This is a genomic window from Butyrivibrio sp. LC3010, assembly GCF_000424385.1.
Classification (GTDB): domain Bacteria; phylum Bacillota; class Clostridia; order Lachnospirales; family Lachnospiraceae; genus Butyrivibrio.
The window spans coordinates 57,672-115,342 of record NZ_AUJU01000010.1 but is presented as its reverse complement, the minus strand read 5'-3'; the positions used below and the strand labels follow the sequence as shown (position 1 = coordinate 115,342).

Annotated in this window: 47 protein-coding genes, 1 tRNA gene, 1 other RNA gene and 1 riboswitch (2 of these 50 cut by a window edge); of the genes, 8 read left to right on the top strand and 41 right to left on the bottom strand. The window is 41.5% G+C overall.

Annotation, left to right across the window (positions count from 1 at the left end):
- The 5 genes from G622_RS22360 to lepA form a co-directional block, all read right to left on the bottom strand.
- Positions 1–1,166, bottom strand: partial view of a YifB family Mg chelatase-like AAA ATPase gene (locus G622_RS22360; protein ID WP_081675253.1) — the 5' portion only. The gene continues 517 nt to the left of window position 1, outside the view; 1,166 of the gene's 1,683 nt are visible here — the first part of the coding sequence; its start codon is at positions 1,164–1,166; its stop codon lies beyond the left edge, outside the window.
- 307 nt (positions 1,167–1,473) lie between these two features.
- On the bottom strand, positions 1,474–2,535 hold the full coding sequence (locus tag G622_RS0109290) for a type IV pilus twitching motility protein PilT (RefSeq protein ID WP_026510490.1): 1,062 nt from the start codon (positions 2,533–2,535) through the stop codon (positions 1,474–1,476).
- Between the two features lie 98 nt (positions 2,536–2,633).
- Positions 2,634–3,995 (bottom strand): MATE family efflux transporter, encoded by a 1,362-nt coding sequence (locus G622_RS0109285; protein WP_026510489.1) that lies wholly within the window; start codon positions 3,993–3,995, stop codon positions 2,634–2,636.
- Positions 3,996–4,086: 91 nt separating this feature from the next.
- The gene (locus tag G622_RS0109280; RefSeq protein ID WP_026510488.1) at positions 4,087–5,517 is read right to left on the bottom strand and encodes a coproporphyrinogen-III oxidase family protein; all 1,431 of its coding nucleotides are present in this window, start codon (positions 5,515–5,517) and stop codon (positions 4,087–4,089) included.
- A 17-nt stretch (positions 5,518–5,534) separates the two neighbouring features.
- Positions 5,535–7,352 (bottom strand): translation elongation factor 4, encoded by a 1,818-nt coding sequence (gene lepA, locus G622_RS0109275; protein ID WP_026510487.1) that lies wholly within the window; start codon positions 7,350–7,352, stop codon positions 5,535–5,537.
- A gap of 291 nt (positions 7,353–7,643) precedes the next feature.
- Here lepA and rpsT point away from each other — a divergent pair, with 291 nt between their 5' ends.
- On the top strand, positions 7,644–7,907 hold the full coding sequence (gene rpsT, locus G622_RS0109270) for a 30S ribosomal protein S20 (protein ID WP_026510486.1): 264 nt from the start codon (positions 7,644–7,646) through the stop codon (positions 7,905–7,907).
- A gap of 232 nt (positions 7,908–8,139) precedes the next feature.
- Here the strand turns inward: rpsT and G622_RS0109265 are convergent, their stop codons facing one another.
- The 3 genes from G622_RS0109265 to G622_RS0109255 form a co-directional block, all read right to left on the bottom strand.
- The gene (locus G622_RS0109265; RefSeq protein WP_026510485.1) at positions 8,140–9,081 is read right to left on the bottom strand and encodes a TIGR03943 family putative permease subunit; all 942 of its coding nucleotides are present in this window, start codon (positions 9,079–9,081) and stop codon (positions 8,140–8,142) included.
- Between the two features lie 115 nt (positions 9,082–9,196).
- Positions 9,197–10,570 carry a CobW family GTP-binding protein gene (locus G622_RS0109260; protein WP_026510484.1) on the bottom strand — a complete coding sequence of 458 codons (1,374 nt, stop codon included), beginning with the start codon at positions 10,568–10,570 and terminating at the stop codon, positions 9,197–9,199.
- A gap of 150 nt (positions 10,571–10,720) precedes the next feature.
- Positions 10,721–13,681, bottom strand: a complete 2,961-nt coding sequence (locus G622_RS0109255; protein WP_155831442.1) for a hypothetical protein — start codon at positions 13,679–13,681, stop codon at positions 10,721–10,723.
- Positions 13,682–13,894: 213 nt separating this feature from the next.
- On the opposite strand from G622_RS0109255, the gene rnpB reads away from it, so the two are divergent.
- An RNA gene (gene rnpB, locus G622_RS24565) (RNase P RNA component class A) lies at positions 13,895–14,240 on the top strand.
- 261 nt (positions 14,241–14,501) lie between these two features.
- On the top strand, positions 14,502–15,227 hold the full coding sequence (locus G622_RS0109250) for a S1 family peptidase (protein WP_196814197.1): 726 nt from the start codon (positions 14,502–14,504) through the stop codon (positions 15,225–15,227).
- Between the two features lie 128 nt (positions 15,228–15,355).
- Here G622_RS0109250 and G622_RS0109245 read toward each other — a convergent pair whose 3' ends face one another.
- From G622_RS0109245 to G622_RS0109210, 8 genes are all read right to left on the bottom strand, one after another.
- Complete coding sequence (locus G622_RS0109245) at positions 15,356–17,011, bottom strand: nucleoside kinase (protein WP_026510481.1); 1,656 nt, start codon at positions 17,009–17,011, stop codon at positions 15,356–15,358.
- A 249-nt stretch (positions 17,012–17,260) separates the two neighbouring features.
- Positions 17,261–18,166 carry a class I SAM-dependent methyltransferase gene (locus G622_RS24555; RefSeq protein ID WP_049945769.1) on the bottom strand — a complete coding sequence of 302 codons (906 nt, stop codon included), beginning with the start codon at positions 18,164–18,166 and terminating at the stop codon, positions 17,261–17,263.
- 3 nt (positions 18,167–18,169) lie between these two features.
- On the bottom strand, positions 18,170–19,381 hold the full coding sequence (gene rpoD, locus G622_RS0109235; protein WP_026510480.1) for an RNA polymerase sigma factor RpoD: 1,212 nt from the start codon (positions 19,379–19,381) through the stop codon (positions 18,170–18,172).
- 341 nt (positions 19,382–19,722) lie between these two features.
- Positions 19,723–21,498 (bottom strand): DNA primase, encoded by a 1,776-nt coding sequence (gene dnaG / locus G622_RS0109230; RefSeq protein WP_026510479.1) that lies wholly within the window; start codon positions 21,496–21,498, stop codon positions 19,723–19,725.
- Positions 21,499–21,517: 19 nt separating this feature from the next.
- Positions 21,518–22,522, bottom strand: a complete 1,005-nt coding sequence (locus G622_RS0109225) for a deoxyguanosinetriphosphate triphosphohydrolase (protein ID WP_026510478.1) — start codon at positions 22,520–22,522, stop codon at positions 21,518–21,520.
- Positions 22,523–22,675: 153 nt separating this feature from the next.
- Positions 22,676–22,978: a hypothetical protein gene (locus G622_RS0109220; protein WP_026510477.1), complete on the bottom strand. Its 303-nt coding sequence runs from the start codon at positions 22,976–22,978 to the stop codon at positions 22,676–22,678.
- An 18-nt stretch (positions 22,979–22,996) separates the two neighbouring features.
- Positions 22,997–23,509, bottom strand: coding sequence for a DUF6465 family protein (locus G622_RS24550; RefSeq protein WP_049945768.1), 513 nt, complete (start codon positions 23,507–23,509; stop codon positions 22,997–22,999).
- 101 nt (positions 23,510–23,610) lie between these two features.
- Positions 23,611–24,024: a hypothetical protein gene (locus G622_RS0109210; protein WP_026510476.1), complete on the bottom strand. Its 414-nt coding sequence runs from the start codon at positions 24,022–24,024 to the stop codon at positions 23,611–23,613.
- Positions 24,025–24,305: 281 nt separating this feature from the next.
- Here G622_RS0109210 and G622_RS0109205 point away from each other — a divergent pair, with 281 nt between their 5' ends.
- Both G622_RS0109205 and G622_RS0109200 read left to right on the top strand, forming a co-directional pair.
- Positions 24,306–26,303, top strand: a complete 1,998-nt coding sequence (locus G622_RS0109205; RefSeq protein ID WP_026510475.1) for a methyl-accepting chemotaxis protein — start codon at positions 24,306–24,308, stop codon at positions 26,301–26,303.
- A gap of 101 nt (positions 26,304–26,404) precedes the next feature.
- Positions 26,405–27,403: a substrate-binding domain-containing protein gene (locus G622_RS0109200; protein ID WP_049945767.1), complete on the top strand. Its 999-nt coding sequence runs from the start codon at positions 26,405–26,407 to the stop codon at positions 27,401–27,403.
- A 137-nt stretch (positions 27,404–27,540) separates the two neighbouring features.
- Here the strand turns inward: G622_RS0109200 and G622_RS0109195 are convergent, their stop codons facing one another.
- A complete protein-coding gene (locus G622_RS0109195) occupies positions 27,541–28,113 on the bottom strand; it encodes a thymidine kinase (protein WP_026510473.1) in 573 nt (190 codons plus the stop codon).
- Positions 28,114–28,356: 243 nt separating this feature from the next.
- Between G622_RS0109195 and G622_RS0109190 the strand changes: the two genes are divergently transcribed.
- Entirely contained in the window at positions 28,357–29,016 is a 660-nt protein-coding gene (locus tag G622_RS0109190) for a hypothetical protein (RefSeq protein ID WP_026510472.1), read from the top strand.
- Between the two features lie 144 nt (positions 29,017–29,160).
- Here the strand turns inward: G622_RS0109190 and G622_RS0109185 are convergent, their stop codons facing one another.
- The 17 genes from G622_RS0109185 to G622_RS22320 form a co-directional block, all read right to left on the bottom strand.
- Positions 29,161–29,994: an ABC transporter ATP-binding protein gene (locus G622_RS0109185; protein WP_081675251.1), complete on the bottom strand. Its 834-nt coding sequence runs from the start codon at positions 29,992–29,994 to the stop codon at positions 29,161–29,163.
- Positions 29,991–31,022 carry a FecCD family ABC transporter permease gene (locus tag G622_RS0109180; RefSeq protein ID WP_081675250.1) on the bottom strand — a complete coding sequence of 344 codons (1,032 nt, stop codon included), beginning with the start codon at positions 31,020–31,022 and terminating at the stop codon, positions 29,991–29,993. The genes G622_RS0109185 and G622_RS0109180 overlap by 4 nt, the downstream gene beginning before the upstream one ends.
- A gap of 97 nt (positions 31,023–31,119) precedes the next feature.
- Positions 31,120–32,274, bottom strand: coding sequence for an ABC transporter substrate-binding protein (locus tag G622_RS22345; RefSeq protein WP_049945766.1), 1,155 nt, complete (start codon positions 32,272–32,274; stop codon positions 31,120–31,122).
- 487 nt (positions 32,275–32,761) lie between these two features.
- Positions 32,762–34,282 carry an alpha-N-arabinofuranosidase gene (locus G622_RS0109170; RefSeq protein ID WP_026510469.1) on the bottom strand — a complete coding sequence of 507 codons (1,521 nt, stop codon included), beginning with the start codon at positions 34,280–34,282 and terminating at the stop codon, positions 32,762–32,764.
- 28 nt (positions 34,283–34,310) lie between these two features.
- A complete protein-coding gene (locus G622_RS0109165) occupies positions 34,311–34,556 on the bottom strand; it encodes a DUF6171 family protein (protein ID WP_026510468.1) in 246 nt (81 codons plus the stop codon).
- Between the two features lie 182 nt (positions 34,557–34,738).
- Positions 34,739–35,197 carry a hypothetical protein gene (locus tag G622_RS0109160; RefSeq protein ID WP_026510467.1) on the bottom strand — a complete coding sequence of 153 codons (459 nt, stop codon included), beginning with the start codon at positions 35,195–35,197 and terminating at the stop codon, positions 34,739–34,741.
- A 191-nt stretch (positions 35,198–35,388) separates the two neighbouring features.
- The gene (thiC, locus tag G622_RS0109155; protein ID WP_026510466.1) at positions 35,389–36,693 is read right to left on the bottom strand and encodes a phosphomethylpyrimidine synthase ThiC; all 1,305 of its coding nucleotides are present in this window, start codon (positions 36,691–36,693) and stop codon (positions 35,389–35,391) included.
- Between the two features lie 23 nt (positions 36,694–36,716).
- Positions 36,717–37,574 carry a bifunctional hydroxymethylpyrimidine kinase/phosphomethylpyrimidine kinase gene (gene thiD / locus G622_RS0109150; protein ID WP_242832988.1) on the bottom strand — a complete coding sequence of 286 codons (858 nt, stop codon included), beginning with the start codon at positions 37,572–37,574 and terminating at the stop codon, positions 36,717–36,719.
- A gap of 144 nt (positions 37,575–37,718) precedes the next feature.
- Entirely contained in the window at positions 37,719–38,351 is a 633-nt protein-coding gene (thiE, locus tag G622_RS0109145) for a thiamine phosphate synthase (protein WP_026510464.1), read from the bottom strand.
- A gap of 73 nt (positions 38,352–38,424) precedes the next feature.
- The gene (gene thiM, locus G622_RS22340; protein ID WP_044957407.1) at positions 38,425–39,243 is read right to left on the bottom strand and encodes a hydroxyethylthiazole kinase; all 819 of its coding nucleotides are present in this window, start codon (positions 39,241–39,243) and stop codon (positions 38,425–38,427) included.
- On the bottom strand, positions 39,244–39,786 hold the full coding sequence (thiW, locus tag G622_RS22335) for an energy coupling factor transporter S component ThiW (protein WP_044916247.1): 543 nt from the start codon (positions 39,784–39,786) through the stop codon (positions 39,244–39,246). It abuts the gene before it with no gap.
- 175 nt (positions 39,787–39,961) lie between these two features.
- Positions 39,962–40,066, bottom strand: a riboswitch (TPP riboswitch).
- Positions 40,067–40,087: 21 nt separating this feature from the next.
- Positions 40,088–40,843 carry an alpha/beta hydrolase gene (locus G622_RS22330; RefSeq protein WP_044916244.1) on the bottom strand — a complete coding sequence of 252 codons (756 nt, stop codon included), beginning with the start codon at positions 40,841–40,843 and terminating at the stop codon, positions 40,088–40,090.
- A gap of 52 nt (positions 40,844–40,895) precedes the next feature.
- Positions 40,896–41,450 (bottom strand): NUDIX domain-containing protein, encoded by a 555-nt coding sequence (locus G622_RS22325; protein ID WP_044957405.1) that lies wholly within the window; start codon positions 41,448–41,450, stop codon positions 40,896–40,898.
- Positions 41,451–41,591: 141 nt separating this feature from the next.
- On the bottom strand, positions 41,592–43,538 hold the full coding sequence (locus tag G622_RS0109120; RefSeq protein WP_026510463.1) for an oxidoreductase: 1,947 nt from the start codon (positions 43,536–43,538) through the stop codon (positions 41,592–41,594).
- 109 nt (positions 43,539–43,647) lie between these two features.
- A complete protein-coding gene (locus tag G622_RS0109115; protein WP_026510462.1) occupies positions 43,648–44,493 on the bottom strand; it encodes an MBL fold metallo-hydrolase in 846 nt (281 codons plus the stop codon).
- Between the two features lie 50 nt (positions 44,494–44,543).
- Complete coding sequence (locus G622_RS0109110; RefSeq protein WP_026510461.1) at positions 44,544–45,959, bottom strand: MFS transporter; 1,416 nt, start codon at positions 45,957–45,959, stop codon at positions 44,544–44,546.
- The gene (locus tag G622_RS22320; protein WP_044957403.1) at positions 45,934–48,759 is read right to left on the bottom strand and encodes an alpha-L-rhamnosidase; all 2,826 of its coding nucleotides are present in this window, start codon (positions 48,757–48,759) and stop codon (positions 45,934–45,936) included. The genes G622_RS0109110 and G622_RS22320 overlap by 26 nt, the downstream gene beginning before the upstream one ends.
- A 140-nt stretch (positions 48,760–48,899) precedes the next feature.
- On the opposite strand from G622_RS22320, the gene G622_RS0109100 reads away from it, so the two are divergent.
- Positions 48,900–50,096: a helix-turn-helix transcriptional regulator gene (locus tag G622_RS0109100; RefSeq protein WP_026510460.1), complete on the top strand. Its 1,197-nt coding sequence runs from the start codon at positions 48,900–48,902 to the stop codon at positions 50,094–50,096.
- A gap of 154 nt (positions 50,097–50,250) precedes the next feature.
- Here G622_RS0109100 and G622_RS0109095 read toward each other — a convergent pair whose 3' ends face one another.
- The 3 genes from G622_RS0109095 to G622_RS0109085 form a co-directional block, all read right to left on the bottom strand.
- Entirely contained in the window at positions 50,251–50,940 is a 690-nt protein-coding gene (locus G622_RS0109095; protein WP_242832987.1) for a YczE/YyaS/YitT family protein, read from the bottom strand.
- Between the two features lie 57 nt (positions 50,941–50,997).
- Positions 50,998–51,534 (bottom strand): peptide-methionine (S)-S-oxide reductase MsrA, encoded by a 537-nt coding sequence (msrA, locus tag G622_RS0109090; protein ID WP_242832986.1) that lies wholly within the window; start codon positions 51,532–51,534, stop codon positions 50,998–51,000.
- Between the two features lie 196 nt (positions 51,535–51,730).
- Positions 51,731–51,814 (bottom strand) — tRNA-Leu (locus tag G622_RS0109085).
- A gap of 273 nt (positions 51,815–52,087) precedes the next feature.
- On the opposite strand from G622_RS0109085, the gene G622_RS22315 reads away from it, so the two are divergent.
- Entirely contained in the window at positions 52,088–53,506 is a 1,419-nt protein-coding gene (locus G622_RS22315) for an MFS transporter (protein ID WP_044957401.1), read from the top strand.
- Between the two features lie 291 nt (positions 53,507–53,797).
- Here the strand turns inward: G622_RS22315 and G622_RS0109075 are convergent, their stop codons facing one another.
- The 4 genes from G622_RS0109075 to G622_RS0109055 form a co-directional block, all read right to left on the bottom strand.
- A complete protein-coding gene (locus G622_RS0109075) occupies positions 53,798–55,105 on the bottom strand; it encodes a TldD/PmbA family protein (protein ID WP_081675246.1) in 1,308 nt (435 codons plus the stop codon).
- Positions 55,102–56,487 carry a TldD/PmbA family protein gene (locus tag G622_RS0109070; protein WP_026510456.1) on the bottom strand — a complete coding sequence of 462 codons (1,386 nt, stop codon included), beginning with the start codon at positions 56,485–56,487 and terminating at the stop codon, positions 55,102–55,104. Before G622_RS0109070 ends, G622_RS0109075 begins: the two co-directional genes overlap by 4 nt.
- 281 nt (positions 56,488–56,768) lie before the next feature.
- On the bottom strand, positions 56,769–57,305 hold the full coding sequence (locus tag G622_RS22310) for an HAD family hydrolase (RefSeq protein WP_242832985.1): 537 nt from the start codon (positions 57,303–57,305) through the stop codon (positions 56,769–56,771).
- A protein-coding gene (locus G622_RS0109055; protein ID WP_044957399.1) for a ParB/RepB/Spo0J family partition protein crosses the window boundary here: on the bottom strand, positions 57,292–57,671 show its final stretch. The gene runs 511 nt beyond the window's last position; 380 of the gene's 891 nt are visible here — the last part of the coding sequence; its start codon lies off the right edge, out of view — the gene reads right to left on this strand; its stop codon occupies positions 57,292–57,294. The genes G622_RS22310 and G622_RS0109055 overlap by 14 nt, the downstream gene beginning before the upstream one ends.

The following is a 57,671-nucleotide window of genomic DNA, read 5'->3' as shown; positions in this document are numbered from 1 at the left end:
CCCGATATTCTGCCAAGATATTTGCTGATTTCAGATTCCGAGCACTTACACTTGTTAAGATCAGGATAATATCCACAGGGGCATGGATTCATAGCTCCCACCAGCAACAGATCCGCAGGATATGAAAAGTTCCCACCGCTTCTTGCTATATGAACCTCCCGGTCCTCCAGAGGTTGTCTTAAAAGATTTAACGTATTTCTCTTAAACTCAGCCATCTCATCCAGGAACATGACGCCCCTGTGCGACAGAGATATAATCCCGGGGCGCGGTATGCTGCCACCGCCTGCAAGAGCAGCCTCAGTTATCGAATGATGAGGACTCATAAAAGGTCTTCTTGTTATCAGCGTCTCTCCCTTTTTAAGCATCCCCGCCACACTATATATCGATGACACTTCCAGTGCTTCATCTCTCGAAAGAGGGGGCATTATGGAAGGAATTCTTTTTGCCACCATGCTCTTTCCGGAACCCGGAGGGCCGATTATCAGGATATGATGGTAGCCCGCAGCAGCGATTTCCACAGCTCTCTTAACGGCAGATTGTCCGTTTATCTCTGAAAAATCCATACCCCTCAGGTAATTCTCAGTGCTCTCTTCATTGTCAAAAAGTGCATTGACATCCACAACGGTTGGAGCGATCAGATTATCTCTTTCGTCCCTTTCTGTCTTAAGATAAGCCACAACCTCTGAAAGTGAACTTACTCCAATGATTTTCATTCCCTGGACAACTGCGCCTTCTCTGGCATTATCGATTGGAAGAATACAGGTCTTAAATCCTTTACTGTAAGCATGGGCAACCATCGGAAGAATTCCGCTTACCGCCTTTACTTCTCCGTCAAGTCCCAATTCACCTATAACCAGGGTGTCCTTAAGGCTGTCGGAATCTATTTCTCCAATGGCTGTGAGTATTCCTACCGCTACCGGCAAATCCACAGCAATCCCCGCTTTTCTGATATCTGCAGGGGAAAGATTGACAGTTATTCTCATTGGAGGCAACGCAAATCCGGCATTCTTTAAGGCAACTCTAACCCTCTCCGATGCCTCCCTGACTTCACCGCTGATAAAGCCAACCATGTTGAACATGGGAAGCCCATCAGAGGTGTCCACCTCCACCTGCATCAGATACGGCATTATGCCTTTTACCGCACCTGAAACCACAGTACTAAACATAACAAATACTCCTTTCGTAACGCATACGCGCATAAAAGGACTGCTTCTAAAAATACAAATTAAGGAAAATACGGAGAATCTCCGTAGGAAATTAAACATGCGTCAAAACGCAAAATTTATTATATCGTATCAGAATTATTTTGCAAGAAAATCTTTTTTAGTTGCTTTAGCAGCTTTATCCATCTTGCGCGAGTGCGCATCCATAGCAGAGCGCTTTTTATTTTGTAGAAAATCCATCTAAATTCCCCACAAAATAAAACCCCGGCTACAGGAAATATAAATCCTGCAAAGCCGGGAGTTAAATGTCTTATCTCAATATTTTGTTCTGCATGATATCAGGATCCTGTGCGTACTGGATTGCCTTTTCCCTTGATATCTTTCCGCTCCTGCACAGCTCAATTATCGCTTCATCCATCGTGATCATTCCAAGCTTTCTGTTGGTCTGCATGATAGTTATAAGCTGATGGGTCTTTCCTTCACGTATCATGTTTCTTACCGCAGAATTAACATGTAAAACCTCAAATGCAGCTGCTCTTCTTTCACCATCAGCGGTTGGTATCAGCTGCTGGGATATAACAGCCTCCAATACATTTGCAAGCTGAATTCTGATCTGTTGCTGCTGGTGCGGAGGAAAAACATCAATAATTCTGTCCACCGTACTGGCTGCGCCAATTGTATGCAGCGTCGATAATACAAGGTGTCCCGTCTCAGCTGCAGTTATGGCAGTGCTTATGGTCTCCAGATCTCGCATTTCACCCACAAGAATAACATCCGGATCCTCGCGAAGTGCTGCTCTTAGGGCATTGGCATAATTATCGCTGTCAAGACCAACCTCTCTCTGGTTAACTATCGATTTATTATGCTGATATAAAAACTCTATAGGATCTTCAAGGGTAATTATGTGGGCTTCTCTGTTATTGTTTATCATATCAATAACAGATGCCAGAGTAGTTGATTTTCCGGAACCTGTGGGTCCGGTAACCAGAACCAGCCCCCTCTGCCTCTGATAAAGATTCACAACGGATTTGGGAATGCCAAGCGTTTCCGGATCAGGAATCGTCGTCTCCACCAGTCTTATCGCCATAGCGACAGAGCCTCTTTGTTTAAAAACATTTAACCTGAAACGGCCAAGTCCCATCACTGAAAATGACATATCATGCTGTCCGTTAGCTTCAAGAAGTTCCTTCTGCTTCAGGCTCATGATTGCATCTGCTATTTCCTGCGTATCCGCCGGAAGCATACGCTGATATCCCTCAAGTGCTATCAATTTTCCGTTAACACGCATCTTTGGCGGAATACCAACAGTGATGTGAACATCTGAAGCTCCGGCTTCTTTTGCAGTCTTTAGAATATCATCAATTCTGGACATTTTAATCACTCCTGTCTTGCATAGTCTTCTACTCTTATCATGTCGGTATGCAAAAAAGAAGTCAACGAACTGATAATGAAATAAAGATAAAATTTAAGTTAATTACTAAACTCTTTTGCCCTGACTATGAAGTACACAGTTAAGGTTATAGTTCCTGTTATGATCCAGGAAATCGGGTACACACGGAATAACTGTTCAAACGTGTGATGTGTCGGGATATACGTAAATACATAGATCAGTCTGAATACGCAGGTTCCAAATACCGATATCAACGCAGGGGCAAGTGAATGGTTCATTCCTCTCAAAGCTCCTCCGCTTATCTCATAGGATCCAATAAGGAAATGCAGAACAAACGCATTCATGATTCTCTTCATTGCGAAGCTGATAACATCCGCATCTGTTGTGAACAATGTTATAACCTGATATCTGAACAGTACCAGAACAAGTACTATTGCCGCAGAAATTCCTATTCCGCAGAGCATGCAGATCCTGAATACCTTTTTACAACGGTCAAACTTCCTTGCTCCATAGTTCTGACTGGTAAAAGTAACAGCTGACTGAGCAAACGCATTCATGGCACAGTAGGATACAAAATCAAAATTGGCAGCTGCTGTTCCACCGGCAATTGCATCTGCACCAAAGCTGTTTACGGCAGACTGAATAACAACGTTTGACAGTGAAAAAACTGCACCCTGCAATCCGGCAGGAAGACCTATCTGCATCATTCTGATAAGATATCTTCTCTTTATGCTGAGCTTTCTGAAGTCGAGTTTAAATGGCTCCTCTTCATTCATCAGGTAATACAAAATAAGTCCTGCGCTGAACATGTTGGAGAGAACAGTTGCAAGGGCAACACCCACCACATGCATGTGGAATCCAACAACAAATATCAGATTAAGTATGATATTTATTATTCCTGCGATTACCATGGCAAACAGGGGTCTTCTTGAATCCCCTTTACTTCTTAAAATCGCAGAACCGTAGTTGTAGATCATTATGGCAGGCATAGCAAAGAAATAGATTCTAAGATACAGTATTGCCAGAGACATAACGTTTTGCGGTGCCGCCATCAATATCAATATTGGCCTTGTTAAAAAGAAGCCTATGAATATCAGCGCACATCCCGCAACCAGTGAAATAGTTATTACCGTATGGACCGTATCACTTATCTGATCCTTATGCCCGCTTCCTATCTCCATTGCTATTACAGCATTTGCACCCACAGACAATCCCACAAAGAAACTGACTATAAGGGAAATAACTGAAGAATTGCTTCCTACCGCTGCCATAGCCTCGGCAGAAGCAAATCTTCCCACTACTGCCAGATCAGCTGCATTAAAAAGCTGCTGTAATATACTTGAAATTGCAAGCGGAAGTGCAAATATGACAATTTTATCCAAAAGACTTCCGTTCAACATATCATAATTATTGTTAGTTGATCTTACTGTTTTACTTTCCATAATAAATCCTCAAATATCTTGATTTACCTAACCGCAGCTATAGTAAACGTTAAAATATCTCTAGTGTAGCTGTTTAGCCACACTAAGTACTCTACTCAAAAATAAACTTAGCCATGCAGTAATTACTGAGGTCAAGGCCCCTTTCAGTCAGGTAAATATTTTCATTTTCAGTCTCCATAAGACCATCCGACACAAGACCGTCTATTACATCTCCATAGATATTTTCTATGTTTTCACCAAACCTGCTTTTGAATTCCGCCTTTGAAACTCCATTTACCATACGAAGTCCCAAAAACATAAATTCCTCCATTTTGGCCGTCTTATCAAGATTTTCTTCGTCTTCTCTGATTACTGAAATAATCGTTTTTCCGTTACATTTTTCTTCGTCATTTAAGTTATTTTTATTAAGTTCATCCCCCACTGCCTTTACCGGTTCAAAGGCAGAAAGATATTTTTGAAAGTCACCGGTGTTGTGAAATCTTTTATTATCCATAAGAGATGCTGCGCCAAGCCCAAAGCCTATATAATCTCCGCCCTGCCAGTATCTCTTGTTGTGAAGGCACTCTCTGTTATCAAGTGAATAATTGGATATCTCGTAGCGGTGATAACCATTCTGCTTAAGTATTTCCCTGGTCCTGTGGTACATTTCTCTTTCTGTATCTTCATCAGGAAGCGGCAAGATTTTTTTCATGGTGCCACATCTATCATCACTTATATCTCTCTGTGGCTTCCTACAGGAATCGCCATTCATATCATCACTTATGCATTCCTGTGGTTCCCTGCCGGAATCGCCATCCATATTATCACTTATGCTTTCCTGTAACTTCCTGTCGGAATCGCCATCCATATTATCACTTATGCTTTCCTGTAACTTCCTGTCGGAATCGCCATCCATATCATCGCCGTACATATCATAAAAAGGTGTACCCTCCTCTATGATAAGACTGTATGCCGAAATATGCTCCGGCTTAGGAGAAAGAGAGCATACATAATTCAGGTTGTTCTCCCAATCTGTAAGGCTCTGCCCGGGAATTGCACTCATGAGATCAACATTTACATTATCAAAACCTGCTGCCCTGGCATTTTTATAGCAATCTTCAAATTGCTTAAGATCATGTATTCTGCCAAGCCGCCTAAGTTCATCATCCTTCGCGGATTGAAGTCCAATGCTGATTCTGTTAATCCCGGATTCTCTGTATAATTTCAGAGACTCAAAATCTGCTGTTCCGGGATTGCATTCAATGGTAACTTCAGCATCACTTCTGATCTTGTATCTGTTTTTTAATAGTTCCATTGTCTTTACTATAAAATCAGCACTTACAGAAGTGGGGGTTCCGCCTCCAAAAAATATGGATACCACTTCATAGTCACTGCATTCCTCTGTTCCCATCCCAATCTCTTTGCTAAGAGCAGCAAAATAAAGCGCCTGCTGCGCCCTTCCCTCCGGAAAGGAAAGAAAGTCGCAGTAAAGGCACTTTTGTTTACAAAATGGTATATGTATATAAATACCCAGAGTTTTCATATATCACAAATAACTAATCAGTTACCCTCGTCAAGCTTAAGTACACTAAGGAAGGCCTGCTGTGGAATCTCCACGCTACCAATCTGACGCATCTTCTTTTTACCTTCCTTCTGCTTTTCAAGCAGCTTTCTCTTACGGCTGATATCACCGCCATAACACTTGGCAAGCACATCCTTGCGCATAGCTCTTACAGTTTCACGGGCTATGATTTTTCCTCCGATTGCTGCCTGGATAGGTATCTCGAAGAGGTGTCTAGGAATCTCTCCCTTAAGCTTCTCACACATCTTACGGCCTCGGTCATATGCACCATCCTTATGTACAATAAATGAAAGTGCATCAACCTGCTCGTGATTGATCAAAATGTCCAGCTTAACAAGCTCTGACTGCTCATAGCCTTTTATCTCATAATCAAAGGATGCATAACCTCTTGATCTGGATTTCAAAGCGTCAAAGAAATCATAGATGATTTCGTTAAGCGGAAGCTCATACTTAAGTACCGCTCTTGTAGCCTCTATATACTCAGTACTTATATACTTGCCGCGTCTCTCCTGGCAAAGCTGCATTATTGATCCAACATATTCTGTAGTCACCATGATCTCGCCATTTACTATAGGCTCCTCCATGTAATCAATTTCTGCAGGATCAGGAAGATTAGCAGGATTGGTAAGATCAAATACAGTGCCGTCAGTCTTGTGAACCTTGTATACTACGCCGGGAGCTGTTGTTACAAGGTCAAGATTGTACTCTCTTTCCAGTCTCTCCTGGATTACCTCAAGATGTAAAAGTCCCAGGAATCCCGCACGGAATCCGAATCCCAGAGCCTGAGATGTCTCCGGTTCATAGAAAAGTGAAGCATCATTAAGCTGAAGCTTTTCAAGGGCATCGCGAAGCTCCGGATATTTGGCTGTATCCGCAGGATAAAGTCCGCAGTAAACCATAGGCATTACCTTCTTATATCCGGGAAGAGCCTCTTCACAGGGATCATCAGCGCTGGTAACAGTATCACCAACTCTGGCATCCTGGATATTTTTAATTGAGGCTGTAAAATATCCCACGCTTCCCGCCACAAGCTCATCGCAGGGTATAAATTGTCCGGGGCCAAAATATCCGACCTCAACAACCTCCCAGGATGCTCCTGACGCCATACATTTCGCGGTCATTCCCTTTTTGAGAACACCATCTCTTACTCTTACAAATACGATAACTCCGCGATAAGAATCATATACTGAATCAAAAATAAGCGCCTTAAGCGGCTTAGAAGAATCTCCGGTTGGAGCCGGGATTCTGTGAACTACAGATTCAAGCACATCCTCAATTCCAGTTCCGAGTTTTGCTGAAACAAGCGGAGCGTCATGAGCCTCAATGCCTATAACATCCTCTATTTCTTCCTTGACTTCATCCGGTCTTGCACTTGGAAGATCAATTTTATTGATTACCGGAAAAACATCCAGGTCATGGTCCAGGGCAAGATACACATTGGCAAGAGTCTGAGCCTCAACTCCCTGAGTAGCATCAACGACAAGAATTGCACCGTCACAAGCTGCAAGGCTTCTTGAAACCTCATAGCCAAAGTCAACGTGACCGGGTGTATCTATCATATTGAATACATACTCTTCTCCGTCTTTTGCCTTATAAATCATTCGCACAGCCTGAGATTTGATGGTAATACCTCTCTCACGCTCTATGTCCATGTTATCCAGCACCTGATTCTGCATCTCTCTGCTGGTAAGAACTCCCGTAGTCTCTATCATACGGTCAGCCAGTGTAGACTTTCCATGGTCAATATGCGCTACTATGCAAAAATTCCTAACTTTACTCTGATCAAATTCTGACATAATACTCCAAATTCCATTCTGATAATTGTCAAAAGCCATTATATGGCAGACTTCCTGCATGTACTTTCCTATTTGCATTCTAGAAGTCACGTGTTATCATAACATAATTACTGTGTTATTCACAATGGCATTACTGATAACACGCCACCTAATTTTTTAAATCACTTGACATTGCAACAACAAATGTATAAAATATCATGGTGTATGTGGCATTGACTGTCCGTGTCCGGTTTCATAGCCATATAACTTAGATGACAATTAAAACTTTTAGTAATATTTATGGAGGAAGTTATGGCTAATATCAAATCTGCCAAGAAGAGAATTCTTACAAATCAGAAAAAGGCTGCTAGAAATCAGGCTATCAAGTCTGCTGTAAAGACAGAGATCAAGAAGGTTAGAACAGCTGTTGAGGCTGGTAACAAGGAAGAGGCTGCTAAGGCACTTCTTGCTGCTACATCAGCAATCGATAAGGCTGAGTCAAAGGGCGTATTCAAGAAGAATACAGCTTCAAGAAAAGTTTCTCGTCTTGCTCAGGCTGTTAACAAGATTCAGTAATTTAAAATAAATAATATTAAAATACCTCAGATATCTTCTCACCGATATCTGAGGTATTTTTTATTACTTTTGTTTTGTACGGTTTTTGTTTTTCTGAAGAAAAACAACAAAAGACTTCTTGTGGGCAATAAGGTAATCGCCCACAAGAATCCTGCGTTCCGCAGGACACGCCCCTCGCTTTGCGAGGACCTGGTCCAGTACGGTTGTTGTTTTTCTGAAGAAAAACAACAACCTATACATTAGGATTTGAAAAATCTATAACAGGATTTTTGGGCTCTGATGTATGCTCAAGCTCAACAACATTAAGCAGCGCTCCTACTCCCTCATACTCAGGAACAAGGGCTTTTCTTACTTCAGCCGTGATATTTATCCATTCTTTTTCCTTAAGCTCTGAAGCCTTGTCATATTCACACTTAAATCCCAAAAACTGCATATCCTCTGCACAACAGGTCATAGCCATTCTTCCCGGAACAAATGCATTGTCCGCCATATCAAAAGGCTTTGCGACCATAGCTGTAAATTTAACTTTCTTACCATCATAACGATCTACATGCTCAAGGGCATCAAGATAAAACATGCCATATCCAAAGTTATTAAGTTCAATTGGATCCTGATTAAGATCAAATGGCAGGTCCTCATCAAGAGTAACATCAACTTCTCCATTCATGTCCTCAAAAATAATATCTGCCTTCTGATTGATAGCCTTAACATTTCTCTTGAAGGTAGCAAGATCCTCGATTCCATCACATCTGTTGAACAGAATAAGTTCTGAATTTCTAAGTTGTTCTGAAAGCAATGATTTCATATTAGTGAAATACAGTTCAAAGCTTGATGCATCAATTATTGTAATCTGCTGCTCAAGTCTCCATGCCTTCGGAATACGGAAATTCTTAAAATTCCACATGCCATTATATTCAATAAGCACTCTTTCAGGATCGTATTTTGCTTCAAGAGCCATAAGAGTTGCAGGAGTAAAATCCTCTTCATCTTCTATTTTTTCTAAAATGGTATTTGTAGCAGCAAGGAATTTCTCATCATATTCATTCTCACCATCTTCACATACGATAAGCAGAGTTTCACCTTTGGTCTTAAAGTATGGCTGCTGCAGTGTATACTTAAAGAAATCTGTCTTGCCACTGTCAAGAAATCCATTTATTACATATACTGGTTTCATTTTCTTTTCTCTTTTCCTTCCAAACATTAAATCCTAAGCAGACTCCTTCCAAATGTCCAAATCCCCCGCTGATAAAGCGGGGGATATTAGATTTATCATCGAAACAATACTACTCTTATACAGTTTTTCTACGGAACAATTTTTCAAGATTGTCCTGATTGAGCTCAGCGCCTATTACACAGAATTTACCTGTAACATCAGCTGCACCATCTCTCACAACAGGTTCACCGGGAACATAGTCAAATTCAATCCATCCGCCGTTCTCATTGGGAACCATTCCTTTTGCACGAAGTACAACACCGAAGTTCTCCTCTTCTTCGAGTCTTGAAAGCATTGCTTCAATCTCTTCCTTGTTATACTTAGCAGGAGTTTCCATTCCCCAGCTGGTGAAAATATCATCAGCATCGTGGTGATGATGGTGATGCTCGTGATCATGCTCATCATGATCGTGATGATGCTCATGCTCGTGATCGTGCTCATCATGGTCGTGATGATGCTCATGCTCGTGATCGTGCTCATCATGATCGTGATGATGCTCATGCTCGTGATCGTGCTCATCATGATCGTGATGGTGCTCATGCTCGTGATCATGCTCATCATGGTCGTGATGATGCTCATGCTCGTGATCGTGCTCATCATGGTCGTGATGATGCTCATGCTCGTGATCGTGCTCATCATGATCGTGATGATGCTCATGCTCGTGATCGTGCTCATCATGATCGTGATGGTGTTCATGGTCATGTTCATCCTCGTCATGATCATGCTTATGTGCTCTGTAAACAGTTACGCCTTCTTCATCAGTAAATTTCTCTGAACCATGATCGTGATGATGATGATGCTCATCAGCCTTCTGTGCAAGAACTTCCTTTAAGAGCTCAGCCTCAAGGTCATGATTGCCCTCGAAGGTATCAAGTATTTCCTTACCATCAAGCTGATCCAAAGGTGTTGTGATGATTGTAGCCTTAGGATTATGCTGACGGATAAGTTCTACAGCAGCCTCAATCTTAGCAGAATCTGCCTTATCTGTTCTTGTAAGAAGAATGGTTCCTGCATTTTCAATCTGGTTTGTAAAGAATTCGCCAAAGTTTTTGATGTAAATCTTAGCCTTGCTGACATCAACAACTGTTACTGCGCTGTTCATGGAAAGCTCATCCTCACCATCAGCTACATTCTGGATAGCGCGCATAACATCTGAAAGCTTACCTACGCCTGAGGGCTCAATCAGAATTCTCTCAGGAGAATATGTATCCATTACTTCCTTAAGGGATGTTCCAAAGTCTCCCACAAGAGAACAGCAGATACATCCTGAATTCATCTCTCTGATATCAATGCCTGACTCCTTTAAGAAGCCACCATCAATTCCGATTTCGCCAAATTCATTCTCGATAAGTACTGTTTTAGTACCTGCAAGCGCTTCCTTCAGAAGTTTTTTTATAAGTGTCGTCTTCCCTGCGCCAAGGAAGCCGGATATAATGTCAATCTTTGTCATCTTAATCACACTCCGTTCTTTCTATTAGAATGTGCACAAACTTCTATATCGTACAAGGCATATTTTATAGCCAGCCACAATTAGATGTCAAGATTTTCAGTTAGCCTTAGCTATTATAACAACCAATATCAGCGCAAATATTTCTACAGTTTAGGGCAATATATCATTATCAAAGTCCAAGTCACCAATATTAAATTTGACAGTTTCCATATTTTCACCGCTGCTAACCTCAGATTGAGTTTCACCGGCATCAGCTTCCGGATTATTCTCTTCTTTTCGAGTCCCGGGAACATCTGCATTTATATCCAAATTATTTTCTTCAGCCGGGGTTCCGGGGTCTACCATTTTTAAATCAGCGCTATCCCCATCTCCGGTAGTCCCTGAGTCTGCAGCATTTACATCAACATTTTCCTCACTATGCACAACCTCAGATTCATTGGTATTACCGTCGCTCACAGCTTCATCATTTTTAATATTATCCTCAGATTCACTATTTTGTTCTTCGCACTGATTATCATTTTGTTCAGGTATCAAACCCTCAAATGGATCATAATTATCTTCCTCTGAGTATTCATAGTCAATATCTGCCTCAGAGTCGCTATAGCCGTCCATGTCAAAATCAAACAGGCTCTTATCAATTTCTCTGTCACCTGCTACTGCTATTTTGGATAATAAGACATTAGGATTGATATTGTACTTTTTGGGATAAGTTATGGTCATTTTGGTAATCTGACCACTTGTATAACCGCAGTTCGGAATCCAATACTCCGGTGTTTTATCTGTCTTATTGCATATAAGTACCTTCTCATTTTTTTCAATGACGTTAGTACCCTTTTGCTGTGCCTCACCTATAGTCCTTGCCGTATGCGTGTGTCCATTCAAGGATTGTAATTGCTTGTGACATTCACAGCATTCTATTTCATCTCCATACTTAGGATTTGTAGTGATAACATCTGACTTTCCTCCTGCATTTAATACTCTGACCTTCGGTGTGTATATAAATACCACTTTATCGTTGTAACATGCCAGTGTATGTTTATGATTGACGGCTACAGTAAAACAGCCACCTGAATGATTGCAGGTCTCGGCTTTAATAGTATTTTTTCCATCAGTATGATTATGATATTCACATGATTTAGTCCCTGCTTTTATAACTGCTGCAGGAATAAGATTTATCTTCCCGATTAATGAGCTGATAGTTGCATCCTTTGGAGCATTGTAGCCACCAAGATCGGACAGTATGGATGCCAGTTTACTACGATTACTGCCCGATGATTGAAAAACCTGGTCAAGCCTTGAAGCAAGCTGTTTCATCTGTTTTTCATTATTTTCCAGCTTGCTTTTCATTTCAGAAAGACTTTTGTTCATGCTTGCGACATCGGCGCTTACAGTATCAACATTTCTGACAATTGTAGTAATCCTGCCATCTGTTCCGCTCTGGCTTCTTTTGATTTCATCGATTTTTGAATTCGTTCCAGCCTGAGCATTCCTTACTTCATCAATCTTTGAGTCTGTGCCGCTCTGCGCATTCTTAACATCATCTATCTTTGAGTTTGTACCATCCTGAGCATTGCGAACATCCTGAATTTTGCTGTCTGTCCCTTCCTGCGCTACGCGGACTTCATCAATTTTTCCATTTGTACCATACTGGTTTTCCCGAACTTCATCCACCTTTGAATTTGTTTCATTCTGAGTATCGTGGACTTTATCAACTTTATCATTCGTGACATTCTGAGTTTCCCGAACATCATCAACTTTTAAATTAGTTTCATTAAGGTTTTCGTTGACCTTATCAATCTTATCATTTGTAACATCCTGAACCTCGCGGATATTATCGACCTTTGAATTGGTCTCATCCTGGGTCCCGCGAATACCATCCACCTTTGAATTTGTTTCATCCTGGGCTTTTCTGACTTCATCAACTTTGGAATTTGTTACATTCTGAGTTCCTCTGACATCATCTATCTTGTTGTTTGTTGTATCCTGAGTTCCACGAACATCATCAATCTTGTTGTTTGTTGTATCCTGTGTTCCTCGGACATCATCGATTTTGTTGTTGGTTGTATCCTGTGTTCCTCGGACATCATCGATTTTGTTGTTGGTTGTATCCTGTGTTCCTCGGACATCATCAATTTTGCTGTTTGTCACGTTCTGGGTTCCGCGAACATCATCCACCTTACTATTAGTAGTTTCCTGAACATCACGGACTTTGTTTATGTTATTGTCCACATCTCCTACTCTGTCCATTACCTTGCTAACAGATTCCCTGACTTTCTTTACATTGTCATTGGTTTTACCTACATCCTTTGAAACATCTGAAAGCATGTTGATATATGTGGTCTGAGTTATTTTGAGATCATTTTCAAGCTTGGTTAAGTTTTCCTTTGTGTCAACCTTCTCAAGTGACTTTATTATTGTCTGAAGTGATTCAGTAGTCTTCTTTTCAGTATCTGTATTATTAGTTTTAATATCTCTAATCTGCTCAATAATTCCGGAAGCGTTTGAGCCTGACTTATCGCAGCTCTTTTTAATATCATCCAGTGCATTTGTTATCTGGGCAAAACTTTCCTTATCCTTATTGGCATCAGTATTTCCGCCCTTATCCATGCTTTCCTTTAATTTTTTAACCTGTTCGCTTGTGGAAGATATTTCCGAATGGATGAGTTTAAGATCTTTATCAAGGCCGTTTATACTTTCAACAACCTTTGATGAGTCAGTACTTGTTTCCTTTTCCGTCTTAGTATGAGTGTCTTTTTCTACTGACAGAGTCTTTTCTCTTTCAAGAGTCTTTTCAGTCAGCTCCTTCTGCTCATTTTGAACAGTCTGAATCTCCTGTACAAGATTGCTGCTCTCTGTCACAACTTTATCCAGTTTTTCAAGATAATCTTCTATCTCTTTTAACTGTGAGCTTGCTTTTTTCTGTACCCCGAGAGAGTCCCTTCTGACCTCCTGCTTGGCAGCATCAGCGCTGATAGCCGGTGTTGTCACATAGACGAATGCTCCACATAATAAAGTTGTTGCTATAACGCCTGATGCCAACACAAGGGTATCGTGACGCTTGAGCTTCTTCAATAGCTCTTTCATCGAGTTACTTTGTTTAATTGGTCTCATAAAAAATAAAAACCGCCTTTCATAAAAATAATCTGGTAAAAAAAATGGAATTCGTCTCGGAGAAACTCCGGACTGCTATCGGCTGATTGCCGACAAGCAAGGAATATATCACACCTGACTTTTCTTATCAAGTGATTTTTTTCAAATTAAGAATTTCTTAAGTTTTCGTGTCGCCCTTGACAATATTTTTTACATTGTTAAAATTGCTATGTATGAGCAGGACAAATGATCGCGGCCGCAAGTCCCGTAAGGGCGCGGGTGAGGAAAGTCCGGGCTTCGTAGGGCAGGATACCGGATAACGTCCGGCGGAGGTGACTCCCGGGAAAGTGCAACAGAAAACAACCGCTCTTTATGAGTAAGGGTGAAAAGGCGGTGTAAGAGACCACCGTGCAGATGGTAACATCTGTAGCCATGTAAACCCTATCCGAAGCAAGACCAAAAAGAAAACTATGGGCCGGCCCGGTCCGTTTTCAGGTGGGTCGCTTGAGGCTGTCGGTAACGGCAGTCCTAGATAGATGATCATTCTCGACATAACCCGGCTTACAGGCCTGCTCATACATAAAAACAAATTCATGGTCATTTAGGGTCTTGTTCCTGATAATACGAGTTGCCCTGCTATATACAGATCATGCAGTACATAGACATGTAGAATTCACACAGTGCATATTCATAATGTTTATAAAAAGCAATCTTTAATAATCTTAAAATGCATACCAATAATAAGACATCAATAAAAATAATTTATACTACAGGCATTACATTAATCGTAGTGTTTATTTTTTTTCTTATATACCCTCTTTCTGCCCACGCCAACGGTCCTATGCCAAACGAAATTGCAGAAGACATGATATCCATCGGAGCTTTCACAGCGCCACTTACTGTTCCCTCATCTGATACTGACAGCGATATAATAGCTACCGCCCTAAACCAGCGCCCCAGCATTGTTCAAGTCCAGGTTGGCAAAGAATACGGAAGCGGCAATATTCTTTCCATAAACAAAGACCAGATACTGATCATCACAGCAGGGCATGTGGTTAAAAACTGGGATTCAACAGACAATCATTTTGTAATTTTCTACAATGGAAAAATTGCTGATGCAACTCTTATTACATCAGATGAAACCTACGATGCAGCCATACTCAGCGTTAATACATCATCTATTGATCCCTATAACCTCATAAATCTTCGTGCAGTGAATATTAACCCTGATGTAATGCCCTCTTTTGACAAGATTAAGGGCGAAACCATAATCGCACTTGACTCAGACCATCAGGTCAATGCAAAAGAAAAGCAGCACTATGACTATTATGGAAGTAACACAGGAATAGGCATAAAATATGTGTATGGCCCCGTAATAAACCCAAACATTATGGTTTCAGACTACGGCTACAAGATGATATATGTGAGATGCGACGCCCACCATGGCATGTCCGGAGGCGGTGTATTTGACCTAAGCGGCAATTATTTAGGCATCCTTGTAGGCGGAACCAATAAAGGTGAAACAGTAGCTGTAAGACTCTCAGATATTGAAGCTCTTATACAATAATGTGGCTGTTTTCTAAATACATACACTTTTTTAAGATATAAATGTGCTATTTAGCTGGATCTGTGCGTAAAAAAAGGAACTGCTCTAATGAAACAGTTCCTTTTTGTTTTGCATATTTAGCGGCAAGATCAAACCTTGAAGCAGCTGCCACCTACGAACTCTCTTGTTATGGAGTTCTTGGGAAGTGCCTGTGAATCAACAGCCACAAAGTAGTCGAGAAATTTCAACAAACGTTTTGCCTCAAAATACTCCGGCTCATCTTTTCTGATGGCAAAAAGCAGAGGCTCAGCATATTGCTTCAAAACCGCCAGTTCATAAATCTGCGCTGAATTGAACATCTCATCTGCACTCTCCTGATAAGGGAAAATATTAAGGTGCTCACCTCTGCGCACAGAATCCCACATGGCTATGGTATACTTTGCAGATGCACCTCTGGTTCTGGCATCGCGTACAATTCTTCTGATAAGTCGTCCATCTGTGGTCGGAATTCTGTTATGGGCATCTACGCTAAGAGTAGTCAATGCGCTGATATATATTTTGAATTTAGACTCTGCCGGAAGTGCATAACTCATCTTCTCATTAAGTCCGTGAATTCCCTCGATTACAAGAACATCCTCGTCCCCAAGCTGCAGGAAATCACCATTCATCTCTCGCTTACCGGTAACAAAATTGAAGGTTGGCATCTCAACTCTTTTCCCGTCTAGAAGATCCACCATATCCTCATTAAACTTCTCCACATCGAGAGCCTCAAGACATTCGAAATTATAGCTTCCATCCTCATTTAAAGGTGTATCTTCCCTGTTAACAAAATAGTTATCAAGGCTTATGGGATGCGGATTTAATCCATAGGTCCTCATCTGAATTGAAAGTCTGTTGGCAAATGAAGTCTTTCCTGATGAGCTGGGTCCGGCAATCATTACAAACTTAACGCCCTTGCGCTCGTAAATTTTCTGCGCTATCTCGCCGATACGCCTCTCCTGAAGTGCTTCCTGAACCAGCATGAGATCATTAAATTCGCCTCTGCAGATAGCATCATTCAGATCACCTACAGTATCTATTCCCATCATCTGACCCCATTTAGTGGAGCGAACCATTTCATTAAAGAGCTTTTCCCTTGGTTCACTTTCAGTTATCTCATCCGGATGCCGCCTGGAAGGCAGGTGTAAAAGCAAACCCTCATGATATTTTTCTACCTTGAACCATTTTACATAAGAGGTATTAGGCAGCATATATCCATAGAAGTAATCGTTGAATTCATCCAGCTTGTAGACATTAACTTCTGAGCTTCTGCGATAGCGAAGAAGCCTTACCTTATCGTCCATTCCCTCTTTTGTAAAAATATCAACAGCATCAGCAAGAGGATATCCCTTCTTGGAAATTGGCAAAGCATCATCTACCATATCCTGCATTCGTTTATTCACTTCCTCAGCGAAGGTTTCAGTAACCTTGAAATCACCTCTGATATTGCAGTAAATCGCATTGCCAATCTTATATTCAACTTTGGTAAATGCAGGGTGTTTTTTTCCTGAAACATCACGAACCGCCTTAATAAGCATCATGAGCGCAGTTCTGGTGTAGGTATTATTACCAATCTCATCCGATGTGGTTATGAATTTCAGATTCTCATCCCGATCCACTTTTTTCATAAGCTCGCGGATCCTTGAGCCATAAACCACCGCAACAATCTGGTTATCATACCTGTCCTGATAATCCCTTGCTATTTCTTCGAAGGTTGTTCCCTTCTCATACTCTCTTTCTTCTCCCTCTATAACAAGCTTTGGCATAACTCACCCTCCATATGGATTTAATTTACCCATGATTGCAGGTACTCACTTTTTGCCCAGAAGAAGTCATAGATTCCTGTTTTTCTTGCTGCAAAAAGTCATGACTTTTTGTGGGCAAAAGCGGAAATCGCCCACAAAAATCCTGCCTTCGGCAGGACACGCCCCTCGCTTCGCGAGGACCTGGTCCAATACGATTCCCGTTTTTCTGAGGAAAAACAGGAATCTATAGATTCTTATTTTTTTCTTGCTCTAGTGAATGACATACAAACTCAGGGCAATTGTAATATCGTTTATTTTATTTATAATATCATTTATCCTCTCAGTATGCTCATTTTCAGATAATTTTAATAAAATACCCTCACAGATGCTCTTTTCGTGCTCAAGATATCTGCGAAGTGTTTCATCCCTTTTAAGAAGGAGACAGGGACCAAATCTGTCACATATCCTTGTGGCAATTTCTTCAAGGCTGATATTGTCTCCGGTAATCTTCCCTCTCACACTTTCTTTTTGTGAAAAATCATTATTATAGCCAGAATCTCCTCTATCGTTTCTCAAAGATAATTCACTATTATCAGAAGAATCGCCTTGATTGTTTTTTAAAAGCAAGTCCGCGTTGCAAGAACGGATCAGTTCTTCAGTGGCGCTTTTATAGGACACATTTTCTCCATCATCGCTGACATTCACAGAGATAGCTACATAATACTTGCCATCTTCAAAAACTTCAGCCTCCTTGGTTATGAAAAATCTTTCGCGTCTCAAGTATTCCCTGAAAAGTCTGAGGTCAGACTGAGGCTGCAGAACCATCTGCTTAATGCCCTTTTTGCGGGGCTGCCCATCTTCCAGAATCCTTTTCATTAGAAGTCCGCCCATTCCTGCTATAACAACAGCATCGGTTTCTCCTTCAGAAAGCTTTTCCATTCCGTTTGAAAGCCTCGTCTCGATCAGGTCTGCGAGACCATTTTCCTTTATGTGATCTCTTGCCCTGTCAAGCGGTCCTTTGTTTATGTCCATGGCTATAGCTCTTTTGCATACGCCTGAATTAATAAGATAAATCGGAACGAATCCATGATCCGTCCCGATATCGCATACGCAGTCGGAGCTCTTAACGAGCCCCGCAACTGCGTTTAATCTATCTGATAAAATAACATTTTTCATAATTTAGTCCAGATAATCCTTAAGTTTTCTACTGCGGCTGGGATGACGAAGCTTACGGAGCGCCTTAGCTTCAATCTGTCTAATACGCTCACGGGTAACGTTGAATTCTTTACCAACTTCCTCAAGAGTTCTTGCTCTGCCGTCATCGAGACCAAAACGAAGTCGCAGTACCTTCTGCTCACGTTCTGTAAGAGTTCCAAGAACTTCAACCAGCTGCTCTTTCAAAAGAGTGAATGCTGCAGCATCTGCAGGTACAGGAACATTATCATCCTGTATGAAATCACCAAGATGTGAATCTTCCTCTTCACCGATAGGTGTTTCAAGTGAAACAGGCTCCTGAGATATCTTCAGAATCTCTCTTACTCTTTCTACAGGTATGCCCATCTCCTTTGCAATCTCTTCGGGAGTGGGTTCACGACCAAGCTCCTGCAGCAACTGTCTGCTGATACGGATGAGCTTGTTGATGGTCTCAACCATATGTACAGGAATACGGATTGTTCTTGCCTGATCTGCAATGGCACGGGTGATTGCCTGACGAATCCACCATGTTGCATAAGTAGAGAACTTAAATCCTTTACGGAAGTCGAACTTTTCAACAGCCTTAATAAGACCAAGGTTACCTTCCTGGATAAGATCAAGGAAAAGCATTCCTCGTCCTACATATCTTTTGGCAATACTTACAACAAGTCGGAGGTTAGCCTCAGCAAGACGCTTCTTTGCTTCATTACCATAAAAAGAAGCATCTTTAAGCTGTCTCTCATCATAATCTTTTACTCTTTCGTAAGCATCCTGCTCCTCTTCCTTGACATCAACCTTATCTGCACCGCCGGCTTCCATGATGCGCTCAGCCATCATTCCATCTTCCATCTGCTGAGCAAGATCAATTTCCTGGTCAGCTGTAAGAAGCGGAACCTTACCGATCTCTTTGAGGTACATACGTACCGGATCCTCAATGCTTATACCATCTGGAACGGAAAGATCGATATTTTCCATATCAACCTCATCCTCATCGCCGAGAACAACACCGTCATCATCCGGAATATCAACATCAACGTCCTCTTCCATTCTGATGATATCAATGCCTGCAGCCTCAAGCTGTTCAAGCACCTTATCAAGGTTCTCCTCATCAAGGTTCAGATCTCTCAGGAAATCGCTGATTTCGTTGTAATCGAGTGTATTCTGTTTCTTTTTACCAAGTGCAAGAAGCTCTCTTATTTTCTGAAGGAACTTTTCTCTTGTCTCTTCGTCAAGATCTGAAGAAGAAGCCGGAGCCTTGGATGCGCTGTCTTCCTTCTTTGCAGAAGTCTTCTTAGCAGACTCTTCCTTTTTAGCTGAGGTTTTCTTTGCAGTAGTAGTCTTTGCAGCAGCCTTCTTCTCTTCCTTCAGATCATCATCAGCCAGCTTGATAACTATCTTTTTCTTGGTTTCCTTTTTTACAGTCTCTTTCTTTACAGCTGTTTTCTTTTCTGCAGCCTTAGCCGCAGGCTTCTTAACTGTTTCCTTATCTGTTTCCTTGCTTGTTGTCTTCTTTTCTGCCACTTTATTTACTTCCTTTCTTACGTATCCAAAATGATCTTTGCTCTCGACAGTTCCTCAAGTGCCCGTTTCCCATCAAGTGTAAAATTCCATCTTTCAGGTGCATCCGAAGGCATCATTGAGAGTTTCTTTTCAAAACCTGATTTTTTTATGTCATAGAGAATGTCGTGCATTGCCTTTTCACGTTCATCTTTTGTTTCAACCTTAAATAGGTTAGTATTGAAAAGCTCGGCGACTTCTCTCTGTTCATCTTCATCTGTGAAATGGTTCATCACCTTTGCAGGATCAAAACTGCCATCTGAAAGTCCCTTCCACATCTCATCAGCAATTCCGCGATAAAGCTCATCACTGAAATCCGGAGGTTCTACCCATTTCTTTACAGATGTGAAAACTGCCGGTTCATCAGCAAGCCAGGTTATCAGAAGCCTTTGAGGCTTTCTGGCCGGATCTTCCTTTATTTCCTTTATCGGTTTTCCAGACTTGGGTTTAACTGACTGCTTCACTATTCCGCCGGCTGCTATACCTGCCACCAGCTTATGAAGGTCATCAGCACTTATCATATATCTTTGAGCAACTGCTTCTAAGTAATTCTCTCTTTCGACAGCTTCGGTAAATTCGCAGAGCTTTTTACCTATAAATCTGTGGAATTCAGTCTTTTCAGCAGGGTCACTCATGTCGAATTCCTTCTCTTTTACTGCTATTTCAAAGAAAAACGGATTCTCTGCCTTCTTAATTCTCTCCTCAAAGGCCTCCCGCCCCTCATTTTTAATAAATTCATCGGGATCCTTATAGGGCTTAAGATTCAAGACCTTACCTTTAAGACCTGCCTCCTTAAGTATCTCAATACCTCGAAGCGCTGCACTTGTTCCCGCACCGTCACTGTCATAGGACAGGATGACCAGATCTGTATATCTTTTCAGAAGGCTCGCCTGCTGCGATGTAAAGGCTGTTCCAAGGGATGCCACAGCCATTCCAAAACCGGCCTGATGCATCGCAATGACATCCATATATCCTTCACAGATTATTATATAGCCTGCCCTTGCATTCTTTGCATAATTAAGTCCGAAAAGATTTCTGCTCTTATCAAAAATCATGGTCTCAGGGGAATTGAGGTACTTGGGTTTTCCATCCCCCATAACTCTGCCACCGAATCCGATAACCTTTGAATTGGCATCCAGTATCGGAAACATTACTCTGTTCCAGAACTTATCATGCAGTCCGTACTTTTCATCAAAGGATGCAAGCCCCGCATCAATAATCAGCGAATCTGCATATCCCTTGCTTTTCAGATATCTGACAAGGTCATCACTTGTGACATTTGAATATCCTAGTCCGAACTTTCTTATGGTCTCATCGGAAAGCGCCCTTTCTTTAAAGTACTTAAGACCTTTTTCACCGGCAGGAGTTTTGAGCTGATAAACATAGTATTTTGCAGCCTCTTTATTTATCTCCAGCAGTGTCTGGCGCTTATCTCTCATCTTTTTCGCCTGAGGCGATTCATCTTCTTCCGGGAGCTTTACTCCTGCCCTGTCAGCCAGGTTTTTAACAGCTTCGCCGAAAGTCAAATTGTCGTATTTCATCAAAAATGAAAAGACATTACCACCCACTCTGCATCCAAAACAGTAGAACATCTGCTTGTTTGGGGAGACACTAAAGGATGGTGACTTTTCATTATGAAAGGGGCACAGTCCCACATAGTTTGCACCTGTCCGCTTCAGGTTGACATACTGTCCAATGACATCAACTATGTCATTGCGGGATCTGACCTCCTCAATGATTTCATCTGAGTATCTCATTTTATATTCCTACTTCTAGTTATAGAACATCCCAGCTCTTCGGCACGAAATATTCATGGAATCTGGCAATAGCAAATCTGTCTGTCATCGAGCTTATAAAATCACAAACGAGCCGCTCTTTTGGCTGAGTATCACTTAGCCGCTTTAAGTACTCCGGCAAAAGCTCATCATGATCCATATAGTACTGATACAGTATCTGGATCAGATTCTCCGCTTTTCCCTCCTGACTCTTAGCCACAGGATTGGTGTACACATTTTCAAACATAAAGGTCCTTAGATTAAAAAGTGCCTCCTCAACCTCTCCTGACATCAGTATGTCATTATGTCCTAAGCTGGCTTCTACAATGTCGTGAATAAACGTATTTAGCCATTCTCCATTGGTATGGCCTATTACTTTGGTAATTTTATCCGGGACATCCGATTCTTTAAGAATTCCCCCACGAATTGCATCATCCATGTCGTGATGAATATAAGCTATTTTATCAGAGAGCCTTACAACCTTACCCTCCAGAGTAATCGGAGTAAGTTCCAGCTCATGATTCAGAATTCCGTCTCTTACTTCAAAAGTAAGATTAAGACCTCTTCCGTCCTTCTCAAGAAATTCCACTGTCCTCAGACTCTGCTCGTTGTGCTTGAAGCCATAAGGACATATTGCATTAAGAGCCCTCTCTCCTGCATGTCCAAAGGGTGTGTGCCCAAGGTCATGCCCAAAGGCTATCGCTTCCGCAAGGTCTTCATTAAGCTTAAGAGCTCTGGCTATAGTCCTGGCATTCTGAGCAACCTCCAGAGTATGGGTCATCCTGGTTCTGTAATGATCACCGTCCGGGGTAAGAAAAACCTGTGTTTTATCCTTAAGACGTCTGAAGGATTTTGAATATAAAATCCTGTCTCTGTCCCTCTGAAAACAAGGTCTGATGTCGCAGGGTTCCTCCTCGACTTTCCTGCCCTTGGTGTTCATACTAAGAGTTGCATATGGGCTATAATTTAATCTCTCTCTGTTTTCCAGGCTTTCTCGTATTTTCATACAATAAACTCCTCACTTTAACTATATTCTGCACATGATTGACATTTCCTTTTTCGAAATTAAATTTTTTATTTATGCTTTTTATCATATAGGAAATCCAACGGGATTTCCTATATGATGAAAAAGACTGCCGCAAATGCAGCAGTCTATAAATTACCAGTTTCCGGCCTCATACTGCGCATTTATCCATGCAATAGCCTGTTCAAAGCCTTCCTCTGTAATCTCAAATTTTTCAGAAATTTTCTTACTGTCCTCAGTGTCAAAATAACTGTAGGGTTCAGGCCACACAGTAGCCATGAGCCTGTCGTCAGGATTCCTCTGGTCAACGGGCGTGAAAAATACATTCTCCAGCGGCTCTCTTGCCAGCCTGTATCTCATGCCCTTATAGCTTCCAAAGAAAGCCTCCCCATATTCATAGTGTCTCAGATTAAAAAATACGTTTTTCTCAATTGCCATTAAATGCAAGTCTCCGGTTTAATATGTAAATTTGCCTGTATCTGTGTGATTTACAACATAATATGCTGTGTTCTCTTCAGGCTTAAGATAAATCTGCAGCTCCTTGATATCTGATATCTTGTGTCCCTCAGATACATACTTCTCACGAATGATCTGAGCAATATCCTCGGTACGCACCTCATAGTCCTTGTACTGGATAAAGAACTCTACTTTTGCATTCTTTTTTGCATTTGACTCTGTAATATCTCTGGTTGCTGCCTTTACAACATCAGCTGCCTTTTCCCCCTGCTCCTTTATCACCTTGGTTGCAGGCTCTGCTCTCTTTTTTACTTCCTTGATCACAGGCTCAGCCTTTTCAATGACATCCTTAAGAACAGGACCGCCTTTTTCCTTAACTTCATCGATCACAGGCTCAGCTTTTTCCTTAGCCATTTCAATGTAAGGCTCCGCCTTTTCCACGTAAGGCTTTGCTGCCTCGGATACATTTTTAGCGATATCCATCAACTTATCTGTAGTCTTTTTTCCTGCCATTTTACATCCTCCTCAATGAAATGTTTTTATCTTACCAACTCCTGTCGGGTGCTGCTATCTTTAGCATCCAAATGCTGCCAGATCAAAGTAACAGAATCCATTTATCTGCCGAATGATTTCATGAATTTCGCAAAAGGTCCAACTGCATCCTGAAGATCCTTAATAGCCTGATTCAATCCGTCAAAATCAATTTGTGACATCTTATCAAGAGATTCCATCATCATATCCCGATTATCATTTACGAAAGTACTTATCTCATCACTTGTCTTAGTGACAGAATCAGCCATTTCATTAACCTCTGCAAGAGTTGCCGAGGCATTTGATAATGTCTCTTCACTGCTTCTGGCTGCCGCGTCAATTGCATTTAATGTTGAAGCCGCCTTAGGTACGACAATATATGCCGAAACCAGTACCACGCAAAGAATTCCGATGAGACAAAAAGCACTTATTCTATGATATTTAAGGCTCTTAGATGTATTCTCAGCGATTTTCTTAAGCAATTCTTCGTTATCCATGTAATGATCCCCCTTATCCGGCACGAGTTCTCCTGAATCTGACCTGCATGGTCTGTTAAGTTTATCCTCCACCAGTGCCTGTCCGGAACTCGTTATTACCTAAAATTATACTAATTCATGCTAAAACTTTCAATTTGAAATAGCTATCTGTTTGTTCTTTTTTTCGTAATTATTTATGCAAATTTAAGGATATGCTTACAGATTTTTATAAGGTATTGTGTTAACTTTAAATAATAAAGGATAACAATTATTTCCTTTTTTTGTAATGTAAGGAGGCTATTATGAGCGAAAGTCCCGTTAAAATCAGAAGAACCGGGAAGATAAGGAACAGGCTTCTTATTTTCATTGTTCCAATCGTTGTAATCACAATTATTGTGCTTATCATGATTGCTGCTTCTTTGTCTAAAAAAAGAATGACAGAGCTTGCAACTGCCAATCTTAATTCATCCATTTCCAATCAGGCTGACAATATTGAATCCTGGCTGGATGAAAATCTTCAATTCTTCAAAACTGCGAAAAAGGCCATAGAGGGTCTAAATCCCAATGATGAAGAGCTTCAGAAGCTTCTCGACTCATTCTATGACTTTAACACAAATTCACCGGAGGGCCTTCATATAGCTACTTCAAGCGGTGAATTTATCAAGCCTACTGATTCCATTCTTGAAGAAGCGGATCCTACTTCTTCAACCTGGTACAAGCAGGGTATTACCAGAGCAAACATACAGTATGGTACTGCTTATAAAAATGCTGAAGGCCAAAACGTTATAAGTGCCTCCGGTATAATTAACTACGGTGACGATTCAATCAAGGTCATTTCAGCTGATGTTACCCTTGATAAGATCAGTATCATCGTTAATTCAGGTGTCAAAATGGATAAGGCAACTTCTTTCCTGGTTGATACCAATGACAATACCATTCTCGCCCACAGAGACACGAGCCTTGTTTCAAGCACTCTTGGCACTGATAACAGCAGTAGCCTCCTCAGCGGCATTGCACAGGCAATTGCGGACGAAGACTATTCCACAAAGGAAATCGGTCCCTATTATGTTGCCTTTAAGGAAATTCAGGGAACTGACTGGATCCTGGTTTCTTATATTGCTGAGGATGTAATCCTTGCCAGCGTCCAGGAACTTGCTAATTATCTGATTATAACCGGTGTCATAGCCGTTATCATTATCATCATATTGATACTCTATGTTGTCAGCAGAGTTATTGCTCCTCTCGCTGGCATAACCAAGAGTATACATGCCATGAGTGAAGGAGACTTCACAATAGATGTCGATTCCGGAAGTAATGATGAGATTGGAGTAATGAGCAGCAAAATTGCCGAGTTCGTTGAAAGCATGCGTCATATGCTTTCCAGCATCAGCGAGGAATCCGAAAAGCTTAAACAGGAATCCGAGACCAGCGATATGGTATCAAAAAATATGTATGATGCCTCTCAGTCGCAGGCTGAAGCCATGCAGCAGTTAAATGATACTGTTGATCAGCTCGCTGTTGCAGTAGGTGATATCGCTGAAAATGCAACCACCCTTGCCACAGTAGTTTCCGATACCCGTGAAAACTCTGAAAAAGCTGACGTATCCATGAAGGAAACCGTTAAGATTTCCCAAAAGGGTCGCGATGATATGGAGAAGCTCTCTCACGCCATGGAAGGAATTCAGCAGGCAAACAATCAGCTTGTAACTTCCATAAACAAAGTAGGTACAGCATCAGAAGAAATCACTAATATCGTCAGCATGATCGCTGAGATTGCTGAGGAAACCAATCTTTTGTCTCTTAATGCATCTATTGAAGCTGCAAGAGCCGGCGAAGCAGGTAAGGGCTTTGCGGTAGTTGCAACTCAGATTGGTAAGCTCGCACAGACCAGTTCTGAAAGTGCTACCAATATTTCAAATCTTATAGAAGAGGTTCACAGACTTATCGATGAAGCTGTAGGACAGGCAAATGCCAGCGCTGAAAGCATTGAGAAAAACAGTGAACTTATTAGTGTAGCCGTTGATACCTTTGAACAGATTTACACCAATATCCAGACCTCCAATGATTGTATCGAGGAAATGATCAGGGATGTCCAAAAGGTAGATGACGTTGCAACAAACGTAGCTGCTATCTCCGAGGAGCAGGCAGCAAGCGCAGATGAGATACTGGCAACCTCACAAAACATGGTTGAACAGGCGAAGAGCATATCTCAGAACAGTGAAGATGTCGCAAACAATTCACACGAACTTGCAAACACGTCTGAGACTCTGACTTCTCATGTTCAGCAGTTTAAGATTTAAGAGGAGGAACCATCATGACGAAGTCATGATTCGGAATGGTTCCGACCGATAGGGCAGGATTACGAAGTAATCGTGCCAATACACAAAGAGGAGGTCTTATCGTGAAAAAGAATTTATTTACTAAAATAATTAGCATAGCAGCTGTGTGCATGCTTACTTTAGGTGCTATCACAGGCTGTAGCAAATCCTCTTCGGACGGCGCATCTGTAGACGGATCAGGAGTTAAAGTGTTTTTCAGCACACTGACTTTAGATGATTTCAAAGAGCTGGTTATGAATTCAGTAGCAGATGCAGGCAAAAAGAACGGTGTAGTCGTAGATTTAGGAGAGCCCTGCGCTACTGTTGATGATCAGGTTGCCCAGATAAGAGACGCTGCAGCAAAGGGATACAATGCAATCATTTGTAACCCTGTTGATGCAGACACTGCTCTGCAGCTTGAAGTAATCGCAGGCGATACGCCTATTATCTTTACAAATACTCAGCCTTCCGAGGATCATCTAAAACCCAATAAATATATGTATGTTGGAAGCTACGAGATGGATGCAGGAAACATGCAGGCAGAATATGTATTAAAAGCACTTGGCAATCCCAAGAGTCTTAATGTAGTTCTCTTCTCCGGACAGCCTGGACACCCTGCAGCTGTATCAAGAACAAAATCAGTCAAGAATTATTTCAAGAAGAACGGTATTAATGCAAACTTCGTTTTCAACGATACAGCTTATTGGGATACAGATAAGGCTGCTGAGGGCTTCAAGACCTTTCTTAAAACCAATCAGCCCTATGACTGTGTTATCTGCAACAATGATTCTATGGCTCTTGGCGTAGTTCAGGCCATGAACGAGCTTGGAATCAGCACCGCCGATATCCCGGTAGTAGGTATTGATGCAACGGTAGATGGGTGTCAATCCATTATGGATGGTGGAATGCAGTTTACGGTATATCAGTCAGCAAAGGGTCAGGGAGAAGCCTGCATCGAAGTTGCTATCGCCCTTGCCAAAACAGGCACAGCCAAGGATGTTCAATATGTAACAAAAGACCTCCGATATGTCTGGGTTCCTTTTACTCCTGTTGATAAATCCAACGCAGCTTCAATAAATTAAATGCAAAAACCACCCGAGATGTGTACTTAGTACTTTCGGGTGGTTTTTTATTTAAGCAGAACACTTGGCAAAATAGTCAGAACAAATCCATTTTCTCATGAACGTCTATAGTCGATTTGGCAAGGTTTTTCTTACTGTCATATCGTAAGCTTGCCCTTTTTAAAGTGCTTGCGGCAAAGGGCGATGTAGCTTTCATTGCCGCCCATGAAGACCTGTTCGCCGTCTCTTACAATTTTTCCGTTGTAGATTCTGGCGTTGCAGGTAGCTTTTCTTCCGCACCAGCAAACTGTCTTCACTTCCTCTATTTTATCTGCAATCTCCATAAGTCTTGCAGATCCCGGGAAAAACTTCTCCTGAAAGTCTGTGCGAAGTCCGTAGCAGATGACAGGAACTTTATCAAAATCTACTATATCCGAAAGCATATCCACCTGCTCAGCTGTAAGGAACTGAGCCTCATCCACGATGATAGCATCATATTTTTCTATCATCTTATGCTTTCTTCTATACTCATCAAAAAAATCTTCCACCAGCATACATTCAGCCTGAAGCCCGATCCTTGATCTGATGATCGTAGCCCCGTCTCTGTTTTCGAGTCCCGGCTTTAATATTATGGAATTTTTCCCTCTCTCATGATAGTTGTAGTTAACCATTAGTGCATTTGCAGTCTTGGATGACCCCATTGCACCATACCTAAAATACAGTTGAGCCATAACTAAAATCTCCTCCAAATTAAGTCATATTTGACTGCTTAATCTTATCACATTTTTCATTATTATTTTATAAAAAATAAAGACAATGGACATCTCTGGTACATATGCCTTAGTGATAATTAGAATTAGGATTTATCCGACCAACTGATCGGAACCGTCATGAAAAAGTCATGATTCGGAATGGTTCCACCGATAGGGCAGGATTACGAAGTAATCGTGCCAATACACAAGGAGGATTAACTTATGAAAATACTAAAATCATTTGGCGCATCACTATTAATTCTTATGTTATTTAGCAATACTGTACTGGCTGCATCAGCAGATTCCGTAGCAGAGGCAGGCGGCATAGCTACAGATGACGCTATTGAAGTTGAGCAGTCCTATGAATTTTCATCAGAATATGGCTATAAATATTATATAGCTGTATGTCATAATACAACGGACACTGATCTGGATGTATCCTGGGATACCGTAAGCTATGATAAGGACGGCGGCATTCTGGAGACAGGCTCATCTTATACAGCATATGTCACAGGTGGTCAGGAATTTGTACTTTATGCTCTTTTCCTCGACTCTGAAGACGCTACAGATTATTCATACAAAATAAGCTGGGAGGAATCTGATTATATCCATCCCGGATTTAAGGATGTTACATTGCAGGCAAATGTAGCAAGTAACGGCAAGCTGATTCTTCAGGCAACCAATAATGGCTCAGAGGATCTAAGCACAATTCAGGCATCAACACTGTTCTTTGACGCCTCAGATAAGCTTGTAGGTTTCGAGGATTCATATATCGTAAACAGCAACTATAACGTACTTGCAGGTGAGACAGTCATTAAGGATCTCTCCATTCCTGAAGGTGCAGACCACTACGAAACATACTACACCGCTTACAGATGGTAATTTGTAAACACAAAAGTCCAGTCAGGTACTTAAAATTCCGCTAAGTACTATACGTAAGTAAAGCCCCGAACAGCAAGAGCTTTCTCTTCGCTGCCGGGGCTTTTGCTTGAGCATAGTACTTAGCGATTTTTACACAAGCTAAATTTAATCCTCTATCTTAAGCTCTCCTCTGAACCTGTCCAAAAATCCTGCCACATCAAAGCCGTAGGTCTTCTGCAATAGCGACGCATTTAGCATTTCTTCTTTTCTCCCATATCCAAGAAGTCTTCCTTCTCTTATGAGAACCATATCGTCAGCCAGATAAGCAGCGGTACTAAGGTCATGAAATACCCCGATCATTGTCGGCTTATACTCCCTTCCACCGCTTAGCTTTACAGGATTTTTCCTCCACTCCATAAGATATTCCATAAACTCGGATTGAACCTTCATATCAAGATGATTCATAGGTTCATCCAAAATCAGCACAGGACTTCTCTGAGCTATACATCTTGCCAGCATGACTCTCTGAAGCTGACCACCTGAAAGGGTAGTTATCTGCTTTTTTACAATATCCTTAAGCCCAAGAGTTTCAAGAGTTTCCTCAACTATCTCCTTATCATTTTCCTTATTATCCGAGAAGAATGAGCTCCCATGGACATATCTTCCATGCATCACTGTCTCATATACGCTGTACGAAAAATAAACCTGGGACATCTGGGACAAAAAGGCGATATATCTGGCTATTTCTTTTCTCGAAAGCTTTTCTGCATCTTTCCCATCAATTTTGATTCTGCCATAGGCCGGAAGCATACCGGCTATAGTCCTTAAAAGCGTGGTTTTTCCACAACCGTTTGCCCCAAGGAAGCTCACACAGTGACCTTCTGTTATCTTAAGAGAAATATCCTTTACTACCATCCTGCTCTCGTCCGGAATTCCTCTTTTTTTCTTTTCATAGCCGGAGAAAACATTTTGAAGTTCAATAATACTATTTTCCATCATGTCCTCCCCTTAAAATATACCCAAAGGAAAAATGGTGCCCCTACGAGTGCTGTTATTGCACCGATTGGTATTTCCTGAGGAGCTAGAAGTGTTCTTGCCAAAAGATCACACAGAGTCATAAATGCTCCGCCCAAAATAAGGCACATCGGAAGTACAATAATGTGTGTTGATCCGAATATTTTTCTGACTATATGCGGTATTACAAGATCCACAAATCCTATTACTCCGGTAAAACATACGGAGATTCCTGTCAATAAAGATGCAAGCACCAAAAGGATTATCTTATTTTTCCTGGTATCAACTCCCACTGCAGCAGCTTCTTCATCTCCAAAGGACATAAGATCAAGCTCTCTGCTCCTAAAAAGCATCAAAACCACGCCTGCAACAACAAAGCCGAATATAACCGCCACATGTGCAAAACGTCTTCCCGAAAATGTGCCCATCTGCCATAGCACAAGTCTTTGCATATGCTCCTTATTCAGAGCACTTATCATGGTCAGAAGCGCATTAACAAATAATGAAAAGACCATTCCGAACAGAATGATAGTATGATTCTTAAAACCGGAATCCAGCCTGGAAGCAATGAGTATCACGAGAATCACGGTAAAAAGTCCACATAAAAAGCCTGTGAGAGGAAGCAATATATATCCCAAAGCTGTGCTCCCCACTCCTGTTATTATTATCACCGCTGCTCCAAGGCAGGCTCCTGATGATACTCCAAGAGTATATGAAGATGCCAGAGGATTTTGCAAAATGGCCTGTATCACTGCTCCGCTTACAGCCAGTGCTCCTCCTATCAAAAAGGCACATAAAGCTCTTGGAATCCTTATTTCCCATAAAATAGAAACAAGCGAAGCATCAACAGAGGAACTGAGGGTTCCTCCAAAAAGCTTCGCCTGTATAATCGAGAACGTGTCCTGCAGCGCAATGCTTACACTTCCGGCACAAATTCCCACTATAAGTGCTGCCAGCCCGACAAGGCTGGCAGTCAACATTTTTAGTGCAGTTTTATCACTGTTAATATTCATAGATCAGCTTATTTCCTCAAAATTGGAATTTGCTTATTGTATCATATTCTCACGAACCCGGCAGGTAGTGCAGAGTTCCGTAATCAGATATGACTTTTTATGCAGCATCGTCAAGAGCTTCGTCTGAATACTTGTCAGGATAAATAGATGTAGCCATCTCGATCATGGCATCTATTACGTGGTGGTTAGGACGATTTACAGCATCTCCATCAAGCTGATATACCTCTTTGTTTACAACGGCATTTACGTTTTCCCAACCCTTCATTGACAGTATAGTATTAATCACATCAGGTGTATACATATCTGCGGTAAGAATAACATCAGGATTGGAAGCTACGGCTGATTCCTCTGAAAGAGCAGGCCACTGGTCAGCCTCTGACTCGGCTACATTTTTAGCGCCGATAACTTCAAGCATTTCGTTGATATATGTGCCCTTTCCTGCTGTATAGATCATAGGATTCTCAGCAGAAGGTGTATAAAGTTCAAAAAGAACAGTCTTCTTCTCTTCTTCAGGAATTGACTTACCAATCTCTGCGAGCTCATCAATCTTGGTCTGCATAAGATTAACAATTGACTCTGCCTCAGACTCTTTACCTACACATTCACCTATGAATTCGATGTCCTTCTCAATATCTGCAAGAGATGCGCTGCTTGGAATATCTGCAACGCAGGCACCTGATTCACGAACTGCTTCAAACACATCTGTACCGCCGCTGGCACTCATTCCTGATGTGAAAATGATATCTGCGCCAAGAGCTATAATCTGCTCCTGATCAGGTGTCATCATATCAAACTGAGGAATGTCTGCATTAAGCTCAGATTCAAAACTTGCATATGAATAAGTATCACAAGCTACGATTTTATCACCAAGACCAAGGTCAATAAGAACCTGTGTTGTTGAAGGAGCCATGGAAATAATAGCTTCTGCTTTTTCAGGAAGTGTAATCTCATTACCTGATCTGTCTGTAAATGAGCCTGCTTCTGCTTCTTCACCTTCTGTTGCGGCCTCTTTTGAAGCCTCTGCTTCCTCTGCATTTTCCTCTAAAGCAGCATCCTCTGTTTCCTCTGCATTTTCCTCTAAAGCTCCGTCCTCTGATTCTCCAGCGTCTGCTTCTTCCTCATTTCCGGCTTCAGCAGTCTCCTCTGCTGCCTCAGTGTTTTCTACTGTCTCAGCAGTTTTTGATCCGCCGCAGCCTACTGCTGTTACAGCAAGCATGCATCCCATGATCATTGCTACAAGTCTTTTTTTCATATTGTTCTCCTCTTTTCTGAGAGCGACCGACCTCTCTGAATTCAAAATGCCATTATTAATAAAAAGATAAAAGCATTCGGTCGCAAGAAAAGATAACACAAAACTCTTGCAGCGTCAAACGTGATTACGAATAAAATTCTACTAAGTTTCAGCAGTGTTACTGTTCACACCTTACGGTGCTCACAGCAACTGGATTTGCCCATTCCAGTTGCCTTCGGCAAAGGGGCAAATCCTATATTCAAGACGTAGAACATTCTCACGCTCAGCGCAGCAAGTGCGCAGAGCTGTCTGAACAGTAACTCAGCAGTCTTATGGAAACAGGAAACTGTGCAATGTCTTACGGACTTCTCCCCTACCCACTGATCATTTTTAAAAATAAGCTCCACCGGGCAGGATTCTACCAAGCCCGGTGGAGCATTTTTTACTTTAGAAGTAGCAATTTACTCAGTAAATTAGCGGATTCTGAATGTTTTTGACTTCTAATATATTATTTTTTAAGCTGAAGCATAAGTACTGAACATGCAGGAATCTTTACACTAATTCCGTTTTCAGTCTTGCTATAATCCTTGAACTCTGCTTCCTTAACAACCTCAGGATTCTCAAATGTGTTATGATCTGCCATTTTGCCTGTTACAACAGTTGCAGCAGAAACATTATAAGCAGCGCCATCCTTAGTGAGAACAACTTCAATATCCTCAGCAGCTTCAAGAGAGTTGTTTGTAAGTGTGATTGTTATAACACCATTTTCGTTCTCTGAAACAGATTCGAAAATCTTGGGAAGCTCGTTCTTATCAGCACCAACTGTACTGTTATTAAGCAGCTCGCTGGAAAGAAGTGTTGCATCCTGATGATCCTTGAACATCTTAAATACATAGTATGTAGGTGTCTTGATCATCTTCTCGCCATCAGTAAGCATAACTGACTGCAGAACGTTTATAAGCTGAGCGATACATGCCATCTTCACACGATCTGAATGCTTATTGAACAGGTTAAGGTTCATGCCGGCAACAAGAGCATCACGCATTGTATTCTGCTGATAAAGGAATCCGGGATTTGTTCCGGGCTCAACATCAGTCCAGATACCCCACTCATCAACCATAAGGCCAATCTTCTTCTCAGGATCATATTTATCCATGATTGCGCCATGTCTCTTAATGAGTTCATCCATGTAGAAGCTTCTCTTAAGAGTCTGGTAGAATACTTCCTCTGTGAAGTTAGTAGCTGATCCCTTGAAGTTCCAGTCACCCTCTGTTTCAGGAAGTGTATAGTAATGAAGTGAGAGACCATCCATAAAGCCATGGAAGTGCGCAGGTGTATGGTCAAAGCAGGTCTCCAGAACTTTTTCTGTCCAATTATAATCATCTACATTAGGTCCGCAGCAGATTTTGGAAATAGGCTTAGCGCCATTATAATTTCTTACATAGGTCTGATATCTTCTGTATTCATCTGCGTAGAATGTGGGTCTCATGTTACCACCGCAGCCCCAGTTCTCATTACCAACGCCGAGGTAGTCTACTGTCCAGGGCTCCTCATGACCATTCTCTTTACGCAAATCAGCCATAGGTGACACACCGTTGAAGGTCATGTATTCAACCCACTCGCTCATCTCTCTTACAGTACCTGAACCAAGATTGGCGTTAACATAGGTCTTGCATCCAAGCTGCTTTGCAAGTTCAAAATACTCATGTGTACCAAAGCTGTTATCCTCAACAACACCGCCCCAGTGTGTGTTGATCATCTTCTTTCTCTTTTCCTTAGGACCGATTCCGTCCATCCAGTGATACTCGTCAGCAAAGCATCCACCCGGCCAGCGAAGTACCGGTATTTTCATCTCCTTTAGAGCTTCTACCACGTCTGTTCTCATTCCGTTTACATTCGGAATATCAGAGTTCTCACCTACATAAAGTCCTTCATAGATACATCTTCCAAGATGCTCGGAAAAATGTCCGTAGATTTCAGGTGCAATTTTAGACTTTTTGCTTTCGTTATTGATTACCAGTTTAGCCAATGCTTTCTCCTCCTTAGTTCTTTGACTATTACCATTTTTTCTTTGGACAACGAGATACAATGCCAAGTGCCCGAAGTTCCACATAACAGCCGCATGCAAGGCAGGTCCCGCTTGATAATTTATCACATTCGGTGCATACCTTAAGCCTGCTCTCATAGACTGCCTCTGATACCCTATCCTCCGGATCAATGGCATCCCGGTATTTTTGAATCATTTCCTTTTCATCGCCTTCCAAATCCCTCAGAAGGCAGTGCCTGCATACTCTTGTGTCCATAAATATCTCACATTGCTTTAGCTTTATCTAAACTATTTTATATTTTACCACGTGAGCATATTGTAATCAACGAAAAAATAAGGACTTCTACATTTTTTAGAAGCCCTTACCCCATATGATAAAAATTTTTTACATAAGTATTGTTTCCTGTTTCTCCAAAGAAATCAGCGCCACCGGTTCTATCATTCGGCAGTATCCTCTACACTGCTGCCCTGCTGATTGATAAACACTTCACCATCAAAAGTAGCGGGATCAACTCCCGGAACAGGTTCAAATACCATTTCACGACCATTCTTAAAATGTCCGGTTATAATGCCATGATCAGCAGATGTAACTTCGAAAGTATCCCAATCCTCTGTCACTCCACCGAAACGGAATTTTATCTTGCCATCTTCCTGCACATAGTCAAATGGTAATCCTGCGCCATTTGTGGGATCTTCTGAATGTCCGTGATCATCTTCTACAAATACATAGAAATAGGTCTTGTCCGGATTCACATCGTCCTTTGCATAGTTGTAATATACTCCTTTTTCTATGTAAGCAGGCTTTGCACTGAGCTTCCCGCATCCCGCAATAAACGCTCCTGCCATAACAGTTGCAGAAAATACTACCACGATTTTTTTAAGCATATTTCTCTTCATAATGCTTCCCCCTTATAAGAATTTTGTTCTAAACACCTCTTACATTTTTAATAATAGAAGTAGATGTCCAACAAATGTCCATCAAGGGAGAAGCAATAAATTCGTGGATATTGATATTTGTATATGTATCAATCCAGTAGAATTACAGCATCTGACTATTTATTTTTATAATTCGGGTACCAAAAAGCTAATTACAGAATATCAATATGCTCACCGGCAAGGGCTTTGTTCATACTGCGGACAGCACAGAATTTTCCGCACATTGAGCAGGTATCATCAAATTCAGGTGCCCTGTCATCTCTGATTGCTTTTGCAGTTTCCGGATCTATTGCGCACTCCCACTGTTTATCCCAGTCAAAGGACTGTCTTGCCTCTGCCATGGCATTATCAATGTCCATTGCATGAGGAATTTTCTTGGCAATATCAGCCGCATGAGCTGCTATCCTTGATGCTATTATTCCCTGTTTTACGTCGTTTACATTAGGAAGTGCCAGATGCTCTGCGGGTGTTACATAGCAAAGAAAAGCCGCGCCTGCTGCCCCGGCGATGGCACCACCTATGGCTGAAGTTATATGATCATAACCGGGAGCAATATCGGTAACCAGAGGTCCGAGTACATAAAAAGGCGCACCCATGCAGATTGTCTGCTGCATTTTCATGTTTGCCTCAATCTGGTCCATTGGCATGTGTCCGGGTCCTTCAACCATAACCTGTACGTCCTTTTCCCAGGCTCTCTTTGTCAGTTCTCCAAGCCTCACAAGCTCCTCTATCTGACAAACATCGCTGGCATCAGCAAGGCATCCCGGTCTGCAGGCATCACCAAGAGATATGGTCACATCATACTCTCTGCATATATCAAGAATTTCATCATAGTGTTCATAAAAAGGATTTTCCTCTCCTGTCATACTCATCCATGCAAAAACGAGGGAGCCTCCTCTTGAAACTATATTCATCTTCCTTTTATGCTTCTTAATCTGCTCAATTGTCTTTCTTGTTATTCCGCAGTGAAGAGTTACAAAATCCACACCATCCTCTGCGTGAAGTCTTACAACATCAATGAAGTCCTTAGCTGTGAGTTCAGATAAATCCCTCTGATAATGGATTACGCTGTCATATACGGGAACTGTTCCAAGCATAACAGGACATTCCTCAACAAGCTTTTTTCTAAAAGGCTGAGTATTTCCATGAGATGATAAATCCATTATTGCATCAGCTCCCATATTTACTGCAGCCATAACTTTTTCCATCTCGATATTGTAATCCTTGCAGTCTCTGGAAACTCCAAGATTTACATTGATCTTTGTCTTGAGCATGGAGCCTACGCCCTTTGCCTTAAGACACTTATGGTTTTTATTTGCACAAATAGCAACCTGACCTTTTGCCACCAGGTCCCTTATTTCTTCAGGAGTTCTGTACTCATCCTTTGCAACCATCTCCATTTCTTTTGTGATGATTCCTTTTCTTGCTGCGTCCATTTGAGTTGTGTATGTACTCATAAATATTCCTCTTTTCATTTATTTTAATTTCTGTTTTTGTGACAAATTCCGTGATATAGCGGTCCTCTGCCATGTCCAAGTTTAAGTCCTGCTCTTATACAAACCTCGATATATTCTTTTGCACTTTTAACGGCATCTTCAAGGCTCATCCCTTTTGCAAGGTTTGATGCTATAGCGCTGGAAAGCGTGCAGCCTGTTCCATGAGTGTTTGGATTACTAATTCTTTCACCCTCGTAAGTGATAAGTTTCCCATCTTCAGATTTTCTTGTTTTGAAATCTTCTTGCAAAGTATTTTTCCCTGTGACAAATAACAAATCATTACTCTTTTCATCGCCTTCAAAAGTGCTGTGTCCACCCTTTATCAGTACATTGCACTTGTAACTGTAAGATATGATTTTAGCTGCCTCTTCCATATCCTTACTTGATTTAATATCAATACCGCAGATTCTTTTTACTTCCGGTATGTTAGGTGTTATGAGAGTGCACTTTGGAAAAAGCATTGTTTTCATATATTCAAGGGCTGATTCCTTGGATAAATCTGTTCCGGAAGTGGATTTCAAGACCGGATCAAGTACAATATTTGTCAACCTGTATTTATCAATGGCTTCCACTACTGTTTCCATAATTCCTATATCCGGTAGCATTCCGATTTTTACTGCATCCGGCGTAATATCAGATAATACCGCCCGTAGCTGCTCAGCAACAAATTCCTTATCCACAGTAAGAACGCCGCTTACCCCCATTGTGTTCTGTGCTGTAAGCGCTGTTATCACACTCATCCCGTACACATCATGGGCTTCCATTGTTTTAAGATCAGCCTGAATTCCTGCCCCACCTGATGAATCACTTCCAGCAATTGTCAAAACTGTTTTCTGTATCACTTTTCCTCCTGCTATTCTAACTGCTTTTGCCCGGTATACAGTCTATCTTTGTTCATCCTGCCATTTTCGACCAGTTCATGTTCTCGCAAGAATAAAGGCAACCTTCTCATTTCTTGTTACTTCATTCCAGAAGTTAAATTCTTATCAGAGCGCCAGAAATCCTTCAACAAGTCCCTCGGCAGCTTTCCTTGGATCGTCAGACTTCATTATGGCTGAGACCACACAGATACCTGCAATCGGCGCTCCCTTTAAAATCTGCATGTTATCCCTATTAAGGCCGCCTATGGCATTGGCCGGAATTGGAACTGCAGCGCAAATATCCTTTAAAGTGTCAACAGAAGTAAGTATTGTCTTCACCTTGGTTGTTGTTGGATAAATTGCTCCTACTCCCAGGTAATCTGCACCTTTCTCATAGGCTTCCTTAGCCTGCTCTACTGTTTTAGTAGTGGCACCTATGATCTTATTCTCACCGATTATAGCCCTGGCAATGTCAACAGGCATATCGCTCTGCCCAAGATGCACACCCTCAGCATCAATCGCCATTGCCACATCTATTCTGTCATCTACGATCAGCGGCACGTTATATTTCTTCGTAAGCTCATGGACTTTTGCTGCAAGCTCCATGTATTCCCTTGTGGATTTATCTTTTTCTCGTATCTGCACTATCGTCACTCCTCCGATCAATGCTTCTTCAATCTTGTGTAAAAAGCATTCATCAGAGAGCCCCGTGCTGTCAGTGACCAGATACAACCTTAATTTTTCTCTATCTAATCTCATTTCTTCTCCAACTTAAACTAACTTTTTTTCAAAATACTTTCTGATTGTTGACAGATATATTGAAAATAACATTTTATGAAAGCTGCTCTATCCTCTCACGTCTTCTTATCATCTCCAAATCCACTAATGAAAGCGCATCGAGAAGGCCAACGAGAAAGCTTCCACAGCCTACAACTATTCCATCATTAACCTCAGAAAAGTGCTTTTTAGCTACGAGCTTTTCATAAGCTACTTCTCCTGCTATTCCAAAAAAGCTACAGGCTTTGACAACAGAATCTATGCTTTCCTTACGCGAAAGATAGGTTGCACATATTGCTCCAAGCATACATCCGGTTCCGGTAATGCTGCTCATGGCAGGGTGTCCGTTACTTACCAAAAATGTTCCTTCTTTTCCTGTGATAATGTCCTTTGCACCAGTTGCCAGAACTACCACTCCATATTTTTGTGAAAGCATCCCTGATGCATCTATGATATCGTTTTCATCAAGACTCTCTTCCGCATCTACACCCTTTCCTCTATAGGCTGCATCTGCTAAAGCCTTAATCTCCGAATAATTCCCCTTTAGTAAAAGAAACTGATTTTGACGATTATTTGTTTTTTCAAGAAGCTCTGACACAAATTCCCGCCTAAGCTTCGAGCACGCAGTACCTACGGCATCAATCACAATAGGAAGATGTCCCATCAGCGCTGCGTCATATGAAATCTTCATAGCTTCCATTCTGGTGTCCGATATATTACCGGTATTAATTAAAAGCGCTGATGCTGTTTCAGTAATCTCATAAACCTCAAGAGGGTGCTCAGCCATTATCGGCTTAGCACCCAGAGCAAGCACAGCATTAGCGCACTGCATCATTGAAATTGGATTTGTAATACAATGTATCAGATCTGACATTTAGATCACCTTTGCTTTAGTAGGTTCATTATTCATATCTTTTAAACTGTTCTGAATTTTTGAAAGAACTCCCGCTGCCTCAAGCCTTACAAGAAGCAAAAATGCAATACTTCCGCCAATAAGCGTACCCATGATAAAGGACGGAACATAGAAGAACCATGTAAGACCTTCTTTTCCCCATAAAAAAGTCATTACAGGATATGAAACTATGGCTCCGATTATTCCTGTTCCAATAATTTCTCCAAGAACAGCAGCAATAATTTTCCCTTTTGATAATTTGTAGAAAACACCTGAAAGTGTAGCCCCAAAGACCGCTCCTGTGAGTGCAAGTGGAGGTATTCCCATTACCAGCATTCTGATAATTCCGATAAGAAGTGCACATAAAAGTGCATACCCCGGTCCCATAAACACCGCACATGTAATGTTGATCAAGTGAGCCATGGGACACATACCCTCGATCCTGAGAATGGGGGATATTACAACTCCCAGAGCAACAAACATTGCAAGCATTACCATCCTAAGTAAATAGTTACTTTTCTTCATTTCATCCTCTTTTCTCAGACGGCGAATCCAAATTTCAGGCCGGAAAATAAGATAAGTGCTCTGCTAGGCCAAAAAGGAAATCCACTGGATATCCTATGAAATTAAAAAGAAAATCCACTGGGATATCCTATGAAATAAAAAAGCGGAAGCACCGATCTGGTAACTTCCGCGAGTAAATTCCTATTATCAGGCATCCCTACGTTGGCATTATCCAAATCAGGTTCTCGGTCGAAGGTTATACCTTCCTCTCAGCCTGTAACACAAGCTCCCGTCTGTATATTTTTTTCATATTCTTTATACACTAACCAATATTTTTTTTCAAGTTATTATTTAAAAAATCCTTGACTACTTTTAATACTGCAGGAAGATCATTATCGTAACAATGAGTATCTCCTTTTATCAGCTCAAGTCTGCAGTCTTTGTAGAGGTCTTTTGCATCGATTGAATACTGCACCGGCACTGCCTCATCCTGATCACCATGAACTATCATAACAGGCTTATCAAATCTTTTTGCTGCATCCTCAATGTGAAGTGTCTGAGCTGCTCTCACATAATTGCCGCTGAGTGCTCTTCCATCCCAGGACATAAGCTCTTCAGGAATATTATCAGGATCAAAAGGTTTACCTAAAAGCTCGCCCTTTCTTGCACCATCAAGAATTACCAAAGCCGGTGAAAGTGAAATGAGTGCTTTTACTCTCTCCCTCTCCATGCCGGCAAGAAGCATAGCGGTAAGTCCTCCCTGGGAATGTCCGCAAAGATAGATATCTGTCACAAAATCAAGGCTTCTGGCATAATCTATAGCTGCCATTCCGTTAGACAACCACTTGTAAAGTGTATGGTTTCTAAACTCTCCTTCGCTGCTTCCGTGACCATACATATCAATTCTAAGAACAGCAAGTCCAACTTCATTCATAGCCTCCTGCACAGCTACAATATGTCTCTCCTCCATGTGTCCCGTAAATCCATGTATAAGCACACAAATAGGACACTTTTCAGGATTGCCTTTAGGCATATCCAGTTTAATATTCAGTTTAATTCCATCATCAGTTATGTACATTTTTCATACCCTCCAAAATATTTATGTGAATTCTTGTGGACTATTTCCGCTTTTACTCGCAAGAAGTCATAAGCTTATCCATTGAATCCCTGAATATCTCATCATGATCAAATGCAAGATCAGAAAGAGTCAGCGAAAGATCACCATTTTCCAATCTGAACTCCCCATCCTTTTCAGAAATAGAAAACCACTTAGCATCTGCGGCGTCATCTCCTGCTATGGGCTTAACCTCATCCTCATTTACGCAGGCAAGAAAAGCAACAGATACCGTCCAGTCTCTGGGATCTCTACCGGGCTTACTATACACTCCGACAAGCGTAAGAGCCTTTGAATCCATCCTGATTCCTGTCTCCTCTTCCAGCTCCCTGGATGCTGTTTCTTCTATTCTCTCTCCTGCCTGTGAAAAGCCACCAGGCAGCGCCCATTTCCCAAGACAGGGATGATTGCCTCTTTTTATAAGTAATATCCTGTTACTCCCTGCACCCTTGGCAACTATACATATATCCGATGTAAGTGATGGTTTCTTCCACTTGTCAGGATTATATTTTTTCAGATATTCTGCTTCTGTTAACCCGTTTTTATCTACTTTCTCTAAAACTTCACTCATTTCTACCCTCCGATAACATGTCAGTACACTTGTTTTTTGCAGTCAGAAATTATTTTACAAATGTTATGACAACGTTTCAAGTGGTCTTATTTCTGAGAATAGGCAGTATACTTTTTCAAAAAAGAATCCAACTTAAAAGAATTAAATATCCAGTGCAGCATAGTAACCCTGGTAAACAGCATTAGTAATATTTGAGACCCTTCCGGCATCACCGATTACCCTGACAAAGGGCGCTGTGTCTTTTAGTTGCTCTACCTGATCAATACTCGGCCTTTGCCCAAGAGCACAAATTACAGTCTCTCCGGGAATGAGCACCTGTTTTCCTTCCCTGTTTTCGCAGATTATGCCTGACTTAGTTATTTCAAGCCCTTTCACACCCGTGTGAACCGTCACATATTTCTCGATTTCAGCGAGCAGTAATGGTCTGTGCCTGACATTGGCATCCGGAGCAAGTCGGTCCTTCATCTCTACTATGTGAACGTTTTTCCCTTCCATTCCGAGGTGAATTGCACATTCACATCCCGCGAGTCCTCCGCCAAAAACTACAACGTCATCAGCAACTTTATCTTTTTCCTTATAATAATTATTCACCAAAACTACATTGTCTCCATGAATTCCCTTGATCGGGGGAACAATGGGGTTGGAACCGGTAGCTATTATTAGCGCATAGGGCTTCTCTTTTTCCAACAGATCCTCTGTGACCCCGGTTCCGGTAATAATCTTAGCTCCTGCCTGCTCCGCAAGGTATCTATATGTATTAGAAAGCTCGTACATCTCATGTTTAAAGGTAATGCCCTGCTCGCTCCTAAGTATTCCCCCAACTTCGCTCTCTTTTTCATACAGAGTGACATCATGCCCTCTTCTTGCCGCAGTATATGCAGCATATAACCCTCCCGGGCCTCCACCGGCAACTATTACTTTCCTTTTCACAGAAGACGGCATAACCTCTATCCCATCCATTTCGCGGCCTATGAGGGGATTCACCGCACACCTTCTCGTAGAAGTAGCTGCTCTCTCTGCCATGCAGGTGAAACATCTAAGGCACTTTACAATCTCCGCCTCCCTGTTCTCTACCACTTTTCTGGGAAGCTCGGGATCTGCCAGCAATGCTCTCGCCATGTAGACAATATCCGCCTTACCCGATGAGATTATTTCTTCCATTTGCTCGGGATCATTTAGTCCTCCAATTGTTGCTACAGGCTTTTTCACATGTTCTCTAATTCTTGCGGCAAGTTCCACATTACATCCGTGTTCTGTAAACATGGAAGGATGGGTATTGCCGAAGGTTCTCTGATAGGTTCCCGCAGATACGTGAATAATATCAACATATGGTTCTACTAATTTTGCAATCTCTATTCCGTCCTCTATTCCATATCCTTCGGGAACCAGCTCTGAACCACTCATTCTGAATTCAATCGGAAAATAATCACCTACCCTGTGTCTTACTTCTTTTAGAACCTCTATTGCAAAGCGGCATCTGTTATCCAAAGATCCGCCATACTCATCATCCCTGTGGTTAAACATTGGGGATAAAAACTGATTTATAAGCCATCCGTGGCCTCCATGGATCATAAGCATCTCGAATCCTGCCCTTTTCGCAAGAGCTGCCACATGACCGTAGGCTGCTACTATATCCTTGATCATATCCTTAGTAAGCGCCTTGACTTTTACACCATCTGCTCTGACAGTATCTGAAGGTCCCCATTGGCTAAGTGAATGCTGCCTGTCTTTATCAGTCATGTAAGTTCCTGCAAACATGCCGGAATGAGATAACTCCAGTGAAGGAACTGCTCCGTGTCTTTTTATAACATCTGCTGTGTATGTAGCGGCAGCAAGAGAATTCAGTATGCTTTCATCCAGGTGATATGCATGTGAGCCGTCGGTTGCCGGGTGTACCATTAGCTCAGACACTGTAACAGCAGCAGCTCCTCCCCTTGCCCTCAACTCATAAAAAGCTGTTGATTTTGGTCCAATACATCCGTCATTTGTTATATCAGTTCCGCCCATGGGTGCCGAGAACATTCTGTTCCTGAAAACAGTTCTCCCAACGGTAATCGGCGAACTTAATGCTTTATATTTTCTTTCCATAAAAACCTCTCTCCTATGAAGTAAAAACCATTCACAGTCCTTACTGTATAATGGTTTTTACAAATCATTATGACTTCTTGAACGCAAAAAGGTAAAAGCGTTCAAGAATCTATAATATCTTATCCTTGTTATAGATCAGGTTAGCGCTTTTCCCATCAATTCTGTTAAAGTGGTCATCCGCTTCCTTAGCAAGATATCCCATCACGCCCATAAACGGCATCGGTCTGTCTATAGTGTTGCCACCTAATATATCATCACAGACATCAATCATCTCGTTCAAGATGTCCTTTCCAACTTCCATATCATGATGACATATATAAACCTTGTCGTATCTGCCTGAAAGCCTGTCTCTCAGGTTCACTGTGGTCTGCCTGTATTCAGTTACGGATGAGCAGATTCTATCAAACAGAAACGTCGATTTATTACAGGCATCCCCGGTAATGAGAATTCCGAGCTCCGGTATAAGAAGCACCATTGTGCCTTTCGTATGACCCGGATAGGCGTAAATCTCTACTGTCACGCCTCCAAGGTCAAATACCATACCGTCATGCAGCTCCTTAAAATCGAATTCCGGAACCTCTTCAACATAATCATTATTGGTTATTCCATACTCATCAAAGGCATGCCCCAGATTGGCATGAATATATCCGTCCCTCTCGGCAAATGGGAGCATAGACTGATATAGCGGAATATCTTTGTGATTCATGTACACATTTTTATCTGAAAACTCCGGAACTCCCAGGGCATGATCCAGATGCCCGTGCGTTATCACAACCTCATACTCTTTGTCAGTGATAGTATCCACCAGCTTTCTAAGTCCCTTTACACCCAGATTGGTGTCCATCAGAACAGCTTTATTGTCGCCCTCTATAAGATACATTATTTCGCCGCAGGCACTTCTTATTGCCGTGATGTTTACATTTACTTTTTCCGCAGAAAAAAAATCTCTGTTCATAAACTCTCTCCAATTATGATGCTCATCATTTGAGTCTAAATTGTAACAGCTTAAGCATTCTGCTCCTTTAACCTCTCTATGTCTCTCTCACAACGATAGAAAAGAAGGAAAAGAACAAACATTGCTCCGGACATAAGCGCCGGAACCCAGCCGTACATGAAATTAATTGCTGTAGATACGCTCTCCGGCTGCCTTTGTCCAAGAGCATCCAGGGCCCCATCAAATCCGGCTGCTGCCAGCACCCATCCAAAAATAGCCTGTCCCAGGCCAAGGCCGATCTTCTGTGCAGCAGATATTCCTGCATTGCCCATACCTATTGTATCAATTCCTGTCTTAAGTTTTCCATAAGAAACTGTATCTGCTACCATACCAAGAGCCATTCCTCCGCAAAGGCCTACTCCAAGCCCCTTGAGGACATTTCCGGCAATAAGGATTACGGGCACTGTGGAGACTGCTGTTGCCAAAAAGCCTATCGCCATAACCAGCATACCAAATGTATAGATTTTCTCCTTGGATATCTTCTTCATAATTACCGGTGTGGCGAACATTATTGCGAATTGAGATATCGAAATGGCGTTGGATAATAATCCATATTTTGACATGTCATACAGCACATACTGAGCATAGAAAACATTGCCCATTGCATAAAAAATGATGATGGTAAACACGACAAAATTTCCGAGAGTCAGCAGGAGCCAATATTTATTCTGAAGCAATGCTTTAACTGTCTCAATGAATGATGTTTTATCAGATTTGCTGCTTTCTGCTTTTGTTTCCTGCAGTTTTACTTCACCCTTTACTCTCTCTTTTGTATTGAAAACGCAGAACAGTGACACAAGAACCATCACTAAACAGTAGATGATCATAGTCATTGTAAATGCCCTCTGCGTATAGAGGGTTTCCGTGCTTGATGTAAACCATCCAAGGAAAGTAACAAAAGTCGAATTGACCACTACATTTGCAAGCGTCTGAAATATCTGCTGCAGATTACCCAGAAGGCCTCTCTCATATTTATTATTGGTTACAAGCCCCACCATGGAATAAAACGGCACGATCATACCTGTAAGGAATACCGCATTTACAATATTGTACAGCAGAAATACATAGATATACTGAGCAAGAGACGGCCAGTTCTGCGGAACAAAAAACAGCAGCATTGTGGATATCGCAAAAGGTATGCACATCCTGAAGAGCCATACTTTTGCTTTTCCCATTTTAGTATCAGTCCTGTCCACCAGGCGCCCCATTATCAGGTCAGATATACCGTCAAAAAACTTGGAAACAGCCAGAATAGTTGCTATAATTCCGGCATTTAACCCCACTGCGGAAGTAAAATAAATTGTCAGGAAAGATCCTATGATACCGTTTATCAGATTAAACCCAAAACCTCCGGAACTGTATGCTATTCTCTCTCCCCATCCTAAATTCCCTTCCGGATCATCATGCTTTGTTGTCAGATTTAACATTTTCATTTCCTCCTATAGTGCGCAATTTCATTAGATCTTTTTTCAATTTTCCGATCATCTCATCAGAAAAGCCCATATAAAACATATTGGATAATGTAGACAGGCTCTCATATCTATAGTCCTCCTGGGATAAGAAGTATTCCAGGAGAGGCGAATCCTCATGGATTATTTCCATAGCCTCCTTATCTGTCATCATATCCTTGAAAAGTGTCCCCTCACTGTATCTACACAGTAAGTCCCTCTCCGGCTGATATTCAAATTCATATACCCCGGCCGTAAAGGTTTCACTCTCATACCCTTCAACCTGCTTTGGAGCAAAAGGAAGTTTAACAGCTGCGCTGCAGTCAAAAGGAATCTCTATTTTAAGGTGAAGCATTCCATCTTGTTTTATCTCCCAGAATACTCTGTAATCTCCATAAACTGAGCGATATGTGCAATCCATATAACGCAGTCCTATATTGGGAGCGGGCTCTATGGCTGCCTTTTTGAATCCGGGTTTAATCGGCTTTATTCCTGCTACATTTCTGTATAGGAATTCCTCCACCGAACCAAAGGCATAATGGTTAAGGGAATTCATCATTGTTCCGGATAGATGTCCGTCATCCAGTACAGAATTCCACCTCTCCCATATGGTCGTTGCTCCAAGGTCTATGCAATGCAGCCACCCCGGATATCCGGTCTGCAACAGGAAATAGTACGCCTCTTCAACCATATCATTGTCTGCAAGAACCCTGCATAATATAGGCGCTCCCACAAAACCACATTTAAGCTTATAGCAGTCTTTGTAGAGTCTCTTCTTAAGGCCATCTATAACCCTCTGCTTTTCCTTGTAGATACCGGTATATAGTGAGACTACATATCCTGTCTGCGTATCTATAGAAAGTCTGCCGGAATCGGTAAAATACTCCTTTAGAATCGCCTCTCTTATATGGTCATGAAGGTTTAAGTAATATACTTCATCAGATGCATAGCCCAGTTCTTTTGCCGCTTTTGCCAAAAGTTCCACCGACATAGCATAGTAGCAGGAGCCTATAAAATATTCATCTGTGCCTCCACTCATACTCTGCTCAGTTCTTCCGTCCAATGCCAGCCAGTCACCAAGCTGTGCTCCCCAGTCAAACAGATATTTTTGGCCGCGCTTTGCGTCATCCTCAGTAATCCTGTCCACCCATGCCTTCATCGCAGGATAGTGCTTTTTCAACACATATATGTCTCCAAAATACTCATAGAGAACCGTGGGAAGAATCGTAGCAATGTCCCCCCAGACACTTGAATATATGGCGCTGTTTTTATCAAAAACCGGTATTACTCCCGGCATTATCCCTGACAATTGCTCCTGTGCTTCCATGAGATCATGCATGAATTTGTCGTAAAAAGCTCCTGTTCTCATGTTGTAGCTTGCAGTCCTTGCAAATACCTGCGCATCTCCGCACCAGCCAAGTCTTTCATCTCTTTGAGGACAATCTGTAGGAAAATCGATAGAATTTGATTTTTGTCCCCAAAGGACATTACTTATGAGTCTATTAACCTTGTCATGACCGGTCTGCACAAAGCCGGTCCTCTCCATGGATGTATAGATTGCTTTTCCGACAAAGTTCTCCTTTGTGATCTCGCCAACCCATCCCGTAATCTTGATATATCTGAATCCGAACCATGTGAATTTGGGGCTCACCCAGCCGCTCTTGCCATCAGATATATATGTAAACTTAGATTTAGCTGCCCTGTAATTGTCGTGGTAAAAATTGCCGTCCTGCAGAATTTCCGCACATTCAAGCACCACCTTAGCGCCTTTTGGCAGCTCTGAGTAGAATGAAACATATCCCGCAAAATTCTGCCCAAAGTCCAATACCGTCTCTTTATTTGGAGTTGTAATAATTTCCTTCAATGCAATGATTTCCTGCTCCAGCACGGGTGGACTTATTCTTGAGATCACACTTCCTTTGTAATCACTTATCAGAGCCTCTTTTTCATAGTTCTCCCTATCTTTCCACAGCAAACCGTTGTAGATATATCCATGATAGATATCACTGTCCTCTATTTCGGATCCTTTATATGTCCAGCTGTCATCCGTCACGCAGATATCTTCGGTTCCATCCTCATAAACTACATGGAGCTCCGACAAGAGCATGAATTTACTTCCCCAGTTTTCATTTGATCCCGCAAGGCCAAAAGTACCTTTATACCAGCCGTTACCCATGAGTACTTCAATCCGGTTTTGCTCACCGATAAGCCTCGTCACGTCATAGGTCTGATACTGAACTTCCCTGTGATAATCTGAATAATACGGTGTAAGAAGTTCTTCTCCCACCCGGTCTCCGTTTATATATGCTTCATACATCCCAAGGCCGGAGATATAGAGTCTTGCCGTTAAGATTCGCTTTGCCTTATCTGTTTCAAAGTTCTTGATGAAAACAGGATGAAATGTATCTTCATCTCTATGAGTAATCCACTTGGCCTTCCATTCCTCATTCATCTTGCCGGTTTCAAAGAAGTAATTTGAAACACTCTCGCATGAGTCTCCTTTTTTCATAGCTACCCATACTTTTACAAAATATCTTGTCCTTGGAGTAGGCACAAAATCCAGCAGTATACAGGCGCTATTTGGCTCCGTTTCCTCTTTCTCATATACAACCATGGAAAAAGCTGCGTCGCGGCTGACTATGATCTTTGCCCTGTCCATGCCGCCGGATGAAGACATCTCCTTCTCTGCTCCGGATATGCGAAATGAAAGCCTGATCGTATCAAAGGCATAGCCTATAGGATTTCTAATGCCGTTTATTCTTACATTATCTACTCTCATATTTTCTCCTCATGTGATAATCACCATTTGTAGTTTTCAGTATACAGTCTGAATCAAAAATAAATATCGTTTTTCTTACCTTTATGATATTATTTTTACATATTTTATCATGCCAAATTATTTTTTATATACGAGGGAAAATGAATAAAACTGAAAGTATGCTTATGAATATAGCTGCAATAACAAAAGTTGAGCTATGTGTAATTGAGGAAGGTAAAGCCGAGAATGTACTCACCGGCGAAAAACTATCTATGGATAATGGAACAATACGCAGCAGGATTGCAACAATTCTAAGCGGCAAATCCTATCCGGTAATCATAATTGACGACAACAACGTGTTTTTTGCCTGTCTGAAGGAAAAAGACACTCGTTTCCTATTGGGACCTGTTTGTGTAAGACCCTTGAGCGGTAGTGAACTTAGAAAACATTATCGTCTTCATCACATAAATCCCCATATCGGGCACGATCCGAAAGTTATGGCCTTCACAGATTTTCTTAATCTGATATCTCTAATCTCGTGCACTATCGGTGGAAAAAGTTATAATCACTCTGAGTTGCTTGCGCTTAACAACCTCCCGGAATCGTTACTATTGCCAAATAGACATGAACAGATTCTGTTCGATTTATCTGCGGATGAAGACACCTCATACCACCATACCTATATGGATGAACAGTCACTTCTAAGCTGTATTCGGGAAGGAAGGACAGATGACGCTCTTATGCACACCATGACTCTGGACACCCAGATAGGAAGAATGTCCAAAAAAGAATATTCACACTGGACTAAATTATGTGCAGTGTCCATAACTCTGTGTACCAGAGCCGCTATTGAAGGAGGCCTGACTCCTGCTCAAGCCTACCGTATAAGTGATTTCTATATGCAAAAGATGGATGCTTGCCAGAGCATACCATCACTGATATCCTGCCGCAATCAAGCCATAACAGACCTCACAGACCGTGTTGCCTCAAAACAAAACAACATACGTACATCCAGTTATGTGGAAAAATGCAGGGATTATGTCAGCAAGAATTATATGAACAAAATAAAAATAGGTACGATAGCTGATTCCCTCGGAATCAACGAATCATACCTATCCAGAATTTTCTCACGTGAGACCGGTAATCGGTTTCAGGATTATGTTAATATAGTCAGAACGGACAGAGCTGCCAATCTTCTGACATATTCTGAAGAGCCGCTGGCACACATCGCGGAATATGTAGGATTCCCTTCACAGAGTTACTTCGGGAAAATATTTTTGCGCTTTAAGGGCATGACACCAAGGCAATACCGGGAAAAACATAAACCGCTTGAATTTACATCTATTACTCAGTCATAGGATGTACCCATTGTTTCATAAACCCCTGTCCTGTACATTTATTTACTAAAGGTTCTGCCATTCCGGCTCCTGCCAGGGAGCAAGCTTTCCTCCATCCATGCACTGCTTCCAACATACTCATCTGTGTCTGTAAGCACTCTGAAAGCAATATTCTTCAGGCAGCTTTTTTATGCATGAAAACCTTCGCAGATTCACCAAGATGCTGATGATGCACGTGTGTCGCATCAAAATGAACCGTCTTAAATGCCATTTGCATAATAGGTCCTGTGGCAAAAGCACATATAACAGTTCCTATCCCAACAGGTCCTCCCAGAAGCCATCCAATAAGCGTTGCTGTTCCAAGAAGCGCAATACTGACAAGACCAATCGGAACCCTTTTGGCACGCTTGGCAAGAGCCACAAGAAGCGTATCCCTTGGGCCACAGCCAAGTGATGCACTCATATATGTATACTGAGTATACGCCATGATGATAAGTCCTAAGATCATAACCGGAATGCCGCTCGCTATAGAATCACATTTTTTCACAGCCTGAATGCTATTAAAGAAATCAACCGCTTTTCCCACAACCAAAGCATCTATAAACATAGCGATTCCTATAGGCTCCTTCAGTGCAATATCTATTCCAAGAATTGCGTAGGACACAGCTATGGAAGCTGTTCCATATAAAATCCCCAGCGTTTTCGCAAGACCAAGATTCAGTACATCCCACGGACCTGCTCCTATGTTGGCCTGAATCGTGAGATATACACCAAATCCATTAATAAAAAGGCTCACCGCCGCAATGAGCATGTTCAAAACAATCTCATGTGTTGTACGATTCCCCATTAAACCTAACTTTTTCATAACTAACTATTTCCAAACTACTTATTTTAATATTTTTGATTTTCTCTCTTCTGAATATCAGGCTTTCTTTCTCCCTGATTCTATGAGTTCTTTTTCAAAGGCTTCAGGATTTTTCAGATAATAATCCTGGTGATACTCCTCAGCCTCATAGAAGTTTTTATAGGGTATAAGAGCAACCTGAACCTTCTTATCTGAACCTTTTTCTATCTCTGAAATCTTAAGTTCAGCCTTTTCTTTTTCTTCAATAGAATTATAAAAAATTGCAAGGGTATATGAAAAGCCCTTATCAATAAACTGCCCCTCTGAATCAAAGGGATCCACATTGGCAAAATAAATATCCAGAAGCCTCTCGTAAGAAACCTTCTCCGGATCATATACCAGCTTTATGGTCTCCCTGTGCCCCGTCTCCTGGTGCTTAACCTGCTCATAAGTAGGATTAACCTCATCACCACCTGCATAGCCGCAGATAACCTTATCTACACCATACATCTTATATATAGGTGTCACACACCAAAAACAACCTCCGGCAAAATATGCTTCTGCCATTTTCCCGGAATTATTCAATTCAGTTATGCTTGTTGCTTCATTATTCATGTCATAAACCTCATCCTAAAAGTCTTGTATTGTACGCAAAAAGATTGTATCACACACCAAAATAAATGCAACACAGTAGAGCAACACCGACCGGAGCGAAGCGGAGACCTTGAACCGCTTGTGAAACAAGCGGTTCTAAGTCCCTCTTCCGCACGACAAAAAAAGACCAGGTCATCCGACCTGGTCTTTTTTGTCGTGCGGAAGAAGGGACTTGAACCCTCACGATGTAGCCATCACAAGATCCTTAGTCTTGCTCGTCTGCCAATTCCGACACTTCCGCATTCAGTTGTCTTTCGCTGTTCTGTATCCGTCAGCGACAACTTCTATATAATAACAAATTCTCAGAAATAGTCAACACCTTTTTTCAACTTTTTTTAAAAATCGTAAATTAGTTTTTATGTAAGCGTTATTTAGTTGTCTATGTGAATATTTACCAATTAATTTATCAATTAATTCTACTAATAGAACACTGAATTTATGCCTCCGGAACCATTCATAGGATACTGTTTTATAGTATAATGGTTTCTATAAATACTGAAAGGACTTTTTTACCATGAAAGAATTAAAACCTATCACAAACAAGCTCTTATGGATTTTTGCGATTGGCCAGTTTGGCTGGAGTCTTCTATCCGGAATTGTTTCTAACTGGATGGTCTACTACTATACCGGCACTCCCAGTGAGCAGAATCCAAACACCGGAGTTTTTGCATCCGGAATTACCCAGACCCCAATACTATTCAGTCTCACTTTATTCGGACTGGTACTTGCAGCGGGACGTATTTTTGATGCGGTCAGCGATCCGCTTATAGCAGGATGGTCTGACAGAAGTAATTATAAAGGCGGAAGAAGAATTCCTTTCATGCGTGCCATGGCCGTTCCGTTTTCACTTTGCACCATAGGCCTGTTTGTTCTCCCGCAGACACAGAATATCATAGTCAATGATACTGTTCTTTTCATATTACTAATGGTTTTCTATTTGTTTATGACTATGTTTTGCACTCCCTACAATGCACTGATTGCAGAGCTTGGAGATACTCAGCAGCATCGAATCAATGTATCAACCTACATTTCATTTACATTTATTCTCGGCCAGAGTATTTCATTCCTTCTCCCCAATGTGGCAGATGCATTAAAAGGAACTGTAGGTCAGGCAAACTCCATAAGATATTCTGTTGCTTTCATGTCATCAATTGCCTGCATAGCAATGCTCTATCCTGCTTTCTATATAAAGGAGCGTGATTACATCGATTCAACGCCAAGTGAAACCAAGCCCTTCAAGTCACTGGCTCAGACTTTTTCAAACAAACAGTTCAGACACTTTGTATACAGTGATGTTATATATTTCTTTGCACTGACACTTTTTCAGACAGGACTTGCTTTTTACGAGACACAGCTCATGGAAATTGAAGACACCTGGACCTTCGTTCTCACTGCCACAATGACCCTGATCAGCGTAATGCTATATCCTATGGTTAATATTCTTGCCAAAAAGATCAGTAAAAAGCCTCTGATCATCATCGGCTTCTTTTCATACTGCTGCGTATTTGCCATTGCAGGGCTGTGTCAGAAGGGCCTTTACTGGGGCTTTATCATAGCTGTTGTAGCAGCTGTTCCCATGGCAATCCTTGGTATTCTCCCTCAGGCCTGCGTAGCCGATGTTGCTGAGCTTACAAGACTTCAGACCGGCGAGGACCGAAGTGGTATGTTTTTTGCCGCAAGAACTTTTGCTTTCAAAATGGGTCAGGCTATCGCAATGGTAACCTTTACCTCAATCACTGTATCTCAGACAAAGATGAGCTACAGAATAACAGCATTTGTCGCACTGATAACCTGCTTTATAGGAGCATGTATCTTCTTTACATTTGACGAAAAGGCTATTCTGGTAGAAATCAAAAAGCTTAAAGACAGCATTAGTGGCGTCAAGAGAAAGCCGGTAACCGTCGTAAGCAAAGCTGATAGAAAAAAGAAATAGTTTATAAGCCATAAATCAGCACTTTATGTTAGTACTGTAAACAGAGCTGATTCATGAAAAATAATTATTATAAAAGCTGTGAAAATGAGGAACAGACATTCCGCATTTCACAGCTTTTTATTTACTCTCCTCTAATAACGATAGTTTATTATCTGACATAGTCCGTTCGGATGCCAGTACCGTTACCCACTCACTGCGTTCATGGACGGTACTAGGCTCTAATAATCGCCTGCTCTTTGTAACCAGGAAAAAGTGATGTTCCTTATCTCAGGCATAGGAACTTTTCAAAATTTACTCAGTTCCTCCGGATATTGTAATTCCTGACATTTCGATATAAGGAATTACTGAACCACCATCACAAACCTGCTCTTTTGAAATCGCCTTGATGTTCTTAAACATCTCAAAGAGGTTGGCACTGATCATAGTTTCAATTACAGCACCCTTAATCTCTCCGTCTTCTACATAGAAGCTGTTCTTTGCAACTCCTGCCAGTTCGCCATTTGCACCGGGCATTCCACAGGAAACCGATCCAACAATGAGTCCCTTTTTAACACCCTTTATCATATCTTCAAAAGAGGTATCGCCTGCCTCAATAATAAGATCCTGTGAACTGTTGGCCGCTCTGTTAACACCGCATTTATTTGCCGCATAAAGAGATGTTGCAAAGCACTTTAATACGCCCTTATCTATAAGCGTGTAGTCCTCTGATCTAAAGCCATCTATGGTATGTCTTTCACCAAGAATAATCCTCTCATCATAGGGCTTTGAACTCAATGTAAACATAGGTGAAGCAACCTGCTCTCCTACTTTATCGAGCCACACACTTGTCTTGTTGATAATAGCAGGGTCCAAAACCGCATTGTAACAAAGGTAGCTGACCATCTGTGAAACGCAGCCGGGAGTGAGTATTATATCTCCTTCAAACTTTTCTGACACCTTAATGGGATTTAATGAATTTTCTGCATCAGTAAGCTCTTTTTCAATATTTCCAAGAGTAATAAGCTCCTTATCAAGGCTGTCAAAGATCACACCTGTACTCGCTACTCCTGTGGTATTTTCTCCATCAGTTCCTGCAAATTCAAGCATTATAAGATAGTAACCAAAGTCACAGTCATCCTTTGTTCCACCTGTATTCATGTAAACATAATGACCCTTTACATATTTTGCGAACATCTCAATCAGTCTTATCTTTTTATGTTTTTCGGCAATTGTATTTGACAGTTCCTGTGTTCTTTCCATGAGCTTGTCAATATCGGGTTCAAGAACACCCATCTTAAACTTTTCAGGTTCAAGGCCGGGAGCAATGTCAAAGCAATCATCTGCATCCCCTGATTCGGCTGAAGCGATTGCATCATCAACTGCCTTTTTTATCTGTTCTTCCGAGCACTTATTTATGCTGGCAATACCCTTTTTATGGTCCTTAATCACTTTGATGGAAACATCATTATCAAAGAGAGTTCTGAAAAGTGTAAACTTTCCATCCTTTACCGTAATCTCATTGGTCTCTGTTTCTGATATTGTAAAATCCGCCTTAAGGCCTTCTTTTTCATTTAAATAAGCATATGTTTTCTCTGCGATATCCAAAATATTAGCCATCATCTGCCTCCGATCATGATCTTGCACTTAATTGCCGGGCCGCCCATTGATACAGGCATTGCCTGCTTTTTACCACAAGTTCCTGATGTATTCCAGGTCACAGTATCAGATACCATATCAACTGTATTTAGCATGTCAAATGCAACACCTGAAACAGTAGTATCAAGGATAGCCTTACCAAGCTTGCCATTCTTGATCTCATAACCCATGGTGATTCCAAACATGAACTCGCCCGTAAGATCCGCCTGGCCATTACCGGTGTTGATAAGATAATATCCATCATCAACAGATGCGATCATATCCTCAAGCTTATCTTTTCCCGGATGAACGCAGGTATTTCTCATTCTAATGAGCGGTTCATCTGAAAAGGCATAGCCTCTTGAATTGCCACAAGGTCTGACACCATAAAAATCAGCACTTTCACGATCGTGCATGAAGCCCTTTAATATTCCGTTTTCAATAAGGACAGCATCTCTTGCTTCTGTTCCCTCATCATCAATATAAACCGGAAGAGGTGCCTTATCGCCAAATGCCGTGGACGCAAAATCAGTGATACTTATAAGCTCCGATGCAACCTTCTTATTGAGGTTAGGGCCTGCCACTGAGCCTCCCTGAACAAGGTCTGCCTCAACGGTATGTCCTATTGCCTCGTGAGCTATCATTCCCGCAACGTCAGGATGGAGAATTACAGTTTTCACCCCGGCACTGGCGTATACACCTTCAGCCTTAGCACAAAGATCTTTATACAAAGCCGCTATCTTTTCATAAATCTTCGCAAGATCACTGTAATTGTCTTCAATATGTCCAAATCCGCCAACGGCATCCGAAACCTCCACAGGCTGTCCATCCTTAGAGGTCATATTCAATGTTACATAAAGAGTTGTTCTCGGATACGCCACATGACCATCTGCAGCATCAGATGTTACTATAATCTTCTCCATAGTATCTTCTCTGTAAGCTACAACCCTGCTTAAAAGATCAGGATATGTCTTTTCAATATGAGCATCAATTTCCTTGCAGAGATCAACAAGTCTCTTCTGCTCAAAATCGATGATCATCCTTGGAGAAACTATGGTTTTCTGTTCAAGAATAGGATAAGGGTTCTTCTTTTCAGTGTTGAACTTATCAAGATATCTTGCATTTTTAGTTGCAGCAGCTATAGTCTTTGCAGCTGCTTCGGCAGTATACTCTGCCGTGGAAGCGAATCCGTATGCACCATTTAAGTACACTCTTGCGCAGATTCCACTTTCCTCAGATCTTACATTAGTCACAAGATTACCATTTTGAATGACAATCCTGCGCAGCCTGCTCTCCTGCCCTCTGAGAACAGATTGCATTCCTGTCTCAAAAAGACTCTTTTTCCCCGTTAAGATGTCTTCCAGCATTTTTCATCCTCCATACATTCTTTTTTGCAGATAACAAAATTCTTTTCCTTATTTTCAAAAGTCATAAGGCAAAGATTTCATGAAATCTCATGTACTTAAACACAGTAAACCATAGCCCCCTCCGCATAATCACTGCAAAAAGCACATCCAATGTAACAAAATTTTGTTTTGCCACATAGAATATTTTATATGAAATAGCACAAAAAACAAAGGATTTTTCAGAATATTTCGAAAAATCCTTTATCACTTTAAAGTTTTCAATTACTGCTACTTACTTAAACTTATTGGGGAGCATTTTCAAGTTCTTCCAATTCGTTCAGATGTCTGATTTCCTCAGCTCTTTTGATAATCTTTTCCTGCCACTCATCGTCCTGATCAGTCAGCTGATATGCCCTGTATCCGTACTGCCTGCCAAGGGAACACACTATGGACTCGTCGTCTATGTGAAGCGATATCCGATACATGCTGGGCAGCTTTTGCGGAAGTGTCGTTGCACTGTCTCTTTGAACTTCCTTTATGTGTCTCATTGCATTTACAATACCATCGAACTTTACTCCATAATGCTTGAAAAGATTTTTAATATATTTTTCCGTCCGGTATGAAGATGTATACACCCACACCTCATATCCCATTTCCTGCAGCTTATTTATAAGCTCAGGAGTTCCATATCTAAGACGCTCCTTGTATATTTTATTAAAAGGAAACTTTAGCGGAGGTTCGGTCTTATGAGTTTCCGGATATACAAAAAGAACCTCATCAAGATCAAAGGAAATCCGCATTTTATCCTCTTTTTTCCCCACTGTTTTATTGCTGCTCATTAGCAATCGCTTCCTCCACAATTTTCATTACTTTTGCAGACCATCTTTCATCATTTTCAGGTATGTCAAAATGATCGAATTCTTTTGATCCGCTGTAGGTTCGAAGAACAGAATCATTATCTACGCTTATTGTTTCCTTGTATTTGTTGGCAATAAGCTGATCAGCAGTCTTTTTCTTTTCAACGACACCAGTATTGTCCAGTTTGCGCGCCGTACCGGTCACAATGCCATCAACATCCACAGAATATTTCTTAAACAGCTTCTTTATATAGTCCATGGAATAATATTTTGATGAAAAAACCCAGACATCATATCCCCTCGAATGGAAAAAGTGGAATAGCGCAGGCACGCCGAGCCTTACCTTTT

Coding starts and splice junctions, on each gene's coding strand:
- G622_RS0109290 (WP_026510490.1), bottom strand. CDS start 2,535: ATGTCCAGAATTGATGATATTCTAAAGACTGCAAAAGAAGCCGGAGCT.
- G622_RS0109285 (WP_026510489.1), bottom strand. CDS start 3,995: ATGGAAAGTAAAACAGTAAGATCAACTAACAATAATTATGATATGTTG.
- G622_RS0109280 (WP_026510488.1), bottom strand. CDS start 5,517: ATGAAAACTCTGGGTATTTATATACATATACCATTTTGTAAACAAAAG.
- lepA (WP_026510487.1), bottom strand. CDS start 7,352: ATGTCAGAATTTGATCAGAGTAAAGTTAGGAATTTTTGCATAGTAGCG.
- rpsT (WP_026510486.1), top strand. CDS start 7,644: ATGGCTAATATCAAATCTGCCAAGAAGAGAATTCTTACAAATCAGAAA.
- G622_RS0109265 (WP_026510485.1), bottom strand. CDS start 9,081: ATGAAACCAGTATATGTAATAAATGGATTTCTTGACAGTGGCAAGACA.
- G622_RS0109260 (WP_026510484.1), bottom strand. CDS start 10,570: ATGACAAAGATTGACATTATATCCGGCTTCCTTGGCGCAGGGAAGACG.
- G622_RS0109255 (WP_155831442.1), bottom strand. CDS start 13,681: ATGAGACCAATTAAACAAAGTAACTCGATGAAAGAGCTATTGAAGAAG.
- G622_RS0109250 (WP_196814197.1), top strand. CDS start 14,502: ATGCCAAACGAAATTGCAGAAGACATGATATCCATCGGAGCTTTCACA.
- G622_RS0109245 (WP_026510481.1), bottom strand. CDS start 17,011: ATGCCAAAGCTTGTTATAGAGGGAGAAGAAAGAGAGTATGAGAAGGGA.
- G622_RS24555 (WP_049945769.1), bottom strand. CDS start 18,166: ATGAAAAATGTTATTTTATCAGATAGATTAAACGCAGTTGCGGGGCTC.
- dnaG (WP_026510479.1), bottom strand. CDS start 21,498: ATGAGATACTCAGATGAAATCATTGAGGAGGTCAGATCCCGCAATGAC.
- G622_RS0109225 (WP_026510478.1), bottom strand. CDS start 22,522: ATGAAAATACGAGAAAGCCTGGAAAACAGAGAGAGATTAAATTATAGC.
- G622_RS0109220 (WP_026510477.1), bottom strand. CDS start 22,978: ATGGCAATTGAGAAAAACGTATTTTTTAATCTGAGACACTATGAATAT.
- G622_RS24550 (WP_049945768.1), bottom strand. CDS start 23,509: ATGGCAGGAAAAAAGACTACAGATAAGTTGATGGATATCGCTAAAAAT.
- G622_RS0109210 (WP_026510476.1), bottom strand. CDS start 24,024: ATGGATAACGAAGAATTGCTTAAGAAAATCGCTGAGAATACATCTAAG.
- G622_RS0109205 (WP_026510475.1), top strand. CDS start 24,306: ATGAGCGAAAGTCCCGTTAAAATCAGAAGAACCGGGAAGATAAGGAAC.
- G622_RS0109195 (WP_026510473.1), bottom strand. CDS start 28,113: ATGGCTCAACTGTATTTTAGGTATGGTGCAATGGGGTCATCCAAGACT.
- G622_RS0109190 (WP_026510472.1), top strand. CDS start 28,357: ATGAAAATACTAAAATCATTTGGCGCATCACTATTAATTCTTATGTTA.
- G622_RS0109185 (WP_081675251.1), bottom strand. CDS start 29,994: ATGATGGAAAATAGTATTATTGAACTTCAAAATGTTTTCTCCGGCTAT.
- G622_RS0109180 (WP_081675250.1), bottom strand. CDS start 31,022: ATGAATATTAACAGTGATAAAACTGCACTAAAAATGTTGACTGCCAGC.
- G622_RS22345 (WP_049945766.1), bottom strand. CDS start 32,274: ATGAAAAAAAGACTTGTAGCAATGATCATGGGATGCATGCTTGCTGTA.
- G622_RS0109165 (WP_026510468.1), bottom strand. CDS start 34,556: ATGGACACAAGAGTATGCAGGCACTGCCTTCTGAGGGATTTGGAAGGC.
- G622_RS0109160 (WP_026510467.1), bottom strand. CDS start 35,197: ATGAAGAGAAATATGCTTAAAAAAATCGTGGTAGTATTTTCTGCAACT.
- thiC (WP_026510466.1), bottom strand. CDS start 36,693: ATGAGTACATACACAACTCAAATGGACGCAGCAAGAAAAGGAATCATC.
- thiE (WP_026510464.1), bottom strand. CDS start 38,351: ATGAGATTAGATAGAGAAAAATTAAGGTTGTATCTGGTCACTGACAGC.
- thiM (WP_044957407.1), bottom strand. CDS start 39,243: ATGTCAGATCTGATACATTGTATTACAAATCCAATTTCAATGATGCAG.
- thiW (WP_044916247.1), bottom strand. CDS start 39,786: ATGAAGAAAAGTAACTATTTACTTAGGATGGTAATGCTTGCAATGTTT.
- G622_RS22330 (WP_044916244.1), bottom strand. CDS start 40,843: ATGTACATAACTGATGATGGAATTAAACTGAATATTAAACTGGATATG.
- G622_RS22325 (WP_044957405.1), bottom strand. CDS start 41,450: ATGAGTGAAGTTTTAGAGAAAGTAGATAAAAACGGGTTAACAGAAGCA.
- G622_RS0109120 (WP_026510463.1), bottom strand. CDS start 43,538: ATGGAAAGAAAATATAAAGCATTAAGTTCGCCGATTACCGTTGGGAGA.
- G622_RS0109115 (WP_026510462.1), bottom strand. CDS start 44,493: ATGAACAGAGATTTTTTTTCTGCGGAAAAAGTAAATGTAAACATCACG.
- G622_RS0109110 (WP_026510461.1), bottom strand. CDS start 45,959: ATGTTAAATCTGACAACAAAGCATGATGATCCGGAAGGGAATTTAGGA.
- G622_RS22320 (WP_044957403.1), bottom strand. CDS start 48,759: ATGAGAGTAGATAATGTAAGAATAAACGGCATTAGAAATCCTATAGGC.
- G622_RS0109100 (WP_026510460.1), top strand. CDS start 48,900: ATGAATAAAACTGAAAGTATGCTTATGAATATAGCTGCAATAACAAAA.
- G622_RS0109095 (WP_242832987.1), bottom strand. CDS start 50,940: ATGAAAAAGTTAGGTTTAATGGGGAATCGTACAACACATGAGATTGTT.
- msrA (WP_242832986.1), bottom strand. CDS start 51,534: ATGAATAATGAAGCAACAAGCATAACTGAATTGAATAATTCCGGGAAA.
- G622_RS22315 (WP_044957401.1), top strand. CDS start 52,088: ATGAAAGAATTAAAACCTATCACAAACAAGCTCTTATGGATTTTTGCG.
- G622_RS0109075 (WP_081675246.1), bottom strand. CDS start 55,105: ATGATGGCTAATATTTTGGATATCGCAGAGAAAACATATGCTTATTTA.
- G622_RS0109070 (WP_026510456.1), bottom strand. CDS start 56,487: ATGCTGGAAGACATCTTAACGGGGAAAAAGAGTCTTTTTGAGACAGGA.
- G622_RS22310 (WP_242832985.1), bottom strand. CDS start 57,305: ATGAGCAGCAATAAAACAGTGGGGAAAAAAGAGGATAAAATGCGGATT.